The sequence below is a fragment of the Streptomyces bauhiniae genome, from assembly GCF_004784475.1.
In the GTDB taxonomy this organism is placed as follows: domain Bacteria; phylum Actinomycetota; class Actinomycetes; order Streptomycetales; family Streptomycetaceae; genus Streptomyces; species Streptomyces seoulensis.
Genome location: NZ_SRRT01000012.1, coordinates 1 through 57671, shown reverse-complemented (window position 1 = coordinate 57671; position 57671 = coordinate 1). Strand labels below are relative to the sequence as shown.

At 68.6% G+C, this 57671-nt stretch carries 31 protein-coding genes and 5 pseudogenes (1 of these 36 running past the window's edge); 22 read left to right on the top strand and 14 right to left on the bottom strand.

The features are described from left to right. On the top strand, positions 1 to 596 hold the 3' portion of the coding sequence (locus E5083_RS29990) for a hypothetical protein (protein WP_135788820.1). It extends 460 nt beyond the left edge of the window; only the last 596 of its 1056 coding nucleotides appear in the window; its start codon lies off the left edge, out of view; the stop codon is at positions 594 to 596. Positions 597 to 615: 19 nt separating this feature from the next. Beyond that, complete coding sequence (locus tag E5083_RS29985) at positions 616 to 990, top strand: hypothetical protein (RefSeq protein ID WP_135788819.1); 375 nt, start codon at positions 616 to 618, stop codon at positions 988 to 990. Positions 991 to 1109: 119 nt separating this feature from the next. On the opposite strand, the gene E5083_RS29980 is transcribed toward E5083_RS29985, so the two are convergent. Continuing rightward, positions 1110 to 3320: an RNaseH domain-containing protein gene (locus tag E5083_RS29980; RefSeq protein WP_135788818.1), complete on the bottom strand. Its 2211-nt coding sequence runs from the start codon at positions 3318 to 3320 to the stop codon at positions 1110 to 1112. Positions 3321 to 4161: 841 nt separating this feature from the next. Between E5083_RS29980 and E5083_RS29975 the strand changes: the two genes are divergently transcribed. Continuing rightward, a complete protein-coding gene (locus tag E5083_RS29975) occupies positions 4162 to 4929 on the top strand; it encodes a DUF5131 family protein (protein WP_135788817.1) in 768 nt (255 codons plus the stop codon). Between the two features lie 11 nt (positions 4930 to 4940). Here E5083_RS29975 and E5083_RS29970 read toward each other — a convergent pair whose 3' ends face one another. Further along, positions 4941 to 6056 (bottom strand): three-Cys-motif partner protein TcmP, encoded by a 1116-nt coding sequence (locus E5083_RS29970; protein WP_135788816.1) that lies wholly within the window; start codon positions 6054 to 6056, stop codon positions 4941 to 4943. 215 nt (positions 6057 to 6271) lie between these two features. Here E5083_RS29970 and E5083_RS32320 point away from each other — a divergent pair. The 4 genes and pseudogenes from E5083_RS32320 to E5083_RS29955 form a co-directional block, all read left to right on the top strand. Beyond that, positions 6272 to 6406 (top strand): annotated as a pseudogene (locus tag E5083_RS32320) (ATP-binding protein); the annotation flags it as partial. Between the two features lie 30 nt (positions 6407 to 6436). Beyond that, positions 6437 to 6805, top strand: coding sequence for a hypothetical protein (locus E5083_RS29960; protein ID WP_135788815.1), 369 nt, complete (start codon positions 6437 to 6439; stop codon positions 6803 to 6805). A 155-nt stretch (positions 6806 to 6960) separates the two neighbouring features. After that, positions 6961 to 7197 (top strand): annotated as a pseudogene (locus E5083_RS32295) (zinc-ribbon domain-containing protein); the annotation flags it as partial. A 15-nt stretch (positions 7198 to 7212) separates the two neighbouring features. After that, complete coding sequence (locus E5083_RS29955; protein WP_244317696.1) at positions 7213 to 8529, top strand: zinc-ribbon domain-containing protein; 1317 nt, start codon at positions 7213 to 7215, stop codon at positions 8527 to 8529. Between the two features lie 449 nt (positions 8530 to 8978). Here E5083_RS29955 and E5083_RS32290 read toward each other — a convergent pair whose 3' ends face one another. Next, positions 8979 to 9236 carry a winged helix-turn-helix transcriptional regulator gene (locus tag E5083_RS32290; RefSeq protein ID WP_208754218.1) on the bottom strand — a complete coding sequence of 86 codons (258 nt, stop codon included), beginning with the start codon at positions 9234 to 9236 and terminating at the stop codon, positions 8979 to 8981. A 374-nt stretch (positions 9237 to 9610) separates the two neighbouring features. Here E5083_RS32290 and E5083_RS29945 point away from each other — a divergent pair, with 374 nt between their 5' ends. From E5083_RS29945 to E5083_RS32285, 3 genes and pseudogenes are all read left to right on the top strand, one after another. After that, entirely contained in the window at positions 9611 to 10078 is a 468-nt protein-coding gene (locus E5083_RS29945) for a hypothetical protein (protein ID WP_135788813.1), read from the top strand. A 37-nt stretch (positions 10079 to 10115) separates the two neighbouring features. Further along, positions 10116 to 10837 (top strand): annotated as a pseudogene (locus E5083_RS29940) (IS5 family transposase); the annotation flags it as partial. Positions 10838 to 11094: 257 nt separating this feature from the next. Further along, positions 11095 to 12748 (top strand): annotated as a pseudogene (locus tag E5083_RS32285) (DUF6119 family protein). Positions 12749 to 12924: 176 nt separating this feature from the next. Here the strand turns inward: E5083_RS32285 and E5083_RS29930 are convergent. The 4 genes from E5083_RS29930 to E5083_RS29915 all read right to left on the bottom strand — a co-directional run bounded on the left by E5083_RS29930 (position 12925) and on the right by E5083_RS29915 (position 19389). Then, a complete protein-coding gene (locus tag E5083_RS29930) occupies positions 12925 to 15228 on the bottom strand; it encodes an endonuclease domain-containing protein (protein WP_244317695.1) in 2304 nt (767 codons plus the stop codon). 185 nt (positions 15229 to 15413) lie between these two features. Then, a complete protein-coding gene (locus E5083_RS29925) occupies positions 15414 to 16448 on the bottom strand; it encodes an AAA family ATPase (RefSeq protein WP_135788811.1) in 1035 nt (344 codons plus the stop codon). Continuing rightward, positions 16436 to 18595 carry a DDE-type integrase/transposase/recombinase gene (locus tag E5083_RS29920; protein WP_135788810.1) on the bottom strand — a complete coding sequence of 720 codons (2160 nt, stop codon included), beginning with the start codon at positions 18593 to 18595 and terminating at the stop codon, positions 16436 to 16438. Before E5083_RS29920 ends, E5083_RS29925 begins: the two co-directional genes overlap by 13 nt. Continuing rightward, positions 18592 to 19389, bottom strand: a complete 798-nt coding sequence (locus E5083_RS29915; protein WP_244317694.1) for a TnsA-like heteromeric transposase endonuclease subunit — start codon at positions 19387 to 19389, stop codon at positions 18592 to 18594. Before E5083_RS29915 ends, E5083_RS29920 begins: the two co-directional genes overlap by 4 nt. Positions 19390 to 20313: 924 nt before the next feature. Between E5083_RS29915 and E5083_RS29910 the strand changes: the two genes are divergently transcribed. From E5083_RS29910 to E5083_RS29895, 4 genes are all read left to right on the top strand, one after another. Next, positions 20314 to 21930: a helix-turn-helix domain-containing protein gene (locus E5083_RS29910; protein ID WP_244317693.1), complete on the top strand. Its 1617-nt coding sequence runs from the start codon at positions 20314 to 20316 to the stop codon at positions 21928 to 21930. A 168-nt stretch (positions 21931 to 22098) separates the two neighbouring features. Then, the gene (locus E5083_RS29905; protein WP_135788809.1) at positions 22099 to 22698 is read left to right on the top strand and encodes a helix-turn-helix domain-containing protein; all 600 of its coding nucleotides are present in this window, start codon (positions 22099 to 22101) and stop codon (positions 22696 to 22698) included. A gap of 25 nt (positions 22699 to 22723) precedes the next feature. Next, entirely contained in the window at positions 22724 to 24823 is a 2100-nt protein-coding gene (locus tag E5083_RS29900) for an alpha-amylase family protein (protein WP_135788808.1), read from the top strand. Next, a complete protein-coding gene (locus tag E5083_RS29895) occupies positions 24823 to 25536 on the top strand; it encodes a helix-turn-helix domain containing protein (protein ID WP_135788807.1) in 714 nt (237 codons plus the stop codon). The genes E5083_RS29900 and E5083_RS29895 overlap by 1 nt, the downstream gene beginning before the upstream one ends. A gap of 65 nt (positions 25537 to 25601) precedes the next feature. On the opposite strand, the gene E5083_RS29890 is transcribed toward E5083_RS29895, so the two are convergent. After that, entirely contained in the window at positions 25602 to 26168 is a 567-nt protein-coding gene (locus E5083_RS29890; protein WP_208754217.1) for a hypothetical protein, read from the bottom strand. 619 nt (positions 26169 to 26787) lie between these two features. Between E5083_RS29890 and E5083_RS29885 the strand changes: the two genes are divergently transcribed. The 3 genes and pseudogenes from E5083_RS29885 to E5083_RS29880 all read left to right on the top strand — a co-directional run bounded on the left by E5083_RS29885 (position 26788) and on the right by E5083_RS29880 (position 29234). Further along, complete coding sequence (locus tag E5083_RS29885) at positions 26788 to 27051, top strand: helix-turn-helix transcriptional regulator (protein ID WP_135788806.1); 264 nt, start codon at positions 26788 to 26790, stop codon at positions 27049 to 27051. A gap of 252 nt (positions 27052 to 27303) precedes the next feature. Then, positions 27304 to 27720 (top strand): annotated as a pseudogene (locus E5083_RS32280) (hypothetical protein); the annotation flags it as partial. 14 nt (positions 27721 to 27734) lie between these two features. Next, the gene (locus E5083_RS29880) at positions 27735 to 29234 is read left to right on the top strand and encodes a UvrD-helicase domain-containing protein (protein ID WP_135788805.1); all 1500 of its coding nucleotides are present in this window, start codon (positions 27735 to 27737) and stop codon (positions 29232 to 29234) included. Positions 29235 to 29545: 311 nt separating this feature from the next. On the opposite strand, the gene E5083_RS29875 is transcribed toward E5083_RS29880, so the two are convergent. Beyond that, positions 29546 to 32437 carry a class I SAM-dependent DNA methyltransferase gene (locus E5083_RS29875; protein WP_135788846.1) on the bottom strand — a complete coding sequence of 964 codons (2892 nt, stop codon included), beginning with the start codon at positions 32435 to 32437 and terminating at the stop codon, positions 29546 to 29548. A gap of 564 nt (positions 32438 to 33001) precedes the next feature. Between E5083_RS29875 and E5083_RS29870 the strand changes: the two genes are divergently transcribed. From E5083_RS29870 to E5083_RS29845, 5 genes are all read left to right on the top strand, one after another. Beyond that, positions 33002 to 34825 (top strand): ATP-dependent nuclease, encoded by a 1824-nt coding sequence (locus tag E5083_RS29870; protein WP_135788804.1) that lies wholly within the window; start codon positions 33002 to 33004, stop codon positions 34823 to 34825. Positions 34826 to 35202: 377 nt separating this feature from the next. Continuing rightward, the gene (locus E5083_RS29860; RefSeq protein ID WP_135788802.1) at positions 35203 to 36402 is read left to right on the top strand and encodes an exonuclease SbcCD subunit D; all 1200 of its coding nucleotides are present in this window, start codon (positions 35203 to 35205) and stop codon (positions 36400 to 36402) included. Continuing rightward, the gene (locus E5083_RS29855; protein ID WP_135788801.1) at positions 36402 to 39410 is read left to right on the top strand and encodes an AAA family ATPase; all 3009 of its coding nucleotides are present in this window, start codon (positions 36402 to 36404) and stop codon (positions 39408 to 39410) included. Before E5083_RS29860 ends, E5083_RS29855 begins: the two co-directional genes overlap by 1 nt. Positions 39411 to 39481: 71 nt before the next feature. Continuing rightward, positions 39482 to 41731, top strand: coding sequence for a DEAD/DEAH box helicase (locus tag E5083_RS32090; RefSeq protein WP_135788800.1), 2250 nt, complete (start codon positions 39482 to 39484; stop codon positions 41729 to 41731). 1254 nt (positions 41732 to 42985) lie between these two features. After that, positions 42986 to 46363 carry an SIR2 family protein gene (locus E5083_RS29845; protein ID WP_135788799.1) on the top strand — a complete coding sequence of 1126 codons (3378 nt, stop codon included), beginning with the start codon at positions 42986 to 42988 and terminating at the stop codon, positions 46361 to 46363. A gap of 32 nt (positions 46364 to 46395) precedes the next feature. Here E5083_RS29845 and E5083_RS29840 read toward each other — a convergent pair whose 3' ends face one another. The 5 genes from E5083_RS29840 to E5083_RS29820 are packed head-to-tail and all read right to left on the bottom strand — an operon-like array spanning position 46396 to position 55467. Continuing rightward, positions 46396 to 47466, bottom strand: coding sequence for a restriction endonuclease (locus E5083_RS29840; protein ID WP_135788798.1), 1071 nt, complete (start codon positions 47464 to 47466; stop codon positions 46396 to 46398). Then, positions 47466 to 48089, bottom strand: coding sequence for a hypothetical protein (locus E5083_RS29835; protein WP_135788797.1), 624 nt, complete (start codon positions 48087 to 48089; stop codon positions 47466 to 47468). The genes E5083_RS29840 and E5083_RS29835 overlap by 1 nt, the downstream gene beginning before the upstream one ends. A gap of 53 nt (positions 48090 to 48142) precedes the next feature. Then, a complete protein-coding gene (locus tag E5083_RS29830) occupies positions 48143 to 50986 on the bottom strand; it encodes an RNaseH domain-containing protein (RefSeq protein WP_135788796.1) in 2844 nt (947 codons plus the stop codon). After that, positions 50976 to 54308 (bottom strand): pPIWI_RE_Z domain-containing protein, encoded by a 3333-nt coding sequence (locus E5083_RS29825; RefSeq protein ID WP_135788795.1) that lies wholly within the window; start codon positions 54306 to 54308, stop codon positions 50976 to 50978. Before E5083_RS29825 ends, E5083_RS29830 begins: the two co-directional genes overlap by 11 nt. Continuing rightward, positions 54298 to 55467: a pPIWI_RE_Y domain-containing protein gene (locus tag E5083_RS29820; RefSeq protein WP_135788794.1), complete on the bottom strand. Its 1170-nt coding sequence runs from the start codon at positions 55465 to 55467 to the stop codon at positions 54298 to 54300. Before E5083_RS29820 ends, E5083_RS29825 begins: the two co-directional genes overlap by 11 nt. Positions 55468 to 57671 lie beyond the last annotated feature (2204 nt).

The following is a 57671-nucleotide window of genomic DNA, read 5'->3' as shown; positions in this document are numbered from 1 at the left end:
GGCTCAAAAACCTGCCGGGGAAGGTCGTGCGGATCGCCCGCCTGTATGAGTTCCATGTCACCGACGAGGACGCCCTGATCCGGGCCGCCACCGATCTCGGATGGGAGCCTTTGCAGGCAACCGACCTGGGAGACGACGATCCGCGTGACCTCGTCGGCGCCGTCATGACGCTCACCGACGATCTGAATGTCCCCGGCGCACAGACCCTGGAGGACCAGAGCGTCGCCGAAGTCCTCAGCCCCGAGGACGGGGACGAACTCGCCGACTGGAACCCGTCCCCGGTGGCGATCCGGTTCCACCACGGATGGCGGCTGCGCTACGAGCGCAGCCGCCCCGCTGCCAAGACGTCGACACCGAACTTCGCGGCGCTGTTCCCAATCCGCGAGTGCGACTGCGCCGGCAAGTCGGAAGACTGCGAGACCTGCGGATGGCAGCTGACCCCTCGCACTGCTGACCTGCTGAGCCACGGCCCTGTCTGTCCTCGCAGACCAGGCCTTCGACGACGCCGCGCGGCTGGGCGATCAGTACCTGCCGGACGCTCACTCCACCGGCTGGGCCGTCTTCGATCGTCTCCCCCCGCTGACCCGGTCCGCTGATCACCGCTGGCGTCGGCGGATGGCCAGGGCCTTCGACGACCTCGCTGACGCCCTGAACAAGGGCCGCTGGCCCGAACCCACCTGCACCGCCGAGGAAATGGCCCTCCATCTGGCCATCGAGGACGCCCCCGCCTACCTTGAGGACCGGCCCGCGGACGATGAACACCACACCCCGCCCCGGCACGAGGACGACTACAGCTGGGATGGCTGCGCCGACCTCCTCTTCCAGGACCACGACGTTCTGACGCTCTTCGACGCCTCCCTTGCTGGGATTGAGGATCCCGACAATCCGGCGAACCAGCGCCTGGGAGCGGGAGCCCTCCGTGTGGACGCCTGGTTTGAGCCCTCCGACAACGGTGCGGCCCGCGATCCCCGACGAGGCTTCCGCCGATAGCAGACCCGCAGTTTTCTCCGGCCTCCAGCCCGTTTCCAGCCCCGCGCAGCCGACCGCACGGGCCCTGTCGCGGTGGCATGCCGCCACCGGTGGCCGCGCGCATGCATCGCTTCCGTGGGTCATCCGCTGGCGTCGTCGCTGTCCCAGTCGATGGTGCGCCGGTATTCGGGGTGGTTTTTGTCCATCTGGATGGCGGAGTGGATGGGCAGGGGGTGGCGGGTGCGGTGCTCCCAGGCCAGGGCGTGGTTGCACAGCCTCGCGGCGGTCAGGGCGTAGGGGAGGGCTTTCGCGTTGTCGGGGTGGTGGATGACAGCGATTTCGGTCGCGGTGAGGTTGAACCAGGTCTCGGCCTGCTGCTCCTTGTCGTCGCACGCCCAGCGCCCCTGCGTGCGGCCTGACTTGGCCGAGGGGGTCTTGCCGTCCATCTGGTGCGGGCGGCGGCTCATGAGAAACGTGGTGGCGGTGCCGTCGAGTTGGAACAGTGCGTTGCTGGTCTTGTCGCCGTCGCTGACGTTGCCGTCCTCGTCGATCTCGTGGAAGAGCGCGGGCAGCGGGATGCTCGGGTCGGCGCTGGAGGTGGTGCGGATGACCGCTTGCGGCCGGTGCTCGGGAGCGAGGGTGGCGCCGGGCAGCGCCGGCCTGCCGTTGGCCAAACCGTCGTTGTCGGGGAGCAGGTCGGCGTTCTTGTTCGCCAGCAGCGGCCAGACGGGCCGGGTGGAGTCTCCTGAGACGTAGAGGACGTAGCCGCACTCGAGGTGCCGGCTCAGCTCGTACAGGGCGTGGTCGATGCGGCGGGGCAGGGTGTCGTCGCCGCGGCTGCCCTCGGGGATGGGATGGCTGCGCGACAGCGCCTGGGCGCGGGCGTAGTTGAACCAGCCGCCGCTGCCGCCTCGATGGGCGGGCAGGTAGGCCAGCGCCTTCCAGTGCCCGCTGACCGGCACGAACGCGGTGAGGATCCACATGAGCTTGGGTTCCTCGGTGCGGTTGACGTGCTTGTCGCCGAGCTGGGCGCGCATGTGCAGGCCGAGGTGGGCGACGCGGTCCTTGAGGCCGCTTCCGGTGGAGATCGCGCGGGTCAGACGGGGGTGGACCAGGCCGGCGGAGCGCAGCATGTCGCCGATGGCGTGGTGGCCGGGGAAGTCCGCGGCAAGTTCCATGCCGAGGGCCTCCAGTGGGGATGCGGCCTCGCGCTCTTTCTTCTTCGAGCGCCGCTTTCTAGTTTCGGGGGTGAGGAACTGGGCGAGTACGCCGTGACGGGCCAGGTGCCGGGAGACCTCCGGCTTGGCATCCAGTGCGTAGGGGTCGACGGTGCCTTCCTCCTCGCGGCGGGCGGCGCGGCGCTGGCGGCGCCACTCCTTGGCGTCATACTCGGTCTCGACCAGGGCCAGGACTCCGGTGTCCTCGGCTGCGAGACCGGGCAGGGCGTCGGTGAGCTCACCGCGACGGTCATGGTGCTCGCCGTGGGACAGCAGCTGAGGGGCCCGGTGCAGCAGCACCTCGGTGTGGCAGCCGAGTTGAACGATCTCGTCGTCGGGCATGCCGTCTGCGAGATCGGGCCGACCGAAGTGGTAGGCCAGCAGACGCTGCATGCGGGTGCGCATCTCCTGGTGCTGGTACAGGGCCAGGACGCGCAGCTTTGAGCAGCCCGCGGCGGCCATGATGTCCTTGAGATCGGTGTCGTCGAGCAGAGTGGCGTCACGGCCGTACTCGGTCTTGCGGGCGGCCACCGAGAGGACCTTGGCGACCTGGGTGCCGCTGACGAGGTCCTGGCCGGTGACGGCGGACAAGTGCTCGGCGAGGGCGGTGACGGTGTGCAGGCCTACACCCTTACCGAGAGGGAACGATTTCGAAAAGGGGATGAGCGCACGGAAGTCGCCGGGTTCGTCGGACAGATCCATGGCGCTGACGGGCAGGAACTCGGTGTCCTTGAGGCCGCGGGGGAATACAGGCTCGTCCATCAGCCGCACCCACGCGTCGAGAGCCAGACGGCTGGTGTGCTCGAGGTGGGTGTACTTGCCCTTGCCGCCCAGGTTCACGCAGAGCAGCGGGCGGCTGGGTGAACGCGGCGCCCACCACGCGGTGCGAGCGCTGTTGATCTGATTGCTCAGCCGGGAAACCCGAGGCGTCAGGACCACCAGCGGTACAGGAAGCGAGTGCAGCGACTTCATCGCTACCTCCACTCGCAGCGCGGCGTAGTGCCGCCGGATCTTCCACTCCTCCGGCTCCTGGGCCTCCTCGGCATCCCTCTCGAGGCTGTCGTTCTTCTTGTCCTTGGCGGGGCGGGCGTCGAGCCAGTTGTTCGACCACAGGTGCTCGGCGTCCCAGACCATGACGTTGTTCTCGGTGTCCGGGCGCAGCGCGATAGTGCGGCTGTTGCGGCCCTCTTCAGGATGAGTGGATTTGCGATGCTCACCTGCGCGTTGCTCTGCTTGGTGAGCCGAACGTGCCGAGCGTTACCGGCGGGTAGCTTTTCCAGCGTGACGCCTTTAATGCTCCTGACCTCGGACTTTTCAAAGGCTGCTCGCTACGAGCCTTGACCGCTCAGCGTGGGGGAGCCGCCGGTAGTAGCGGTCATTGGAGCGCTGGCATTGTGTTCTTGTGCGCGGAGCTGAGGTCGTTGGCCGTCGTTCTGTCCGGGCCTTTGTTGGGCCTGCACCGTGTGCGCTAACAGCCTGGCGAACTGGTCGACGTTTGCAGTGTGTTGATGCCGAGGCGGTGGGGCACAGGAAGCGAAACCCGCAGTCCCTGCGCGCAGGCGGCGAGGGTGTGTCGTAGGAAACGGTGGCGGGCCTAAGCGGTGCTGAACTCGCCGTGATGTGGCTGGGTGAGGGGTCTTTCGGATGCGGCAGGAGGGCGGCCGCCGCTGGCGCGACGCCTCGTTCGTCGTCCTTGGTGTGCTGGCTCTGTCCGGACGGCATGCCCTGACTCGGACGCCGTCGTGGCTGTGGTTGATGCGGCCCGGATGAGACTGTCTCGCCCGTGCTGTGTGCGGCTCGGTCGAGAGTTGCCCTCGACATCTGGTTCGAACAGAGGTTCGATTAATAGAGTCGGGAGAAGTCAGAAAGGGCCGCATACCCGTGTGCGCGTCCCGCTACTGCGGTGGGTGCGGCATCGTTAGGCAGCGCGCCGCGGGCGCCGAGGCGGCTCGGGCATGAGGGCGGAGGGGGAGCGATGAGTGACCGTAGTTCTATCGAGTGGACCGAGGCGACCTGGAATCCGACGACGGGCTGCGACCGGGTGTCGGAGGGATGTGACAACTGCTACGCGCTCACGCTCGCCAAGCGGCTGAAGGCGATGGGGTCGGCGAAATACCAGAACGACGGAGATCCCCGTACCTCTGGTCCGGGTTTCGGGCTGACCGTGCATCCGCAGGCGCTTCAGATGCCACTGGGCTGGCGCACTCCGCGCACGGTGTTCGTGAACTCTATGAGCGATCTCTTCCACGCCCGCGTCCCCCTGGACTACGTGCAGCGCGTCTTCGATGTGATGGCGGCGACGCCGCAGCACACTTATCAGGTCCTGACCAAGAGGGCGCGGCGACTGCGACAGGTCGCCAACCAGCTGCAGTGGCCAGCCAATCTGTGGATGGGTGTGTCAGTGGAGAGTGCGAAGGAATTGCCGCGGGTGGACGATCTGCGCCTGGTGCCGGCGTCGGTGCGGTTTCTGTCGTGTGAGCCCCTGCTCGGCCCGCTCGCGGGTTTGGATCTGGACGGCATCGACTGGGCGATCGTCGGTGGCGAGTCCGGACCGGGCGCCCGGCCGATGGACCTGGCCTGGGCCAGCGGCATCGTCGAGCAGTGCAGGAAGGCTGGGACGGTGCCGTTCGTCAAGCAGCTCGGCTCGTGCTGGAACAAGACCCACCACAAAGACATCGACCGCTTCCCCGCCGAGCTACGGGTACGGGAGTACCCCCAGGCCCGGGACCGCACCCCGGCCTGAACAGCCGGGCGTCAGGCAGCAGCGGGGAGGCTCACTTGGCTCTTGGTGGTGAGCTTGCCCGACGACAGGACCACGATGGAGCCGTCCTGGCGCATCTGCCGCACCGTCTTCAACGCGTGCGTGGGCATCCAGCGGGAAGTCTCGGTCAGCAGCCACTGTCCGACCGCCTCCACTGTGGCGGGACCAGCCGTGAGCCGCTGTGCTACCAGCTCCAGCAGTTCCGGGTCGGACGTCTCGAACGCCTGGAAGAGGTCGAGTTGCCCGATGGGCTGGGCGCCGCGCGTGCGGGGATCCTGGAAGCTTTCACCGTCGCGGTCGTCGACCTTCCACATCGCTTCCTTCATCGCCTTCAGCCCCGCATCGCTGCCGGTACCGAAGACCAGATACAGCGGCTGTCCGGTGCGCGGTACCAGCCGGAACTGCAGCTGGTAGGCGAAGCCGGCTCGCCGCAGCGCGCTGCGGTACGTGCCCAGCCACGCCCGCCATCGCTCATCGGGCCGGGCCTCGTCCGCGGCCGGCACCCAGTGCTGGCGGCCGCCGAAGACCGTGTCGAGGACGTCCGCGTTGAGCTCTTCCCTGCGGCTGAACCAGTTGGGCCCGAAAGTGGTGATGATCTCGCTTGAACGGTTGCGGGCTATCCTGCGCGTCACCTCCAGCGGCACGTTCACGCTGCCCCAGCTGTCGAAGATCCCGAGAATGGGATGGCCCCACGCACCCAGCTCCGTCAGCACCGCGATGCTGTCCCGTCCCGCCTCCCCGCGCCGGACCTCCACCCGCACCGGCAGCTTGGACAGGTCGCCGAACCGGCCGGTCAGTTCGGACACAAGGTGCTCGTGCCGGGCCCGGTCCTTCTCGATGAAGACCAGACGCACCCGCTGAGGAGTGAGGTTCATCCGGTCGACGGCGGTGTGGTTCAGCAGCCGGTCCAGGATGAACACCGGGGAACCCGGCTCTCCGCCCTCGTACCGCCCCGGTCCCGCGAACGCGTCCAGCAGTGTCACCCGGGGCCTGCTGTATCCGGTCCGCTGCGACGTCTGCAACAGGATCGGCCACCACGCATCGAGATATCGCTGGTAGAGGCGATGCTTGGCTGCCGTAGCAGGCTCCAACGGCCACAGAACACCCATGCTGGCCCCCTCGCTCAACAGAATGTGCACCGATTGTCCGCTGAGTACCCGTCAGGCACCAGAGTGCCTTTCCGCCCGCTGCGAGACGCGACACCGCAATGAGCGTGGACACGCGCGTGTCCAGCGCACCGAGGCGTACGTCGCCGTCCCGGGCCACGTGGCGGCGACCTGCCGCTGTGCCACTCAATAGAGCCACTCCGCTCCATGCAGGGTGTAGCGACTGGTATCCCCTCTTCCCCAACCCGGTCGTCGCCGAGTCGCTGATGGACCGGCTGATCAACGCCAGCCACCAGGTCATCATGAACGGCCCCAGCTACCGACCCAACAAACGCCCTGGAAACGGAAGTTAGTCTCACGACACCGACATCAAGGAGGTTCGGATGCTTCAGGGAGTACTGATCGCCGAGAGTCTGCAGGTCGGAGCCCAGCTGACCGGGATCCCCCTGCAGATCACCAAGCTGACGCGGATCGAGATGACGAACCGCGGTGATGACCAGCCACGGCACTGGACACTCCTGGAATTCTCCGCCGAGGAGTCCGCCGCCCAGCGGCTCGCGGACCAGCTCGCTTCCTGCCTCGCCTCATCGGGAGGCTGGTACACCGACTTCCACACCGCCGACGAGACGTTCGTGATCTTTGCCGACAAGGTCTTCCGCTACCCCCGCGGACAGGCTGAAGGCCGCAGCGAAGCCCGGCACTACGGGCGCTCCGTCGGTGTCCCCGAGCCGCAACTCGACTGGCAGGTCTGACCTCGGGCTCCGCGCGAGCGGAGCCCGATCCCTGGTCCCAGAGCCTGGGGAATTACGTGACCACCTCGCCGGGGAATTACGTGACCGTCGATACATACGCCGGTCGGAGCAGAGAACGGCGGCACTGTCAGTGCCGGGCGTTAGCCTGCACGGCCATGACATCTGCAGACCGGTCGGCATCTGGCCCTCACGAGACGAGACAAGTACGAGGGGCCAGTCTCGGAGTGATCGCGCCTGAGGTAGCCCGACAATGGCATCCCAGCCGCAATGGTGATCTCACTGCGGACTCGGTCGCGGCAGGTTCAAGCCGCAAGGTGTGGTGGCTCGGTCCATGCGGCCACGAGTGGCAGGCGGTCGTTCACACCAGGAGGAACGGATGTGGGTGCCCGTACTGCGGCAACCGCAAAGTGGGGTACGGCAACGACCTGGTGACGCAGTTTCCCGAGGTGGCTCGCGACTGGCATCCCACCCGGAACACCGGCCTGCAGCCCGAGCAGACGGCGCCCAAGTCCAACCGGAAGGTGTGGTGGCTCGGCTTGTGCGGCCATGAGTGGCAGGCGGTGGTAGCCAACCGTACCGCCAGGCGCTCCGGATGCCCTTACTGCGCCAACCAGAAGGTCGGCTACGGAAACGACCTTGCGACCCGGCACCCCGAACTCGCAGCGCAGTGGCACCCGACCCGTAACGCAGACCTGATGCCCCACCAAATCCCTTACGGAGCACGCATCAACGCGTGGTGGCGTTGCGCCAGTGGGCACGAATGGCGAGCGATGGTCTTCAAGCGATCTGCGGGAAGCTCCTGCGACCGGTGCAAGCTCATCGGTGTATCGGAGGTGGAAGTTCGGGCCTTCGCCGAGCTCCGCCACGTCCTGGGTGGTCATGTGAAGCCGCTCAGGCGCGATGCGCGCCTGCCTATGCCTCGCTGGCAACACCTGCGGGTGGACATGATCCTCGGCGATGTCGCGGTGGAATACGACGGTTCTCACTGGCACAAGGACAAGGCCGCCCGTGACCGGGACAAGACCGACCATCTGCAACGAGCGGGATACAAGGTGATCAGGGTTCGCGAGCACCCACTTGCTTTGATCGGCCCGTATGACACGAGAGCGCCCAGGGCTGCGAGGCCCTTCCAGGTGGCAGCAGCCGTTCTGCAGAAGATGATCGACGAGGACTTTCTGCCTGCGGCCACCGCGAGGGACGCGGCCGCAACCTACATTGCCGGTGGCCGACTAGTCGCCCGGGACGAAGCAGACCGTGCTGTCAACGCTCTGCGAGTTCGAGAACACGGATCCCGATCCCTCGCCGCGCTCTTCCCGCAGATCGCCGAGCAGTGGCATCCGCACCTCAACGGCGAACTGTCTCCGAAGCAAGTGACCGCCCGGTCCGGCAAAGAGGTGTGGTGGCTGTGCGCGGCGGGACACGCATGGCGTGCCAGGGTTGACCAGCGTGTCGGCAAGGGAACCGGGTGCGGGTTCTGCTCCGGCCGCTACGTCACCGGGTCGACCTCACTCGCCGCACTCAGGCCTGATCTTGCCGCGCAGTGGCATCCCACCCTCAACGGGGCGCTCCTACCCGAGCACGTCACGCCCCATACCCGGCGCGCGGTGTGGTGGCTTTGCCCTATGGGGCACGCCGCCGAAGACGCGGTGAGTAACCGAACCAAAGGCATGGTCTGCGAGCACTGTCCCAACTCACGCAGGAGACGGGGTCCCTCCGGAATGTGAGCACTGGCGCAATGGGTCCGATCGAGGATGCGCACGCCTCCCGGCCGGCCAGCCGACGCAAAGCCTTGCGCGACTGGACGAGGTTCGCCCGCAACGCCTGGCTCACCCAGCAGGGTCCCCAGCGGCTGGTGCTGCCGCGTCGCCATTGGACGCCGTCAAGCGATTTACAGGAGTCTTCCCGTCGCCGTGGTGCTCAGCGCGACGTCTACCTGCTTCTCCTCGTGCATGAACGGGCTGCCACGGAGGGTCACGAGCTGGGGGCGGTGTCACAGGTTTTGGCCATCAAGCCGAACCCGGGCCAGGCAAGAGGTCGACCTCGTCGGCGTGCATCGGCTCTCCGCAATGACTGCAGCGCGGGTCGACGTGGCCGATCTACCCGCAGGCATGGTGGCGGTAGAGGACGGGAGGCCTGGCCTCGCCGGCGAGCCAGCGGTTACCCCACCGCGCCATCACCATGAGCATCTGGACGCGGTCGGCACCCTTGGCGGTGAGGTGGTACTCGTAGCGGGAGCGGGCGTCGTGGGTAGCCGCTCGATCACACCATGTTCGACCAGGTGGTTGAGCCGTTCGGTGAGGACCTTGCGGGAAATCCCGAGGTCGGCCCGGATGTGGTCGAAGCGGCGCACTCCGGCCCACACGTCGCGAAGGATCAGCGGCGACCAAGGTTCGCCGATCACGTCCAGGGTGCGCGCGATGGAACACACCATCCTCGGCTTCGGACTGTCGTAGACGCGACCACCAGCCTGTTCGGGGACGTGACCACTACTGGAGAGCCCCGATTGTCAGTGGCAGGAGAAACACTAGGACCACGACGGCCGCCAGCCCCGGAGTCGAAGGAGGCATCACGAACACCCGTGTACGGGACCTTGCCGACGAACTTGGCGTCCCGCTAACCGAAATCATCCTGCGTGCCTGGAACTTCAACCGTTCCGTGGTGACCGCCGGTTCGGCACTCTCCAGCAGACTGGAGGAAGGAATCCGCCGCACAAAACTGTCCTCTGCGCAGGGGGCGCTCACGCGCCCGCGTGCGCCCCGCCCGCACGGCGGCAAGCCCTGGCCCCGGCTGAGCGAGCTGGATCCCATGGAACAGGTGCTGGCCCGTGACGTGATGAAAGATCGGGACCCTCGCCGATACGGCATCCCGGACAACAAGATCACGTCTGATGAATACCGCACCGTCCAGCGCCAAGCCAGGGGCTGGGCGGACAACTGGTTCACCGACAAGGACGTCGCAGCATGGCTCCGCGTTGGCGTGCGGCACGACGCTGCAGCGGCGCTGTGGCGCGAGCACGGCTTTGATGCATCCTCGGCCGCTGCCTGGCTTGACATCCGCGTTCAGCCCGCCAGCGCCGCGGTGTTCACCGCAGCCGGCGTCACACCCCCGATGCTGCAAACTCCGTATGTGATGAAAGGAAAGGCTCTTCGGGGCGGCAACCTCACGCTCAAACAGGCACTTGAGCACCAGGACGTGACAGCGCAGGAGGTCTGTTCCGAGTTGGTCCGCCTCGGTCTTGTACCCCGGCAGGCCCGAGGGGCATCAAGGGGCTAGGGGGTGTCCGGAAAGTCGATGGCTCGTTGGTCCGTTCGTGGTGCGTAGGCATGAACTGACCGATGAGTCATGGGCGTTGATCGCTCCGTTGCTGGCGCCGGGTCGGATGGGCAGGCCTGGTCGGGACCGGCGGCTGGTGGTGAACGGGATCTTGTGGAAGCTGTCCACCGGGGCTGCCTGGCGTGATCTGCCCGAGCGGTACGGGCCCTGGAAGACGGTCTACGAACGGTTCCGGCACTGGTCCGCCGACGGCACGTGGGACCGCCTGCTGGCCCACGTCCAGCAGCACTGCGACGCCGTCGGGCGGGTCGACTGGACGGTCGTCTGTGTGGACTCGACCACGGTCCGGGCCCATCAGCACGCCGCCGGGGCCCGAAAAGGGGGCCCTGGGAGGGCGAGGCGCTCGGCCGGTCGCGGGGCGGGCTGACCAGCAAGATCCACCTGGCCTGCGACGGCCTGGGCCGGCCCCTGGCGTTCACGCTGACGGGCGGGAACGTGAACGACTGCACCCAGCTCGAGCCGGTCATGGACCAGATCAGGATCGCGCGTCCGGGACCAGGCAGGCCCCGGACCCGGCCCGACCGCGTCGTCGCAGACAAGGGCTACTCGGCCCGCAAGATCCGCGCCTACCACGTGTGGCCGCTGCGGGCACCAAGCGGACTGGCACGTCCTCGACGACGTCATTCACCATGCCCTCCACGGGAGATGGGTCCGCGCAGCAGAAGGCAGGGTCGCGGTGCCGCAGTAGCGCGCGATCCGCGGTCGCGGGCAGGGAATCTTCTGGACACCGTGAACCACCCCGGCCCGAATACTGAGCGGCCGAATGCAACGGCCCCCGTTCACCGGCTGCCGCATGAGACGGCGCATCTCGCCAGCAGACGGTCCCGGCCGGTCCGGTGACGCCGGGCGGATGCCGTGCAGCTTCCCGGGAGTCCGGCCTTCCCCATGAGCCGGATAGATCTGTTCGGCGGTGAAGACGGCACCCTGTCTGCTTTCGTGGTGTCTCCAAGTGCTTCATGCGTGGGGAGGCCGTCGTGAGCAGTACCCGCACATCCCGATCCGCCACCCGTAAGTCCACCCTCCACCGGCTCAAACCCCCCGAGGGCACTACCCCGGAACTGCACAAGTTCATCCGCGAGAGATACCTCGACAGTGAGGACTACCAGGCCAGGGAGTTCACCCGCCAGGGGATGGAAGGCATGCTGATCACCGGAGGTGTTCCCCGAGAGCGCGCCGACTGGTGCAGCGCGGTGGAATCCATCACCGGACTGGAAGTCAACGAACGCAGCCGTGCCGCGGCGGGACTCATCCTCATACGCACCGCCCGTGGCACCTACGCGCTGAGTTACGGGGTAGGGCAGCACATGCTGGACCCCTACTTCCGTGACGACGAGTTCGGACTGGAGTTCGCAACCCGCTGCCTCAACGACGACGGGGTCATCAAAATCCGCAACCAGATCATGGACGGCAGAGGCCGCGTCGACGAGTACTCGGTGTCACGGGGCGAGCGGATCGACGACTTCGGCCTGGACCGCTTCGGTGCCGTCGTCCGCCGCATCTGCGGCACCGTCAGCGGACTGTCACTGACCTCCCTGGAGACCGGTAGGACACGACAGGTCCGCGTTGAGTGCTCACAGGCCACCATCAAGCTTCCGCTGGCCACCACCGTGGAACAGTTCCTGAGCGACCTCCAGGCGATCGAAGACGTCTGCTCGAAGCCCGATCCGCTGCCGCAACTGCGCTTTGTCAGCAGGGTCCACACTCTCGACAACCGCAGCCACAAGGCCATGGAGGCCCAGGCGGTCCTGGAAACACACCTCACGGACCTGGACAGCCCCCGCCTGACCATCGGGATCCCCGACTCATGCCAGGAAAGCTACAGCTCGGCCCAGGCGTTCCGCGCCAGACGAGGCGCCCGCACGATCGAGACAAGCGAACTCGAACTGCACCACCTGCTGCAGCTCGTACAGGACAAGCCCGAAGGAGAACGGCTCAAGGCCCTCGGCGACGTACGGGTCACCATGTTCAGCGACGACGACTACCAGACACCGGCAGGCGTCACCACCAACGGAAAAGAGTGGCTCATCGCCGACATCACGATGGGCACCGACCGTCTCTTCTACGGCAACGGCAAATGGTTCGAGGTAGGGACCGGCTTCCTCGAGACCCTGGAGGAAGAACTCACCGCCCTGTTCACCCAGCCGCAGACGGTCACTCTGCCGCCATGGCCCAAGGGCCCACTCAACTCCAAAGGCCACGACTCTCACGACGAGGACTGGTTCAACCATCAAGCAGCGGAGCCCGACGGGTATCTCCTGTTCGATAAAAAGAACATCGTCACAGAGAAGTTCAAGGGAGGGGGACTGGAGATCTGCGACGTCTTCGGCCCCGAGAACCAGCTGATCTGCATCAAGAAGGCACCCGCCAGCACGGCCCCCCTCAACCACCTGTTCGCTCAGGGTGTGGTGGCCGTCGAGACGCTGCGCAGCGACCTCGAAGTACGGACCAAATTCCTTGAGCAGGTCGCTGGTCTTCGGGATCCTCTTGAAGGACGGCCAGGACATCCGCGTCGACTCGCTCTTCGCGTTTGCCCAGGTCTCACTTCTCCATGCAGTCAGGCGGCTGCGCGCGATGAACGCGGAGGTCGAAGTCGTCGCCATACACCGCTGAACCAAGGAGAGCCTCACTGGTACGGAGGCTGTACCAGAGTCAACTGGTGTGCATTCGGGTGTGGTCGAAGAACCTCGGCACCCGTAACGGCGCTTTGGCCTCTGCGCTTGAGGCGGTCCGTCTCAGCGGGCATGTCGTCTCCGGTGGCGGCCGAGGACGACACGCCCGGCGCCCCGCTACAGCCCGGAGCCGATGGCTTCGTCGATGAACCGGCGTACCAGAAGCTTCACTTCGTCCGATGGGACGGTGACGGACCATGCAAGCTCCGGCTGATGCTGATAGCACCGGAACCGGGCCACGACCGATCCGTCGTCCTCGGCGTAGAACCACCTCCAGGACAGTTCGTGCGTACATGCCGCGTGCGGTTCGAATACGGCAAGGCGGCGGACGATGTCGGAGTGGTGCTGGAGGGGCAGGGTCCGCTGAGCGCGGCAGTCCGTGCACTGCAGAAGGTGCTCGACGCCTCCGGGACGGTCGATGAACCTATGAGCGCCCTCGGAGTTGTTGCACTTCACGCACAACGGCCCGCGGAGCAGACCGTGGGAATGGCAGTGGTCCCAATACAGGGCCCGCCGGGGTTCAGGACACATCCGGCACAGGAAGACCTCGGCGGGAGAGCGTTTAGCGAACCCCTTCGTGTACTGGCGGCCTCGCAGATGGCCGGTATAGGGCCTGGAGGCATGGGCAGCACACGACGGGCACAGGACGACGAACCCTGAGGCGCTGGAGGAACGCCACTGCTCGCGGCCGGCCGGCGTTCCGCAGCCGCTGCACACGTCGTCCTGCGCTGCGAGGCTGGCTTCGACCTCCTCGGCCCGGTCCAGCACAGCGGCATAGGCGCGAGGAACCAGCCACTCCTTCCCCGACCAGACCATCAGCGGCAGCGGCCGGGTGCTCGCGATGGTCCGCCGAGTGAAAGCTTCGGGCAGCTGCTGCCCGGCGAAATCCTTGGACAGGACATCGGGGCCCTGCATCTGAGGAAGCTCGGACTCATAGGTGGCCTGAGAGATCCACTGCCAGACGCGAGAGCGCCAGGTGTGTGGCTCGCTGGCCTCCAGGCCGGCGTTGACCAGGTCGCCGGGGTCGATCGCGATTCCGGCGAGTCGCTTGCCGGCTTTCTGGATGTCCCGGTCGAGGAAGCGCCATTGCTGCCGGTACTTGTAGCCGGGCACGGCTGTATCACCGATGAGCACGTGGCTGGCAGCGGCGAACGTGTAGCGGTTCACATGATCCAGATACGCGGGGACTGTCGTGTGGTGGGTGAGGTCGGCAAGCCTTTGGTGTGCTGCCTGGAGTGAAAGCCACATGAGGCATAGCTCCTTGAGATCGCTGATAGGGACAACGGGCGAGTCACCGAGCAGGCCGACGAGGCGGCACTGCCTTGATGGGGGAGATGTCACGGGCAAGGCGCAGGCCCGGGCCGCGGGTGCAGGCACCGGTTCCCAGCCACCGGTCAGGAAGACCGCCCCGGCTTCTTCGCAGATGCTGCGGGAACGGCGGTCGGTGAGGAAGCTGGCGCGGTCGCCGTACTCGGTGGGCCGTACGGCCGCCCGGTGCAGTGTCCATAGGCCGTCGCTTCCGGTGCCGTCCGCAGCGGTGAGTCGGCGCAGCCACCCGTTGAGGGGATCGGCTTGTGCGGCTGTTCTTGGCCGGGTGCGGGTGCAGGCGGTCAGCCAGTCTGCGAGCCACGGTCTGCCGGCCCGGCGGCTGATTTCCCCGAGAAGCAAAGCTGTTGCGGCGCCTGCCCCTTCGACTGCGGCGGTCTCACGCAGCCGCTGCTGCCAGCGCGGAGCGCCAAGCAGCCGGGCCACGGCGATCGTCTCCGGATAGGACACCAGCGCATGTGGCACCACGGCCGTCGGCACGGATCCCATGACTGCGGCCAGTCGGCGTACACGGTCCTGCCAGACCGGCTCGGATCTCCACCCCTGTACCTGCCACGACCACACCACCGCCGCGGCGAGGGCCACCACGTCCGCCGCATCCGGACGGGACCGGGCGAGAACGGAGTGATGGCGGTGAGCAGTGAGGACCTCGGGCAGGGTCTCCAGCGGAATGCTCGCCGGCCTCCCGGGATGCGCGAGGAGCCAGCGGCGGTGACGCCGGCAGACGTGCCCGGCCGTTCCCGGATACACCAGCACCGGCCATCCGGCCCGCCCGGTGCACGGGGGACAGGCCCCCACCCACGCCTCGCCCGGCATGTACCAGGCCGCCCGCAGGTTCTCGTCGTCCGTGACTCGCTCGTGCCGGGCGGCGAGAGCGGGCAGCAGGCGGGTGAGCTGATGCAGGTGATGACCGGTGGAGCGGATAAGGGCCGTTCGTGCGGGTGTGTTGAGGAACAGTTCCAGGCCGGTGCCCGGAGTGCCCGTCACCTGCACCCGGTGCGTGCCGCCCAGGATGCCCCGCAGCAAGTCCTGCGCGGGCAGACCGTAAGGGGCGGCCGTCCTGCGGAACCAGGAGCCGGTCAGTTCCCCCGCCACGGGTGGGATCCGAACAAACGTGGAGGCGGAGGGTTGCACTGGCATCGTCCTTTGCATGTGGGGCGTTGAGGGCAGAGCAGGGCAGGGGGCGCGGCCATGGACCAGCGCCCCGTCGGCACGGGGAGGGGGGGGGCTGCAGGGCGGGCCCGCGGTGGCAGCCCCGGGTGGGCCTCCCACCGCGCCGGTCAGCTGCCAGGGCGTTGCCGCAGAGTGGCGCGCGCCGCGTTCGTGGCCTGGACATCGAGGAGCACCTGCGACAGATGTTTCTTCGTGATCGCGAGGCTTCCGTCCAGGATGGAACGGATCGCTGCCTCCCTGACGAGGAGGGAGAGACTGGCCATCACGCCGCCGGTGCGCAGATGGATGTAGGCGGCGTGGCGTACCAGCGTTCCGGGCCGGTGGTGGGCCAGCCGCAGCGCCCCCTCCATGTCGCCCAGGAGCGTGCGCCACATCTTCTTCTGCTCCGCGGTTCCGTTGAGCAGCGGAGGAGTGCGCAGGAGTTTGCAGCGGGCGGCGAGCTGGGCACCGCGGGGCCCGGTCAGCAGCGGCGAGTCCTCCACGTTGACACCGGCCAGCACGAACGTCGCGGGTACTCGTTCCATCAGGGTCTTGACCTGGTCGGAGGTGTCGGCGCCGGGCCGGGTACGGGTGTTGAGCAGGTGCACGTCGTCGATGAACACAAGCCGGGTGCCCCGCTCCAACATGACGTGGCACACGGCGTTGGTGATGGTGTATTCGGTCATCCGGTCGTGGACGGGAATGCCCGCGAACCGGGCGAGGACCTTGGCCAGGTTCCTGGGCGTGTAGGTGGGCGGGACGGAAGCGAACAGCACGGGCATGGAGCCCTCCAGGCCCGGCCGACGGCGCCGTTCGCTCAGTTCGAAGGACCGGCCGAGTTCCATGAGGGTGGTCGACTTTCCCGCCCCCGGAGGCCCGGACACGATCAGCCCGCGCCGGGCGGTACCCGGCTGCTTGTTGTTCACCAGCAGAGTGACCCTCAGCTCTGCCATCGCCCGTTCCATGGACGGCGTCTTGAGGGTGACGAACTCCGAGTGGTAGTTCAGCCGCCTCGCCTGATCCCAGGACGGGTCGTCCGCCGGAGGGGCGATCACCCGTAGACGGCGGACGTACTCCTGCCACCGGACGCAGTCCGTGACCGCGCCGGGAGTGACATCACTGTCGGAGAAGTCCCCGCCGACGGCAGTAATCACGGCAGCCACTGGTCCTCCTCAAGATCCTGGTCGCTGAGGATGAGAGACCCTTCCGAGACATGGCCGGCCTGTGACCCGTCACCGATGACATCCTCGTCGTCCTCATCCGGCAGGGTCTCGTCGTCGGGATCAGGCGCCGCGTACACGCCGGCCAGCCCGAACGACGGGGCGAGCACGTCCAGCACATTGATCTCGCCCGCGGGCACCGGCACGGTCTCCGAGGCGCGGGACTTCGCCATCACCCGCCGCTCCCTGCCGGACAGCTTCTCTTTGCCCGCGGCCCGCCTGAGGAAGGCGTCCAGGGCTAGGGCCAGTTCGGCCTCGTGCTCCTCACGCGAGCCGGTGCGCTCGACCACCTTGCAGATGTGTTCCCAGACGTGGTGCGTGAACGGGAGGGCGACCGAGGTGGTGTGGATCCATGCCACCTCGCGGAAACCCTCCGGCAGCCGCACCCAGATCCGGACCGGGTCGTAAGGGTTGTAGTGCACCTCCCACAGGCCCTTTTGCGCCCGCACCCCGGAGTCCTGCCCGCGGTGGCCGTTGAGGCAGCTACCGTCGTAGGTGCGGTAGTTGAACCGGATACCGGCATCGGTGATCGGCTGCCAGCGCACCGGCAGCAGCTCCACGAAGTCGTCCGACGACAAAGGCACCGGCACGTACCCGGCGACGGGCAGCAGTGCCGCCCACATCTGGTTCGGGGTGAGAGCCTTCTTTGGCATCAGAGGATGCCGCAGCCCCGCGTGCGGGCGGTGGTGCCAGTACACGAGGAACTCCTCCCACAATGCCCGGAGTTCGGCCACGGTCCACAGCGACTCCTGCTCGACTTTGGAGCCGCGCTCACTCACGTTCGAACCGGTGTAACCGGGCAGCCATTGGCAGAACAGCGAATTGATCGAACCGAACGGCCTCTCCACATGTCCCTTCGCCGGTCCGTTGGCCGGAGGCACCGGCTGCAGCGAGATCCCCAGACTCTCGCACGCGGCCCGGGTGGCTGCAGAGACGAACACCTTGCCCTGGTCGACCACGACCGTCTCGGGCACGATCACCGGACGGGCCGCCGCGTCCTTCAGCCGCTCGTCGATGCCGGTCAGCCGCTCGTGCGGCACGACCGAGGAGGCCATCGACAGCGCCGCGGACCAGCCGGGCCGCATCACCATCGGCGTCATCATCTGCGCCAGCAGCACCGCCACGTCCGTCAGCTTGCTCCCCACCGGCCGCAGCACCCCCCACAGACCGCGCACGGCCACATCCACGGCGATGGTCAACTCCAGCCGCCCCACCACCCCGTCGTCCAGGACCACCAGCACGTCCAGCGGCGAACTGTCCAGCATCACGATCTCCCCCGGACGCAGCGCCAGCGTCGGGGTGAACGGCGGGGCCGGACGGGCGGCGCGGGCACGCCGCTGCGCCACCGTCCCCTGCAACCCGAGGGATGCTTCCACCGTATCGAGGAGCCTGTTGAACGTGGACTGCGGCGGCACCTCGACCGTCCGCCGGCCGTCCTCGCGGTGGTGGTCGTCCAGCCACCACTGCACCTCCCCGCGCATCCGCTTCTTCCACCCCCGCGACCGGGAGCGGGAAGCCTCGACAGCCAGCAGGGCGCGCAGCGCCTCGACCACCCGGGGATCGGCGCGGACCAGCCTCGCCGAGCTGCGACGCTTCTTGACCAGCCCCCACACCCCGTCCGCGTGGTAGCGCGCACGCCACCTGCGCACCGTCGCCCGGCTCACGTCCGACCAGCCCTGCGCGGCCAGTTCATCGGCCTTCGCCTGCTCACGCTGGGCCAGGGTGGTGGACACGGGATCGTACTCAGGTCTCACCGACGCCGTGCCGTCCAGGGTGGGACGCCCCGTCTCCACCTCGCGGACGTGCCGCTCCAGTTCGAACGCACGCCACTGCTCGTCCTCGGACACCGTCGACAGCAGGCCCATCTGCGGTACCCGCAGACGCGGCGGACCCCCTACCGGCTCGAACGACGCATCGCCGAGCAACTCCGCCAGCTCGAACACCGCCAGTGTGTCCTGCTCGTCCTTCTTCTCCGTCCCGGAGAGCCAGATCCGCGCACCGGACGCCGAGGATGCCTCGATACCCGCGACGGTCCACTCCCGGTTGCCGTAGCGCACGACGGTGCCGGGCCTGAGCAAGGGCCGGCTCACCGCCCGTCCTCCGCGCATGCCACCGCGACGGTCCGTTCGTCCAGCGGGCGTTCCAGCGGCACGCTCAGCACGCCCACCCACAGTGCGTGGAACACCGACGGCCACACCGCGATCGGATCACCCAGCAGCCGCACCCCCTCGGCCAGCGCCGTCGGTGTCCGGAAACACTCGGCCACCTCCGGCAACCGGTCCTGCGCATACCGCGGATGCCGGTAGCCGGCGAGCCAGCGCACGTTGGCCTCCACCACGGGCTGCGGCGGTCCGATCAGACGGTAGTGCCAGCCTGCGGCGGCCGCAGCCTTTTCCAGGTGGGCGGCCCGCCAAACCAGTCGCCGCCCCGCCCCGAACCGGCTCGCACAGTCCACCAGCAGTCCGCTGCCATCCGCCAGACGTGCCATCAGGTGCGGCGCGTGTGACACCGTCCTGCTGCCCCGGCCGTGCCACGACAGCTCCACCGGCCGGCAGGCCAGAGCCGTCACCACCGGATCGTGGTCCAGCATCATGAGCTGCGTGCGCATGGCCTTGAACCCGTGGTGCACCAGGCACCTGTCGGTCGAGGACCAATACCAGCCCGGCGCCGAGCGCCGCCCCTTGCAGGCAGGGAACCGCCGTACCGGCAGGCACTCCTCCAGCCGCTGTTCTCCAGCCGTCTCCAGCCAGGGCAGTTCGTACTCGGTGCCGTCAGGGCGGACGAACCGTGCGGTCATGTGTGCCGGATCAGCGAAGCGACGGCCGATGCTCAGTGGCGGCGGGGGATCAGTCTGCTGGTGCACTTCGAAGGACAGAGGGATCACGAACAACTCTCATATATGCATGGAAATGTTGATAGGAGGTGCTACTCGGAAGGCAGGGCAGGAGTTTGGGAACATGCCGTGGGGACGCCAGTCGGATCCGCGACGGCGAGCTGTGGCGCGTACGCCACGTTCACACCGGCAAGGCGCGCGGCTGCAAGAGGCGGAAACAGAGCGGCTCCAGAGCCGTCGCCGGTGTGAGCGCAGTCGCCGCCCGGAAGGTGGGCAGGATTGTCGGGGTGGGACTCATAGGCGCATCCTGGCGCACCCTTCCGGCAGCGCATGTAGCGTCTGGCTGGGGTACCGGGCGGTAGCCGAAACTTCGCGCCATATCCGCCGCATCGGCCGTACCGACGCATTGTCAGACCCTGCCTCTACAGTGCCCCTCTCCTGCGCAAGGACGCGAATCAGAGCTCCCGCCTTTGCCCGTTAGAAGTGTGCTTTCACCTGCGCTGATGGCATTTTGAACGCCAAGGCGGGGCGGGACATCCTGCCGGTGACCAACAGTGCGCCGGACTTCCAGTCAGGGCTCGTCGGCTACCGGCGGACGGCGGACCACCGCGTGCTACGCGCGTTGCGTCTGGGCAACACATGGGAACAAATGACCGAAAGGCTCGCGTCGCCCTGCGAGCCCGCTTTAGGTTCGAGACGTGTCCGGCACACCATCCGTGCCGGTCCACATCAGGTCCGTATACCGATGGCTGACCGCGCTCGCCTGCTGCGCGCCATGTGGGCCCTCGGTAAATGCCTCTCGCCCCGACATTGATCCGGCCTCGTGGACCAGCAACGCCGATGAGTCCTGGCGAGCGGCGCCGGCAAGGGCTTCCGGTTGACGGACCGGAGAGAAGGACGGTATCGCCAACGCCGCCAGCACTTGCTGCTTCCTCTCGTTTTCCGCCACGCGCCATGTCGAGAAAGAACAGATGATTGAGTAGATATCCCGCGATCGACGACCTCCTCGCCACCCGCTGTCCTCTGCCCGAGCCCGCCGAACGCAGCAGGCTGCGTACCGATCTCGCCCTCACCGCTGATGCGGTAGCCCACGCGATCGGCATCAGCCCCGCCACGCTCCACGCATGGGAAGGGGGACACACCGAGCCGCAAGGACACGTCCGCGCCGCCTACGCCTATTTCCTCACGCAAGCCCGCGCCTGCGCCGCCGAGAATCCCAACCTCGCCCTCAACCAGCCGACGCCCGACACCTCCACCGAACTCCTGCCACAACACCCCTTCTGCGTGCTGTGCGGAAACCCGGCCAGCCAGCACGTGGACGGCTATCCGCAACACCTCACCGCTGCCGAGTGCGCAGAGGCAGCCACCCCCTTGCCGACCGTCAGCCTTCCCGAGCCTGATGAGACACCACGGCCCCGGATCCCACACCCCCGCGCCGGTGCCTCACACCGCTTCAACAGCCCCCAGGACTTGGTCGGGGAGACCGTCGCCGCAGCCGTGGCCGCCCACGACGGAGATCAGCGCCAAGCCATCGCAGCACTCACCGCACGCGCAATCCCGGACGCCATGCGGCTGCTCGATGTGTGCCGAATCGGTGCCCGGTACGACATCGTCCGCCGCCCCGCACTGCCCGAGACACTCCGCAAGCCCTCCCCGCACACGCCTGACCGAGTCTGGGAGGCACGTCCCGACTGGCAGCGCCCACAGGCACCAGACCAGACGGACTCAGTGACGGCGCTCAACATTAACGGTGCCTACCTAGCCGCTTTTAAGACCCATCTTCCCCTCGGCCAGCTCCAGCCCACTGACCCTCACCCGCATGACCGGCGTCGCGCTGGTATCCATCTCATCACCCCCTCAGCCTGGGAACACGGCGCCTACCTGCCCAGCCCTCTTGGGCCGCGCCTTGAACCTGGACCTGTCTGGATTACCGAGTCCACTTTGCGGCTCCTGCTGCGCCTATCGAGCTCCAAGTACGCACTGTGTGACCCACCGGTCATCCACGAGTCCTACACGTCCGGGTCCACCGAGAACCTGCTTGAGAAGTTCCGTACCACCCTGCGCGACGCGCGGGCCCGCGCCCTCGACGAGGACGACGCGGTCACGCTGGCGTACGTGAAAGCCTTGTACTCCGAATTTGTCTCCACCATGGGGGAACCGACATCCAACAAGGATCTGCGCCGTCCCGACTGGATGCACATCATCCGCTCACAAGCCTTCGCCAACCTATGGTCCAAGGCCTATAAGGCGTACGACGAAGGCCTGACCCTCGTGAAGGTATGCGGCGCTGACGAACTGCATCTGCAAGGAGAGTGGCGACGAGTCTTCCAGGAAGGCCAGGACCTCACTCAGGTCAAACTGAAGGACACCTACCAAGTCGCAGCGCTGTACCCCGAGGCCGAGCCGGAACAGCAAAAGAGGTGCAACGACCCATATATCGAGAAGCGACGCTACGAGTACGCGGGCGGGCGCTACGTGGGCTGCCGCAGCTGCGGAGGAGACCTGTGCACCTCGTGCCGGACCGTCCACCTTGCTCCGGCCGACGTTCCATACGAGTACAACGACGACAACCTGTGCCCGGCGTGCCGATAGACGACTTGGTGGCAATCGTCGTGGTCGGGGCGCCCCGGAGCCGCCGACAGGCAGGAGGCCTGGGCTTGATGGGCGAGGTCGGTTGTCCGGTCTTTGACGGTTCCTCAGGACTCCGCTAATCTTCATGCCGAATCAGATATGAGAGTTTGCATGTAGGGAGTGGGTGGGATGTTGCTGACGACCGGGCAGGCCGCGGAGGAGCTCGGCTGCGCGATCACCACATTCCGCCGCCTCATCGCTGCCGGACTGCTGCCAGGCCTGTCCCGCCGCGGCGTGCGCGTCATGGTTCCGCTCGAGGTCGTCCAGGCCCTGCAGACGCGGCGGCAGGCGCCGCTCGATCGACTGCCGGCCCGGGAAATCGCCGTCCTGCGGGTGGATGCGGCCCGGCGGACGCAGGAACCAGAACGCTCCTGGCTCGGCTTCGCCGCCGACCTCCCGTCGGAGGACCTGCTCAAGGCGCTGCGCGGCTGGTGGCGGTGCGACGCGGCGAGTGTCGCGGCCGGGGGAGTGCTGCCGGTCACTTTGTCCGGCTACGTGGTGGCCGTCCTGACCGGCCTTCAGCGGTGGGAGAAGAACTCCGAGGGCCGTCACGCCTTTCCCGATGCCTGCCTGGTCGGCTACGTCACCGACCTGGCCACCCCGCAAACCCGCCTCACCTCCCACGCCGATGGCGACCGGCAGCTTGCCGAACAGCTGCTGGGCACGCGGCTGGCCTCCCACTCGGGCGGAGCCCTCGCCTACGTTTCCACTCACGCCACCGTCGACTGAACTCGGCCCGGACAAGGAACGCCCGATGGACGCACCCAGCTACAGCGCCGCGCTCGCCGACCTGCGCACCGTGCGGGACCAGATCAAAAGGATTCGGGCCGCACTGACGAAGCAGGAAGCGGACCGCGACAAGCTGATCATCCAGTTGGCCTCCTACCCGAAGGCGAAGGCTGAGCGGATCGCCCCGGCGGCCGGACTGGGCGTGGCCGACGTGGTCGCCCTCGCCCCGGCCCTGGCCCCCGACAGCCTCGCTGTGAACGATGCCCTGCAGCCGGCGACGGCCGAGCCCTTCACGGCCAAGGCCACATTCGAAGCCCCACCGCCCCCGCCGCAACAGGCCGCGACCGCCCCCACAACGACCACCGCCGCTGCGCGACCTGCCCAGCCAGCGGTTCCCGCAGAACCCGCGACCCCGCAGGCGCCCACAGCGCCCCAGACGCCGCGGAATCTTCCCTCCATTCCGGCGGGCAGCAGCGGCGATGCCTGGCTCGCCGCCACCCCCGTACTGGCGTCCACCCGGCCTAACTTCACCCAGCAGCCCCGCTCCACCGTCTTCCTGGACGCCACCACCGGGATCCTGGTCCACCGCAACCAGACCCACCACCTCGACCTCGCCGGCCGGTCGGCCGCGGACATTCTCACCGCCGTCTTCCACACCATCCCCGAGGGCGTGGAACGGATCTACATCACCGCCGGCGACCCCTGGCACCGCGACGCGGACCGCTACCCCTACCTCCGCGACGCCGTCTCCGCCTGGCTGAACGCGCCGATCCCGGGCTGGCGCACCGACACCGGCCGCGGCCGCGACCGGATGGCCGGGCACTTCGTCCACGCCCGCAACCCCGTCGGGCGCTACCAGCGGGACAACGGCGACAGCCACGTGGAGATCCGCTCGGTGGGGGAGTGGTTCGACACCGGCGAAGACGACCCGCACACCGTCCGCGACGCGTTCGTGCTGCTGTGGCAGGCCCTGCGCCGCCACTGGAACGACGCCGTCCTCATGGGCTCCCCCTCCCAGACCGGCCGCGACCTGTGGACCCGCACCATCCCCGCCCGAGGCCAGCACGCCGACGGCTTCCCCGTCCTCTCGGAGGAACTGCGCGGCCTGCTGCACGCCACCGCCGGGCAAGGCCGCAACGAACTCCTCACCCCGCCCCGCGTCCCAGACCAGCTGCCCCAGCTCGTCGAGTACGACCGCACCTTCGCCTACGCCAAGCACACCTGGAAATCCCCCGTCGGCACCCCCCGCCGCGTCACCGCCGCCACCTTCGCCGCCTGGTCCGAGAAAGAACAGACGCGCGCCCTGTACGGGAGCGGGCACTGGCAGATCCGCGTCACCGTCCCCGACAACTGGAACCACGTCGGGCTCCTCCCGGCTCCCGCGCCCGGAGACCGCGCCTGGCACTACCCGGCCGAACCCGGCGCCACCTTCACCACCTGGGCCGGCGGCCCCGAGGTCCACACCGCCATGACCAACCCCCTCACCCCGTGGAGGATCGAAATCCTCGACGGAATCCTGTGGGAGGACGGCAAACCCCTGGACGACTGGGCCAAGAAGCTCAAGGAGGCCTGGGCCAACCTCTCCGCCCAGGCCCACTTCCAAGGCGACCCGCAGCAGGCCCGCGCCGCGCACCTCGCCTCCCGAGCCGTGCGCTCGATCCTCCTGTACGGCATCGGCGCCTTCGCCCAGCGCCCGCGCATGGTCACCGGCACCACCCCCCGGTCCATGGAGCGCGACGTGCCGCCCGACGCCGAGGTCATCGGCTTCGACGACGAGCTGATCACCTGGCAGAAGCCCACCGGCTTCGCCCGCGACCCCAACGCCCACCCCGAATGGGCCGCCGCCATCTGGTCCGGCGCCCGCGCCGCGCTGCTCACCCAGCGCCACCGCGACGACGACACCTACGCTGGCGCCCTGCACACCCCGCCCGGCACCGTCGTCGCCTTCCGCACCGACGCCCTCTACCTCACCCAGCGTCAGGACTGGCCCTACCACCACCAGCCCGGCGACTACCTCCTGCGCGGCCACCTCACAGGCCCCCACGCCGCACCCGCCACGGAAGAAGAGCTCCTCGCGCTGCGGGAAGCCGGACGAGCGGCGCTCACCGCTGAGCGGGAGGCGTGATGCCACGCCGCAACACACGCGCCCCGCACGGCGAACTGAACGAGGCGGCACGCCTCGCCGACCGGCTCCAGCAAGCCGGCTACACCCGACGCGACATCGCCCGCATCCTCGACCGCGACCCCTCCCTGGTCTCGCAGTTCTACACGAAGAACAAGGGCGCGGCCTTCGTCCCCGCCCTGCGGCAGGTCGTGGCCGCCCTCGAGGTCGGCGGCATCACCGACCTGCCCGAGCTCGCTGCCATCGCCGCCCGCCACACCCAGCGTCGCACCACCGCCTCCGGAGCCCGCGCCCGCGTGCGCAGCAAGGCCGTCCTGATCACCCCCACCGGCACCGGCACCGGCCGCGTGGGCGCCCAGGCCATCGCCTCCGGCTCCGCACGCCTGCGCCCCCTCATCGCCGAAGCAGCCCGCCAGGGGCTGCGGCTGGCCTTCACCGTCCGCCTGGCCAAGACCGGCTACCTGCACCCCTCCGGCAGCCGCACCGACTCGCCCGGCATCCGCCGGGACGTCACCCAGCGCGCCGACCACACCGAGGAACGCTCCTACGGCTCCGCCCAGACCGGCGGCTTCGACGCCGCCGACTTCGCCCGCCGCGTCGACGCCGTCGGCGGCGACGTCACCGCGGCCGTGCACCAGTGGCTGGTCCAGACCGGGCGCATCCACCCGGACGCCCACATCACCCACCTGGAGATCCGCACGTGGCGCCCCCGCTGAACAGGCCCCGCGAAGCCTGCCCAGGCGCCCCGGCACGTGTCAGCCGCTTCAGCGAAGCAGCTTCCTCACGCCCCCGGCGCCTGCGGCCTTTGCCCGGCCAGCGCCCATGTCACCTCGCCGAGCTCTCCGCCTTGGCGCCAGAACGCCAGGCTGCCCGTAGCGACCAGCCGGTCCAGCAACTCTGCGGTCTGGTGGGAGGTGTGGCCGCACAGGCGGCCGAGCTCCTCCATGTCAGCGGTGTGCGCGGGGCCGGGGGACAGGTGCGCCGCTAGGGCGAGCGCCACCAGCCGTGTCGTCGAGGGTGTATCGCGGCGGACGTCCAGCTGGCAGGGGCTGAGCGCCCAGTGGGCGGCGCGGCGGCGCGCCGTCCGGCCCGGTGTCTGGTCTCGTACCGCGTAGTCGAGCACCTGCACCTGCACGGGTGCCGACCTCAGGTCAGGGGCCCGCAGCCAGTGGCCCTCGGCAAGCTCGTCCCACACCTCCGAGCGCCCGCGCAGACGCATGCCGCGCAGGAGCCCTGCGGGCATCCGGACGAGTCCGTCGGCGCCGGCGCGCAGCGCGCACTGCAGGGCGAGCAGCCTGGCGGCCGGGGAGGCGGACCGCGGCAGCGCCGTCGCCAGGTAGGTGAGCATCTCCCGCACCCGCCGGCGCTCATCCCCGCCCGGCCCGCGCGGCTCGCGCGCAGCCGCGGGCGGAGGAGCGGCTGGCGGGAGGGCTGCGAGCAGGGTGTCCGGGACGACGGCCCGTGTCGCCGGTGGCGGCAGCGCAGGCGTCAGCCAGCCGCCATACGCGGCCGCCGCGGTCGCGGGTGAGGGCGAGCCGGACTTGGCTGGCGCACCCGCGGTGGCGCGGGTGCCAGAGGCAGCCCTGGGTGCGGCACTGGCAGGTGCGCAAGTGCGCGGGCAGCGCGTCGCCGCGGGCGTGGCAGGCCAAGTGCTCCAGGGCCGCCAACCGCGCAGAGGCTGCCGGGAGCGGGGTGTGGGCATGGCAGCGGACGCAGATGAGGGCGCATCCGCCCGGCTGCGGGCGCAGCTCCACCGTCCAGATGCGCCGTACTGCGGCGCCAGCGAGCCTCATCGGCAGGAGGTCCTCCCCTCTGTTCGTGCCCGAGGTCCGGGCCTTCCCCAGCGGGCGTTCCGGGCAGCGGGCACCGTAGTGCAGAAACCTGCCCTGTCCTCGGCCGCGCCCGCAGGGCAAATAGTGCAGGTTTCTGCACTGACAGGGCAGATGCCTGCACCTTCCGATGGTGGGGTGACGATCATCCCGCCCGACCCCGACTTCACCGCCCTGCGAGTCGCACTGGCACGGCTGCGGGGCGAGCGGGGATGGACCTTCGACGAGCTGGCCGAGCGCACCGGCCTGTCCCGGCGCACCCTCATCGACCTCGAACACGGCCGCACCGCAGGAAACCTCACCACCTGGCACGCCCTGGCCCACGCCTTCGCCGTCCCCCTTGAGCGCCTCCTCGCCACCCTGTGCGAGGGGCACCCCGCCCCGGGTGTCGCACCGGCCTGAAGCTGGCCGTGCCGAAGCCGCCCAGCGCCAGAGGGAACCACTCGCACAGGTGAGAACACCTCGAACGCTCTGACTGCCTCCCGTGCGCACGTTCCCGACGCCTGCTCTGATCATGTGACCTCGGCGGAGCCCTGCGTCCGGCACCGGCGTGGCTCCTGGCACGGTCACCGTCATGCATCTCCCAGCCCCCCGCGCCGATCGCCACTGTGACGGCCGCCGGCCTCCCCATCGCCCCCGCAGACCACCCCTGACAGCCCCAGTCACGTGCTGCGGGCAGCACAGCCCCGTCCCTGCTGCCGTAGCGGCAACCGCATGGACGGTGCCCGCGGCGACGGTCGGCCGGTCGCCCTGCACCTCGCCGCAGATGCGTTCCATGCCTTCCGACTGCACATCAGCGGCGGCACCGTCCATCTCCACGCCGGCGGCAGCGCACAACGCCGTACTCCTCACGCCCTCCTGTGCCTCCGGCACCGCGCCGACGACCCCTGCGGGCTGTCGCTACCCCGGGTGCTCGGTGCCCGCTCCGTGCGGTTGATCTGCAACAGCACCGAGGCATGTCGAGGCTCTCCCGACCCCCTTGAAGCCTGCCCGACCCGGGGGCCCTGCGAGGTCCCGCCCCTGGGCAGAGACACGCCCAGGACCGCCCACCCGCAGCCCCTGACATCTTGAGGACCTTCACCGCCATGAAGCCCACCGACGAACAGGCCGCCGCCACCGATGCCTTCCGAGCCGGCGAGCACCTCGCCCTCCAAGCCGGAGCCGGTACCGGCAAGACCACCACGTTGGCCCTGCTTGCCCGGAACACCAAGCGCCGCGGCCGCTACGTCGCCTACAACCGCGCCGTCGCCCAGGACGCCACCGCGCGCTTCCCCCGCACCGTCCAGTGCAAGACCACCCACTCCCTGGCCTACGCCGCCATCGGCCACCGCTACAGCCACCGCCTGAACGCGCCCCGCCGACCGGCCTGGCAGACCGGGAAGGCCCTCGGCCTCGCCAAAGGCATCCGCATCGGTGAGCGAGAAATCTCCCAACGGGCCCTGTCCAACGCCCTGCTGCGCACTGTCAGCCGCTTCTGCCACGCCCCCGAGGACACCATCGCCTTCCAGCACGTGCCGCGGCTGCGCGGCCTGGAAGACAAGGAAGCGCACCAAGAACTCGCCGCCCACATCGTCCCCGTCGCCCGCAAGGCCTGGAGCGACCTGCAGGACACGCACGACGGATGCGTCCGCTTCGAACACGACCACTACCTGAAGATCTGGGCCCTCACCCGCCCCAGGCTCGACGCCGACTACCTGCTCCTGGACGAGGCCCAGGACACCGACCCCGTCGTCGAGCAGATCTTCCTCGCCCAGCGCGGTCACGCCCAGCTCGTCATGGTCGGCGACTCCGCCCAGGCCATCTACCACTGGCGCGGCGCCAAAGACGTCATGGTCGGCTTCGAGGGCACCCAGTCCACCCTGTCGCAGTCCTTCCGCTTCGGACCCCGCCTCGCCGACGAGGCCAACCGCTGGCTGCACCTGGCCGACGCCCCGATCCGGCTCACCGGCACGCCCGAGGTACCGACCGAGATCGGGGCTGTCGACCACCCCGACGCCGTGCTGTGCCGCACGAACGTCGGAGCCATGGCCCAGGTCATCGCTCTGATGGCTGCAGGACGTCGAGTCGCCCTCGTAGGAGGCGGAGACAGCCTGCGCGCCCTGGCCGAGGCAGCCCGCGACCTGAAAGAAGGCCGCCGCACCCACCACCCCGAACTGGTCCTCTTCCCCTGCTGGGGCGACCTGCAGGACTACGCCTCGCACGACCCGGCCGGACGAGACCTTCAACCGCTGGTCAACCTCGTCGACAGCCACGGCGCAGACACCATCCTCGCCGCCGTGGCCCGCCTGGCCCCGGAACAGCACGCCCACGTGACGGTGTCCACCGCACATAGGGCAAAGGGACGCGAATGGCCCCGCGTGCTGATCGCTGGCGACTTCGCCCAGCCGCAGGGTGACGTACAGGCGGGCCTGGCCGGCTCACCCGCGTCGACCAGGCCGGTCGACGACGCTGAAGCCCGCCTCGCCTACGTAGCCGTCACCCGCGCCCGCCACCACCTGGACCTCGGGGGGCTGTCCGAGGTACGTGACGGCTCCGGCAGCGCCACAGAGCCCGCCAGGCCAGAGTCCCGCGCCCGCTCCGTGTAGCCGACCAGGGCTTCGCCATCCCTCCGGACGGCGTCCCCGGCGAAGCCGGAGGCTGCCACCAGTTCCGGCTCACTGCCGGGCGGGCCTGCACAACTAGGCCGACGAGGCCGTCCAGGACATCCGGATGCGGGTCGTGTGGAGTGACTCCACCGCATATGTCGTAGCCCCTTATATCGAGGAAGCGCTCGCCGAAGTACGGTCGGGTTTCGCGCGGCGCTGCACCGGTGGGGAGCCGTACGGGCGCGTGTCGTCCGGAAGCGGCAACACCTGGACGTGGCCGCCCGTGCCGCCCCAGCCCGCCGCGAGCGCATTCACGGGCTGCTCCACTCGCGCAGTGCCTTGAAAACAGAGTCGCTGTCGAATTCGTGGCCCCGGTCCAGGCTCTTTAGGAGGGCTGTGGAACTCGTCATGCGGTCGGGGTAGTACAGCTCGGGCGCCAGGCAGGTGGGGCAGTCGCTCAGGAGGCAGAACGGTGAGAGGGGGAAGGGTTCGTCGTTTGGGGGGATGAGGTAGAGCTGGTCGTCTGCCAGAGGGTGTGCCGTGTCGAAGGAAACCGTTGCGAAGTCGGGGTGGTCGCCCATCAGGGCCAGGCCTGATACACGGAACTTCCCGGCGTCGGGCGTCCATTGAAGGCGGTCGGTGTGGACCCATCGGGTGTGGGCGAGGAATGCGCATCCCGACAGGCTGCTGAGCATCAGCGGTTCGATGCGTTCAAGGCTCCTCTCCAGCTCGGCCCGTGTCCGGGGGCCTGCGCCGTGACGGATCTTGTTGCGGAGCTCGACCAATTGGTCAAGGTCGGCGACCAGGCCCTTTTTGCCCTTCTTTCGAGCTGTTGCCTCGACGAGGCCGGCGGCCGGGTCTCCGTGCTGGCGTGCGTCGTCGGCTACTGCCCTGACTACCCCCACCCAGTGGCCGAGGGAGACACCGCCCCGCTCAACGGACTGGCTCCACTGGGTGATGGCCGGCAGATCCTGTCGGCCGCGGTCGGTGGCCAGGGCAAGGGCCATGATGCCCAGAGACAGGATCAGGGACTCGGTGCCTTGGATGGCTGCCTCGTGCTTTTCCGCCAGGGACAGGGAGTGGCGGAACTTGCGGACCGCGCGGGCTACGGCGTAGGGGTACGAATCCTGGAACAGCTTGTAGGGCTCGTTGTGCCGGCGCAGGTTCTGCGCGGTCAAGGAGCTGATCGCGGCGGCGTCATCGAGCCGCCCGCGCCGGGCCGAACCGGTTCCGCTTTCGAAAATCTGCGTCCGTTTGCGCTGGAGGTCGTCCTGGATGCGTGCGGCTTCCCGTTCACCTTCGTCGAGCATGGCGAGGGCGGCGCGGATTTCCGAGAGGCTGCCGTCACACTTGGGGATCCAGATGTCGGCCATCTCACGGGCCTTGATGCGAGGGATGACTCCGTACTTCGGCAGTTGCTGCTCGGCCAGAGCGCTGGACAGGTAGGCGATCACGTACTCGTGGGGCAGAGGCTCCTCGGTGAGCCGGATGACGATCAGGCCTTGGCCGGGCTGCACGCCGTCGTACTGGCGCGGCACGCACGTCCAGTGGCGTGTCCCGGCGAGGTCCCGTCCGATGATGTCGCCCTGCCGCAACCGGCGGCGCGGTTCGCGCTGGTCTACGCGCAGGGGCAGGTCTGCCACGTCCGGCAGCGTGCTGGTCAGCAGGGTGGGTGTCAGAACCCGCCGTCGCTCGTCCGTGTCCGTCGCATCCGGTTCTTCGTCCAGATCGGCTTTGCGTACGGACCCGGAAAAGATCTCAGCGAAGTCCCCCAGACGGATGCCTTCCTGCGCGGCCCGCTGCATCTCATGGATCTGACGGAATCGCCACAGTGACAGGTTGTAGTCTTCTGCGGAGATGTCCGCGCTGGTCACGCAGAAGCTCTGCTCGGACCGGGCACGTCGGCGCTCGCTGCTGTGCCGCAGCCGCCAACGCCGCATGAGATCCGGGAGGTTGTTGCGCGTGTGATCGACGGCGTCCAGGACGCTGTCGGGAGCCGGCCCGAGCTTGTCCTGCGCCAGCAGCGGCTCACGCCGGTCGTCCAGGCTGAAGCCGTCCGCCGTCAGCTCGTAGAACCACACGCTGTCGGCCTGTCCGGCGTCCTTGGTGAAGAACAGGATCGCCGTCGAGACCCCCGCATACGGCTTGAAAATTCCGCCGGGCAGCTGCACCACAGCCTCCAGCCCATGCACGTCCACCAGCAGGCGCCGAAGTTCGATGTGCGCGGAACCCGAGCTGAACAGCAGACCGGCGGGGACGATCACAGCCGCGCGTCCCTTCGGCTTCAACAGCGCCAAAACCATGGCGAGATGAAGAAGCTCGGCCCTCTTCGTACGCACCATTGCGAGCAACTCGGGTGCGACGGCCTCGTAGTCGATGCTGCCCGCGAACGGGGGATGAGCCAGGACGACTGAGTAGCGCTCACACTCGGCCCCAGCGCCCTCCCCCAGATTATCCCGGTAGCGCAGATCGGTACCCTCAAAGCCCTGAAGAGCCAGCCGCATGCTGCTCAACCGCAGCATGGTTGCGTCGAAGTCAAACCCGTGGGTCCTGCCGCTCACCTCCGCCGCGCTCTGCCGCGCGGTGTCCGGGCGGGACCGTCTGACGAACTGAGCCGCAGCAGCGAGGAGACTGCCTGTGCCGCAGGTGGGATCGCACACCTCGTCGTCAGCTCCGGGCTCCGCCATCGCCGCCATCAGAGCCGCCAGATGGGGAGGTGTACGGAAAGCACCGTAGCGACCGGCCGTGGCGACGTGGGCGAGCAGGTGCTCATACAGAGCGCCCGCGTTGGCATCCCCACCTGAGAGCGCCTCCTCCAGCAGGCCCACAACCCTGGCGAGGAGATTGGGAGTCGGAAGCGTGAAACGAGCATCCGTGACGAACTGCGAATAGTTCACCCCGGCGAAAGTGTGACGACGCAGCCAGGGAAACACCTCGTCGGTCATCGACGCGTACATACGTTGAGGCGTCAGGCGGATCACGTGGGACCAGCGCAGATGCTGCTCGTCCTGAGCGAAGACTGGCTGCCGCTGCGGGGGTTCCTGCCGAACAGTCTCCCGCTCCCAGTTTTCCTGGACGGCGTCCAGCTCACGGAGACAGAGGAGGTGGGATATCTGCTCCACGATCTCCAGCGGACTGGAGATTCCCGCCGACCAGAAGGCGTCGAAGAGCCTGCTGGTGGTATGCCTGAGACCGTCGTTCATCACGCATCGGAGACTATCCGCGCTGTCCAGGGCCCGGTGTCGTATCCCGGTAAAGCGGCGGGCGCGTGCGCCACGAACGCCCTATTACCCAAGAGCGTGCTGACCGTGCATGTTTTGCCCAGGCCCGGCAGCGGCGCCAGCACACGAGCGGGCCGGATCTCGAGCCTTCGCCGAGGCATGGCTGCCCAAGCGCGTGGGGCCCGACCCGTGTGCGGGCCATCGACGTCGACACGTCATCAGCGGGCCATTGCCGCCCTGCGACCGCTCTGCCTTCAGCGGCCAGTCCAGAGTGGCAAGTCCTGCCGGCCCGGAAAACTGCCACACGCTGCGTATCACCGGCAGTTGCACGATCCGCCGAGACGACCGGCAACGAGGAAACTGCACCTGCTCTGCAACGGCATCCGAGCGGCAAGCCGGTACAAGTGGTGGAAAGTGTGCGGGTGTTGTGAGGGATGCCTCTAGTATGACCCTCTGCGCTGGCGTCCCGAGCGCCCCTTCTGCCCGCCCAACACCGCACGTCACCCCTTACCGGCCGGGGATGGGGAGATTCGGAGCACCTCGACTGTGTACCTCACCCGCTTTTCCGCCCGCGGCTTCCGTTCCCTGGCCCGCATCGAGGACATCCCGGTCAGCAGTCCGACGATTCTGGCCGGCCACAACGACGGCGGGAAGAGCGCCGTACTGACAGCGCTGGCTTTTCTGCTGGGCGAGCACCGGCTGACAGGCGAGGACCGCACCTACGAGCAGGCGGAAGGATCCGCAGGCGGCCGCCGTTGCTCCAGCACTTCGGTTGAAGGGGATTTCCGCCTCGATGCCATGGAACAGTCCGCTACCGGCCTGCCGCAGACGGTCCGGATCCGCCGTATCTCCGAAGAGGGCCAGCCGGCCCAGTGGCAGTTCTTCGGTTCCCGGCCGGCCGACAGCCGGCTCCACGACATGAGCCGCCTACTGAAGGGCCAGCTCGCCGAGCTGGCAGCCGAGTTGTCAGTCTTCCCGGACGGCCCCCTCAGAGGCGACCTGCTGCAGGCCCTCACCGCCTACGCGGCCACCGCGCCGCAGGTGGAGCAGTGGCAGCCGCTGCCCAAGGAGCTCCAAGAGCGTCTGCCGCGCCTGCTGCCGTTCGGAGGTAAGGACGAGAGGCCCGACGACGCGGTGCGTACCGCGCTGAGCAGCTGCTACGAAACCTACCTGGAGGATGACACGTTCCAGGGCCGGGTCCGGGAGATCGAAACGGAGATCGTCCAGCGCCTGGAGAAGGAAGCCGACTCCCTGTGCCGGCACATCCGCCAGCACTGCCGGGAGTTCGTGGGCGTGCAGGTCAGGCCCGAGGTCTCCTTCAAGGGCGGCTTCAAGCGCGCCCCCTTGGAAGTCTCCAAGGCCGACGGAGAGCCGGTGGACCTCACCCGCTCCGGGCAGGGCAGCAATCGCCGGATCGCGCTCGCGGTATGGGAATGGACCAGCAACCTGCTCGAGAACAGCGAACTCGTCACGGGGGAGGGGAGCGACGCCGAGCCGACCCAGACGATTGTCGTCTACGACGAGCCCGACACGCACCTGGACTACCGCCACCAGCGCACCGTCATGGACATCATCCGCAAACAGTGCGCCCTGCCCCACGTCAGCGTCGTCGTCGCCACCCACTCGATGAACCTCATCGACGGCGTCGACATCGCCGACGTCGTCCATCTCCGCCTCGGCGACAACGGCCGCACCATCGTCGAACGTCTCACGGACCAGTCCCACGAAGGGATCGACTTCCACCTCGGACAGATCGCCTCCGCCGTGGGACTGCGCAACTCCGTCCTGCTGCACGAACGGTGCTTCCTCGCCGTCGAGGGCCCCACGGAACAGCAGTGCCTGCCGCTGCTGTTCCGCCTCTCCCAGGGCCTGCCGCTGCAGGCGGCGGGCATCGCCCTGTGGGCCTGCGGCAACAACGAAGGCGCCCTCCGCCTGGCCGGGTACCTGGTCAAGAACCGCCGCACCGTCATGCTGATGGTCGACGCTGACAGCCGCGCCAACAAGCACTTCAGGACGGAAAGACTGATCAAGGCCGGACTCGACCTTGACACCCAGGTCACCTGGATCGGCGAGGCAGACGGGTTCAACGAACTCGAGGAACTCTTCACCGACGACCAGTGGGCCACGGCCGCCAACACCCACTGGATGCGCCCCGCAGGCGTCCGGTGGACCGCGGAGGACTTCACAGCACACCGCGGCGGCAAGTTCAGCGCCCACCTCCTGACCATGATCAAAGAACAGGCGGAGCACACCAGCCCCGACGGCAAGGACGACATGCTCTACGGCCTGGTCACCACCCTCAAAACCCGCGAAGACGTCCCCTCGCAGCTGACCAAGGCCTTCAGCGACCTCCGGGCCCTGGCTTCCTGACCGGCCTCACCGCGCGCCGCTGCAGCATCCGCTCCTTGCGCTGCTGCAGCGTCGGCGCCGTCCAGACATGCCAGCCCACCCCCACGACGTGCTGCCGGCCATGCCCGCGCGCCTCAATTCCACACCAGCGGCACCCGCCCGGTGCAACGGTGGATCCCGGACTGGTAGAACGCGATAACGACATCACATCCTCCTTCCCCCTGCCTCCCATCTTGCCGCCTGCCACTGACAATCACCCGGTGGCACACAGCAGCCGCAAGCCCGCAGCGCCGCAGGCGGAGAAACCGTTCACCACAGACACCGCACACCCCCTGCAGAACGTCGTTTATCAGGAAAACCTCCCGCAGCTGGCCCCACAGTGGTTACGGTCTGTCCCCATGCGGTTCTTGCACACTTCGGACTGGCACCTGGGCCGCCGGTTCCACACAAAAGACCTGATCCCCGCCCAGGAAGCCTTCCTCGACCATCTGGTCGACACAGCTCGGAGCGAGAACGCCGACGCCATCCTCGTGGCCGGCGACCTCTACGACCGGGCCATCCCCAGTCTGGACGCCGTGCGCCTGTTCAACCGCGCCCTGCACCAGCTCGCTGACCTCGACGTACCGATCATCATGATCAGCGGAAATCACGACTCGGCCCACCGCCTCGGTGTCGGATCTGGCCTCTTCGCCCGCGCCAGGATCCATCTGCGCACCGATCCCGCCACCTGCGACGTCCCGGTCCTCCTCGACGACACCGACGGCCCGGTCGCCGTGTACGGCATCCCCTACCTCGAGCCGTCGATGGTCCGCACCCAGCTGGAGGCAGAAGCCACCTCCCACCACGCGGTGCTGACCGCAGCCCTGGACAGGATCCACAGCGACCTCACCCACCACCAGCCGGCCGGAACCCGCTCGGTGGTCATCGCCCACGCCTTCGTCACCCCCGGCAGCGGCCAGAGCGAAGACCAGCAGGTGACGGAGTCCGACAGCGAACGCGACCTCAGCGTCGGCGGTATCGCCCACGTCGGCGCGGACGTCTTCGACGGCATCGACTACGTCGCCCTCGGCCACCTCCACGGCCCCCAGAAGGTCACCGACCGAGTCCACTACAGCGGCTCCCCGCTGCCCTACTCCTTCTCCGAGGCCACCCACACCAAGTCCTGCACCCTGGTCGACCTCACCTCCTCCGGCACTGCTCCCGCCGTCAGGCGCCTCGACTGCCCGACCCCTCACCGCCTGGAACGCGTCGAAGGCCTCCTCGAGGACCTTCTCACCCAGCCCGCCCACGAACACTTGAAGGACGCCTGGCTCGAGGTCACCCTCACCGACACAGCCCTGCCCTTCGAGGCCATGGCCCGGCTACGCCGCCGCTTCCCCGACACGCTCAGCCTCAAGCACGAGCGGGCCTTCATCCCCGCCCAGGCCACGGACACCCCCACCTACACCGAACGCCTCCGCGGCCGCAGCGAACTCGACATCGCCGGCGACTTCATCACCGACATGCGCGGCACCGCCCCCACGCCCGACGAACACGCCCTGCTCCAGCAGGCCGTCGACGCCGCCCGCGTGAACGAACTGCAGAAGGAAACCGTCTGATGCGCCTGCACCGCCTCACCCTGCAGGCCTTCGGCCCCTTCGCCGGCACCCACACCGTCGACTTCGACGCCCTGACCGCCGACGGCCTGTTCCTCCTGCACGGCGACACCGGCGCCGGGAAGAGCACCCTGTTCACCGCCATCTGCTTCGCCCTGTACGGCGAACCCCCGGTCGACCGCGACCTGATGCTGCGCAGCCACCATGCCCCGGCCGACCTGCTCACCCAGGTCACCCTGGACGTCACCATCGCCGGCCAGCGGCTGCTTATCGAGCGCGTCCCCCAGCAGACGCGCCCCAAGAGGAACGGCACGGGTGACACCGTCCAGAAGGCCGAGACCCGGCTCAGCCGGTTCACGACCGATGCCCTGGGACAGGGCCACTGGGAGGCCTCCAGCAAGTCCCACCAAGAGGCCGGCAAGGAGATCAAGGACCTGCTCGGCATGAGCCGGACCCAGTTCTGCCAGGTGGTGCTCCTGCCCCAGAACGAGTTCACCAAGTTCCTCTACGCCGATGCCGGCAAGCGCCGCGAACTCCTCGGCAAGCTCTTCCACAGCGACCGGTACGCCTTCATCGAACGCTGGCTGAACGACCACAGCCGCACCACCCAGAAGAGCCGCGACGCCGCCCGCGACGAGGTGCTGCACCTGGCGGCCCGCATCCACCAGGCCGCCGGCCCGGACCTGAAATCGCAGTACGACGCCCCCACCCCCGACGCCGCGCACGCCCTGACCGGCCCCGCACTGGCCTGGGCCCAAGACCTCATCCAGGCCAGCCAGGCCGACGCTGCCACCGCCCAGGCCGAGGCCGAGAACGCGAAAAAGAACCAGCTCACCCACCAGAAACTGGAAGCCGCCACCCGCGAACTGCACGCCCGGCAGACCACCCACGCCACCGCCCGCACCCAGTTCGACCGGTTGGATGAACAGACCCCCCACCAACAAACCCTCAGCCGGCGCCGGGAACAAGCCCGGCGCGCCCAGCAACTGGCACCGCTGCTCCACACCGTCAGCACCGCCCGCACCGACCACACCCGAGCCCAGGAACTCGAAAACGCCGCACGCACCCCGCTGCTTTCCGAACACGCCACGCTCCCGGCCGCCGACCTCGCCGCGGCCGGGCAGCGCACGCGCGACGACATCGCCGTGCTAAACACCCTGCTTCCCGAGGAAACCACCCTCCACCAGCTTACCGCCGATCTGAAGCGCATCGACGCCGAACGGCAGGACTTCACCGTCCAGCAGCGCACCGCCCGCGACTGGCTTGAGCAGGAGACCACCCAGCGCACCACCCTCCAAGCCCGCCGTGAAGCCGCCCGCCAGGCCGAGGAAGAAAGCCGCCGCCACCAGACCCAGCTCGACATCCTCAACGGCCGCGTCGCGGCCGCCGAACGCCGCGACGCCCACCTCGCACAGATCACCACTACCGAGCAGCGCCTGGCCGCCGCCGAGAAGGAAACCGAACAGGCAGTCCAGGCCCACATCGACATCCGCCGCCGACGCACCGAGGGCATGGCCGCCGAACTCGCCGCTGGCCTCACCGACGGCGCACCATGCCCGGTCTGCGGCTCGTGCTCCCACCCGGCTCCCGCCCAGGCTCCCGACGGGCATCCCACCCGCGAGGACGAACAAGCCGCCGAGAAAACCCACCAGCGCGCCCAGCAACAGCGCGACAAGATCGCGGCCGAACTGCAGCAGCTTCGCGAGAACGCCGCCGGTGCCACCGGCGAAGCCGGCGACACCCCGCTGGCCAGCCTCAAGACCGAACACGAGGCACTCGCCGCGCAGCTGGCCGACTCCCTCGAACGTGCCGCAGACCGCGGGACCGTCGAGGAGGGACTCCTCGCGCTGGACCGCGAACACATCACCATGACCGAGCAGGACAGTGTCGCCACCGCCGGCCTGTCCGCCCGCAACGCCAGCTACGACACCCTGTCCCAGCGGCAAGCAGAGCTCACCGAGAAACTCGATGCCGCCCGCGGCACCGCCCCCACCCTGGCGGCCCGCATCGACGACCTCACCCGCACCGCCGACCACCTCGAGCAGGCAGCCGAGGCATCACGCACCGCCGCCACCGCCACCCAGACCCTGCACACTCGTACCAGCGAAGCCACCGCCGCCGCCACATCCCAGGGCTTCGACAACCTCGCTGCCGCTGAACAAGCCGTGCTCAGCGCCAAGGACCTCCACGAACTGGAGGAAGAGATCAACCAATGGCGCGAGGCCCGCGCCTCCCACCAGACCGTCCTCGACGACCCCGTCCTGCAGGAAGCAGCAGCCCAGCCGGCCGCCGACGTCGAAGCTGCGACAGCCCTGCGCACGGCCGCAGACGACCAGCACGCGCTAGCGGTCACCACCGCCAGCACCGCCCGGGCCCGCACCACCGACCTCACCGACCTCAGCACCACCCTGGCCGGGGTCGTCGAACGCCTGGAAGCACTCGAGCAGGCCCACAGCATGGCCCGTCACCTCGCCGACCTGGCCACCGGCAATGCCTCCGGCACCCGGGTCCGCATGCAACTGGAGGCCTACGTCCTGGCCGCCCGCCTCGAACAAGTCGTCGCCGCTGCCAACACCCGCCTGAGCCTGATGTCCGAAGGCCGCTACACCCTGCGCCACTCCGACCACCAAGCCGCCCACGGCGCCCGCTCCGGCCTCGGCCTGGAAATCACCGACTCCTGGACCGGCCGCCCCCGCAAGACCGACACCCTCTCCGGCGGCGAATCCTTCTTCGCCTCCCTCTCCCTCGCCCTCGGCCTGGCCGACGTCGTCACCCACGAAGCCGGCGGCAACCCCCTGGACACCCTCTTCATCGATGAAGGCTTCGGCACCCTCGATGACGACACCCTCCACAACGTCCTCGACGTCCTGGACTCCCTACGCGCCCACGACCGCACCGTCGGCGTCATCAGCCACATCCCCGAACTACGCCGCCGCATCACCCAGCGACTGCACGTCCGAAAAGGCCCCACCGGCTCCACCCTCGCCCACCTGACCGAAGCAGCCGAATAACCTGCACCCAGGAGAGCGGAACCCCCGCCCTCCGGGAGCACCCAGCCGACCCCACGGAGCGCTACACCTCCATGGCCCCCGACATCGAGCTACGGCCCCACCAAAAAGAGGCCGTCGCCGCCACGACCGCCACGCTCCGCGACCACGCCCGCGCGAGCGTGATCGCCGCTTGCGGCACGGGCAAGACCCTGATCGCCGCCCGCACCACCGCCCGCATCGCCCCGCGCGGCCGCGTACTGGTGCTCCTGCCGACGCTGGACCTGCTGTCCCAGACGATCCGTTCATGGCGCACCGCAGGACGCAAAGGCGCCGCTATCGCGGTCTGCTCAGCACGCCAGGCCCTCGACCACGAACCAGTGGGCGCCGACACCCCGCTGACCACCGATCCCGGCGAACTGACCGCCCTCGCCACACCCTCCCGTACCGGCCCCGTCACCGCCTACGCCACCTACGCCTCCCTGCCCGCCGTCATCGCCGCCCACCGCGACCACGGCCTCCTTGCCTGGGACCTGGTCGTCGTCGACGAGGCCCACCGCACCGCCGGCCGCCTGGGCAAGGCCTGGGCCGCCGTCCACCACGACGACCAGCTCCCCGCCGCCCGCCGCCTCTACCTCACCGCCACCCCCCGCCTCTGGAACCCCGACGACGCCCAGGACGGCGACACCGAGACCGTGGCCTCCATGGACGACGAAACCCTCTTCGGCCCCGTCGCCTACCGGCTCACCCTCTCCGACGCCATCGACCTCGGCCTGCTCGCCGACTACCAGATCCTCGTCCCCGTCGTCACCGATCAAGACCTGCGCGACTGGCTCGCCACCGGCCCCGGCGCCGGCGTCGACGGACTACGCCTGGCCGGCCGCCAAGTCGCCGCCCTGCGCGCCATCCACGACCACCAACTGCGCCGCATCCTCACCTTCCACCACCGCGTCGCCGACGCCCGCGCCTTCGCCACCACCCTGCACGACACCGCCGCCACCCTCCCCGCCGAGCTGCGCCCCGAAGGCCTGTGGGCGGACTGGATCAGCGGCACCCACGCCCCTCCGGTCCGCCGCCGCCTCCTGCTCGAGTTCGCCTCCCACACTGACCCCCACACCCCGGCCGTACTGTCCAACGCCCGCGTCCTCGGTGAAGGCATCGACGTCCCCGCCATCGACGCCGTCGTCTTCGCCGACCCCAAGAACAGCCCCGTCGACACCGTCCAGGCCGTCGGCCGCGCCCTCCGCCAGACCCCCGGAGCCGGCAAGAAGGCCACCCTCGTCGTCCCCGTCTACCTCACCCCCGGCGAAAATCCCGACGACCTCCTCGGCGCTGACGCCTACACCCCGCTCTGGCACACCATCCAAGCCTTGCGCGCCCACGACGACCGCCTCGAAGCACGCCTCGCCGATCCCCGCACCCACCGCCCCACCATGCCTCCCCAGGACCCCGAAGCCTGGCTCCACTTCGACCGCCCCACCCAGGCAGAGGAAGTCGCCCTCGCCCTTTCCCTACGCGTCCTGGCACCCAAGAGCGCCGAATGGCGCCGCGGCCTCAAAGCCGCCCGCCGCTACCACCACACCCACCACCACCTCGACGTCCCCCAGACCTACGAAGACACCACCGGCTACCCCCTCGGCCGCTGGCTCACCTGGCAACGCCGCCTCCACACCACCGGCGCCCTCGACGAAGCACGCGTCCACGCCCTCGAACGCCTCGGTATCATCTGGGACCCCCGCCAGCAGGCCTTCGACCGGGGACTGGCTCACGCTGCCGCCTACGCCGGCCACCACGGCCACCTCGCCGCCCCCGTCGACTACCTCCACGACGGCTTTCCTCTCGGCCGCTGGCTCGCCACCCAACGCTCCCGCGCCCACAACCTCACCCTGCAGCGCACCGCCGCACTGACCGCCCTGGACCGGTGGTGGAACCCGCCCTGGCCGATCACCTGGCAACGCGCCTACCACACGGCCCGTCAGCAGAGGGAGCAAGACCCGGCTGCTGTGCAAGCGGGGGAGTGGCTCACCACCCAGCGCCGGCACACCGACGACCTTCACCCCGAGCAGCTCCGGCTGCTGACGAACTTGGGAATCGACATGCCGGACGCACCAGTGTTCCGTGCCGAAGACTTCGCGCTGCCGGCACGGGAGCGGGCCTTCCAACGCGGGCTGGCCGCCGCACGCCTTTTCCTCGAACGCGAGGGTCACCTCAAGGTCCCCCAGCGGCACACCGAAGAGGTCAACGGTGAACAGGTACGGCTGGGACAGTGGCTGAGCAACCTGCGGCGCCGCCGCTCCAGTCTCAGCCCGCAGCGGCAAGCAGCGGTGGATGCGCTTGGACTGTGATCCACCGTGCCCAGCTGTCGGCTGAACCGGCTGGACGGTCGGCGGCCCTGGCGGAGCTGCTGGCCCGGCGCTCAGCGCTTGCCGCGGACACCTCCGATGATGTCCGCGACCGCTATAAGCACTGCTGCGGCAGCTCCCGGGTAGTGCGACCGTCTCGTACAGCATCCGCCACAGCGTCTTCTCCCGCAGGTGCACGTCGCGGCCCGCTGGGAGTTGCGTGCCGGGCTGCTCCAGCTGGTCGTCAGGCGGAGCCTGGACCGGTCCGACGGCCGCACACGACCAACCTGGTGCCGTACCGCGCCAAGTGATTGGCTGCCGCGTGGCGACGACCCATGAGGATGTGGCCCCCCTGCCATCCCGAGGGCCAGCCGCACTGTCAGTGGTGCCGCTTATCCTGGGAACTCGGCGGACCGTGCGCTTCTTGCGGGTCGTAGAGTCACTGCAGACGCGGAAGGTCGGGCGGGGTCATGGTGCATCACAGCGGTCCGGGGGCTCTGCATACGATGATTTGATCCAGGACCGTGAGGTCGAAGATGCTCAGGGGGATCGCCTGGCGCACAGTCACGTGGCCGACCAGCTCCGCGATGTCGCACTCATGGTTCCGGCCCCCTCAAATGTCGCGGTATGGGAGCCGTGGGGCTCGGGAAAATCCTGCGTGGCGAACTGCTTCGCCAGAACCTGAGTCGTGAACGGGGCGTCCGCTTCGTGCACTTCGACCCGTTCAAATACGCAGAGAACCCTCTGCGTAGGAACTACATCATCGCCGTTGCGACATCCGGGTCCCACGCCGCGCCGCGTACGCGGACGGGGTGTTCCGCATCTTCGAGGGGCGCAACCGGATGAAGAACTCACCGCACAGCCAGGCGCAGAACCAGCCCTCGCTCCAGCACGAACCCAGCAGTGGATGCGCACTCTCACCTCCACTGCGGCACGCCGATATGCGGCCGAGCGCCCAGACTTGGCTGCTGTCCGCGGACACAGCGGCCTACGCGGTTTCCCACAGGCCGCCCGATACCATCGCGCAGGTTTTCCGGCCCTGCGCAGGCACCCGTTCGCCGCACCTGAAATCTGGGCGGCCTTCGTGCTCAGAGTGCCGCTGCCAGAAGCCGAGTCAGCGTCCCGCGGCACACGCATTGCCCCCCGCATGCGGTCGTAGGACAGCCCTGTCAGCGCCATGGCCGACAATGAGGTCATGTGTGCACGTGTCCTTCAGAGCAGCCTGGCCTGCCGTATATCAGTGCTGGTGCGAAACCGATGAACACTGACGTCGCCAACCGCACGGCTGAGCTGCGCAACCGTCTCGGGCTCGGCGTGGTCGCCGTCGTAGGGGCCGGCCTGTCCCTTTCGGCGCGTTACCCGACCAGCGCGGGCCTCACGGCGTTGCTCTGGGATGCCCTCGACGCCGCCCCTACAGCTCGGCAGGCGCTCGCAGCCGAACTCGGCAAACCTGATGCACCGGCGAAACAGCTCATGGGAGACGACTTCACTTTCTGGGACGCAGCGTGGCGCGCAGTGGGCAGCTTCGAACCAGCCTGGCAGCGGTTCCAGCAGGAGATGGCCAACCTGGACCGCCCTCGCAGCGCGCAGCCGTCCGCCGCACACGAGGCACTTGCCGCACTGATCCACGCCGGTGCCATCGAATGCGTTGTGTCCCTCAACTGGGACACCGCCCTGGAAAGCGCCTACCGGCGCCAATACGGAGCCGACATCCCTGCCGGCATCCTGTTCAAGCCCCATGGGGATGCCGCCCGCCCCGAGCAGCCGTGGATGCTTCCCCACCTGCCCGGTACCCTCACCCCCGCCATCGAGGACCGTATCCGCCGCCTCGTCGCAGACCACCCGCGCACCCTGCTCATCGTCGGCTACTCGGAACGTGACCGCGTGGTGGTCGACCAGCTCATCGCGCCGCTCGACCAGGGATGGCGGGTGTGCCGCATCGGCCCCGAGGCGAGAGGCACAGACGACATCGCTGGCCCCGCCGATAGTGTCCTGCCTGCCCTGGCCAGCGGTGTGCGCCAGCAGGAAACCGCCTCGGCCTGGTACTCGGTCCCGTTCACCGGCAAGCGGGACATGGGCGCTGCACTGGCCGGAGAGCGCCTGGGCCCGGCCGATGTCGATGCCTGCCCCCGCCTGATGGAAGTCGACCTCCTCGTCGACGCGCTTCGCCGCTGTCACTCCGTCGTCCTCAACGGGGACAGCGGATGCGGCAAGTCCATCACCGCCTACCAGGCCTTGCGCGACCTCCTCCAAGACGGCTACGAAGTGCTCCGCCTGCGCGACGACGCCCGCAGACGTGGTGTGGGGCAGTGGATGGCCGACCTCGCCCACTATCCGCACCGCAAGGCTCTGCTGATCGACGATGCTCAGGACCTGTCCCCGGATCTGATCCGCGAGCTGGCCGAAACCGCCACCCAGGACCAGCTGGTGCTGATCGTCGCGGTGGACCACGTCGGCGGCGCCGTCACCACGTATCGCATCAGCGATCTCGCCGCCGTCGGCACTCTCGCTCGGGCCATGCGCGAACGTGCGCACGACATCCTGCCCCAGGTCCGCGCGCTGGACGACTTCGTCGGCGACCAGATGGGGGATGAACCGCTGCTCGACCGCCTGGCAGAAGCAGCCCGGGCGGACTCGGCCTGGCAGTTCTTCTACACACTCACCGGTGGCTGGCGACGTACCGAACGTGACGCGCTCGACCTGCGCGGCCATGACCGTGCCGACCTGCTCCTGTTGGCTCTCGCCGTCGCGCAGGTCGCCAGCGTCGACGCCGGTGTGACAGCCGACGACCTCGAACCCTACGCACATGCACTCGGCCGAGACCGCAGATGGATCGACCGAAGCCTTGGCCTCCTCCAGGACAAACACCTCGCCACCCGCAACGACAACGTCCTGCGCTGCGCGCACCTCAGGACCGCGTGGGCCCTGATCACCTGGATGCTGCATCCGCCGCGACACCAGTACACCCCTCCGCCCCCGGTAGGGATCCCGCCGATCGAGTCGGCGGCCGCACCCCCACCAGCATCGCAGCCTCCTGCGGCCCGCCGCACGCCACGGCCTCGGACGGTACTGCCCCACGAACAGACCGAAGCAGACCGCGAGGCCGCCGCAGCCCTCTTCCGTCTCGCCCTGGACTCGCCGAACACACCGCTGCGCGGCGCCGCGTGGCTCATCGGCCGTAACCACTCACCGGAAACGTGGTGGGTTCTTCGCCGCCACGACACCCTCACCCGCGCCCGCATTTGCACGCTGGCCGAGCGTGCGCTCGCCACCCCCGCTGGCACCGAGGCGGGCATGGCCGCCCAGCTCCTCGAACACCTCATGTCATCAGGCAAGGACGACTGCATCGACCTGATCAGGGAGCACCACGCCCAAATCGCGGAATGGGTGCATCACGTCACGCCGGAGAACGGATGGGCGATCGGCACCCTGATCAACGCCCTGTCCAACGACGACCAGCTCCTCACACAACAGCTCCTGGCCGACGTGGATCCGCACGCTCTCGCCCGCCTGATCCCCGAGGGCGGCTGGCCCCATATCTACTCCACCGCCCACGCTCTGGACCGGATCACGCAAGGCGGCGGGATGCCCCTGATAGAGAAGATCCGCAGTGCCTACGACCCCAGTGCCTTCCACGCCCTCGCCGCAACGCCACCCGCCGACGTCGCCGCCATCGACCAACTCCTGCGCACCCTGACCTACACGAACCGAGATCTCACACTCGCTCTGTTCGAGCAGCTCATTCCCCATCTCGCCGCACAGGTTTCCCGCGACTTTCCCCTCGAGGCCCAGAATCTCTTCGGCACCTGGGCGTTCCTGCTCGGATTCGCCCCCCGCTTCCTACGGGGCCGACGAGCGCCGGAGCCGACAGCCCGCCGGCTGGCCCGGCAGTTCGTGCGTGCTCTCGACCCGGATCACTTCGCCGACACGCTCGCGCGCCCCCGCACGGACAACACCTGGCACAACTTCCACTACTTCATCGCGTTCGCGTGGGAGGCCGACCCGGCGACCGCCAAGGCCATCGTCAGCCGTATCGACACCGATGTACTTGCAGCCCACTACGAACAGAGCCTGCCCGCGCCCTCTCCGAACCACCTGTTCGCGGTGGAAGTCCTCTACGAACACAGACCGTCAGAGGCCCGGGACCTCCTCGAACGCTACGAAGCCCAGTACACCGCCATCCATCCCTTCCTCGCCCACATGACACCCGAGATGACCATCAGGCTTCTGCGCCGAGGCCTGCCGCTGGATCTCGGACTTCACCAGCAGCACTGGGCGTCCGCGGCCGAGCTCCTGGACTCTATCGCCGCCCACGACGCGCAGGTCGCAGCCGAACTCGCCGCAGCCAATCGCCCCGGATTCACAGCAGGACTGGCCACACAAGCCACCGACCCCTTCGAAGGACTCGCCAGATGGGTGCAGGCATGCGACAGACATGCCCCCGCAGTCGTCGACGAAGTGACCAGCCAGCTCCCCGCGGGCACCGTCACAGCCTGGGCCGCCGCACTGAGAAAGAGAAACCGCAGGCACGAGATCACCCCGCTCGTGCATCGTGCAGCGCGCTGTGACGGACCGGTCGCAGCCGAAGCGCAGGAACTCATACACCGTTTCCCCAGCCTGCAACGCCAGATTTAGCTCTCCTGCTGGGGTAGACCTCGCTGGTGTGGTCACTGGGGCAGCCACAGCCCGGTGTCGCTGCTCTGCATGGCCTTCAGCCAGGAGCGCACAGCCTCGCCGTTCACCTCTTGGACCGGGTAACTGCGCGTGCGAACCACTTCCCGGGCACCGGGAGACCAGTCGACGGTGGCCACGAGCATGCCCGTACGGGCATGCTCCCAGGCGACATCGGCGGCCAGGGCCTTGACCACCACTTTGCTGATCTTGCGTCGTTCCCGCTTGCACTGCACGATCATCAGCGGCGGGCTCTGCCCCCCGCCCGCGGTGCCTGACTCCCAGACCCTGATGTCCACCCCGTTGTCATTGCGACCCGGACCGAGTTCGACTTCGAAACCCGCCCGGTGGAAGTACTCCGCCACCAGCGCTTCGAACTTCCGCCAGTGAATAGCCGCCAGATCCTCATACCGGCTGGCCAGGTAGGTCACGAACCGCTGATCGAAAAACCGCCCGTAGGACGCGGTCGCCGAGTCCGAGGTGAACAAGTCAGCCAGATCCAGGACATCGTTCCATTCCACGGTACGGACCCATCGCCTCCACGGGTCGGAGGCATTCTTGAAGTCCTCCTCGCGGAACACCAGGTCGACCGCATCAGCCAGCACGTCCCCATGCAGGCTGCGGGCTGTGTCCCGTAGCAGCGCCCGTGTAGCCTGCGCGTGAACCTCCATCGACGTCACCCGCAGCCGAGCACCGCGTTCTTGCAGAACATCCAGCGACTCTAATTGGTGCGGCGGGACCGACTCGAGCACTGCATCGATGAAACCGAGAGCCTGCCAGACCAACTCTTTATCATGCAGCCGATCCCGCAGGAGGTACTGGATGGGGCGCATGGCCTGCAGCGCACCAGGCTGGACGAACGAGTCCGCAACGCAGCGATTCATGATCTCAAAGGCCTCGCTGCGCATCCGCACGCCAGTCTCGCCCGGTGGATACAAGTGCGCATAGCCGTGGCGTTGCAAACAGTCAAGGATGTCGGTCTCTGCGATGGCCAGTCCCGCCCGGTAGCCAACCATCTCGGTCAGCCGCTCAGCCACGATGCGCCGATCGGCGCGAAAGGCCCCCATCAGCTCTCCTCCGGGGAAGAGGGATCACCGCAGCGTTGCCGCGCCATGGCCAGATACGCCAGCCCGGCCGGGGTGAGACGGTACTGCCAGGCACTGGCGTCCTCCAGGTAGCCGTGCCCGTGCGGGCCGAGCCGGCGGGCCGCCACCCGCCCGATGTCGATCTTTGCGAGGGTCTGCTCGGGGGCGGAGGCGACGGCCTCGAGTGTCGCCTGCAGCCACTCGGGCAGCAGCGACCGGTCGGGAGCCAGCTCGTCGGACGGCTCTCTCAGAGCCCGCCCGGCGGCCCGCCCGTTGCGGGTGAGACGGACCTGGGTATGCCAGACCGGGCCCCCGGGTGAGTCCTGCGCCACCCGCCTGAGCTCGATCAGCCCCCTGCGCTGCAGAGCGGCCAGCGTGGCACCGGCGCCCGCATCGAGCACCTCACGCTGGCCCAACTGCTGCTGGACCGGCGTGGCTTCGGCAGCCGGGTGATCGACACCGTAGGTGATCCACCGCCACTGCTCGGCAGGCTGCCTCTCCCGGGTGGCGTGCCAACGCCGCTTCTGTGCCTCCTCGTTGTCTCGGTCGATCGCGTACAGCACCGCAAGATAAATCTGCTGACGCATATTCAGGCCCTGCACCATGCGGCCTGCACCGCCCGGCTGCCCGCCGGGCGGCGTAGACGGTGCAGGCGGAGTCACGAGGATTCCGACTGCTGGATCGGCTCGAGCTGGTGGGAGGGCAGCAACACCTCGCCGAGCTTGTGGGCCAGATGCAGCTCCACGGGCAGCATGAGAGGGTCGGCAAAGTGCGCGGCCGCGAAGCGCCGTTGGTGCGCCAGGGCCGCCCACGCCGCGGGCGAGTCGTCGCTTTGCTTGACCGCCACGAGCAGTTCCAGCAGCTGCGGGTTCCACACGTCCTTCAAGGTGTCGCGCTTCCAGCCCTCCTTGTCCTTGCTGATCTTGCCCCAGTGCGGCTCAAGCCGGGAGCCGCTCGGACTGCCCGGCCCGGCGGTGGAGGGCTTGTCGGCGGTGGCGAAGAACAGGCGGTCGTTGTCCTTGCTTGCCCACAGCCCAGCGCCCACACCCACCTGCACGTCCGGGCCGCCCTTGCCGAACGCGAAGTGCTGAGCGGTCTCGTCACGGACGTTGGTCCGCAGCCGGATGTGCCGCAGCCCCTTGCATGCGTCTGCCGCCAGCGGCCTGTCAGGATGGAAAGCGAGCCGGTCGGCGGCCAGGTGCGGATTGGTCAGCGCCGGGCACAGCGAGCGGATGTTCTGGGCCAGGGTGAACAGGGCGAGATCGCCGCCGTCGCAGGACTCGGCCACACAGTCGGCGAAGAAGTCCTGCACCTCCGGCTTGTCGAAAGTACGCGACCGGTGCCAGCCGGCCAGATTGATGGCCGCCCGGTGATAGGGAAGCCAGCCGGAGTTGGGCAGACGCACCAGGGCGTGGGGCCGGTCGGGGACAGTGGCCACAGCCAGCGGCATGACGGCCTTGAAGTCGCCGGTGCGGCGCACCACCCACAGGCCCAGGCAGGCCACGTCGGTCAACTCGTCGGCCTTGGTGCCGTGTCGGGCCGGGGGCCTGACCAAGCCTGTCTGCCGGATCAGCAAATCACTGACCGCCCTGCGGGTGCGCTCCCGCCGGCTGCTCGCCGACTCCTTCTCCTGCTGCTCTGTGTCGTCGTTGGGGCCGTCCTCCGTCTCCTCGTTCGCGGAGGGCGGCAGCAGGTTCTGGGTTACGGCCTCACACACCGCCGCCCCGGCCCGGACCACCATCTTCGGGTCGTGGTCCACGGATGCGAAACCGTCGGCGCCGCGCATCTCCACCAGGACGAAACGGGCCGTCGTTCCGGCCTCGGGATACTTGAGGCCGCGGCTGACCTGCTGCTGGCGGCTGATGCCAGCAGCTTTGAGACGGTCGTTGCGGCGCTTAATGTCCGCATCCAGCTCCAGGTCGTCGGCGATCTGGCCCACCGGCTCAACGCGCAGGAGCACCTCGAGCTCTGTGGTGGTGAACCGCTGCCGCCAGGCCTGTACCTGTTCGGGCTGGCCGGCCACGTCCACGGGCAGATCCAGCGCGAACGCCACCGCGTTCAATGCTTCGTCGCGCATGGTGGTGGTGTCGCACCACAGCACGAGCTCGATCTGCGACCCTGCAGCCCCGGCCAGCGCGCTCCGGTCGATGCGCAGCAGATCCGCGGCAGCGGGCCGCGTGCGGGACGGGATCGGGACGCGTTCACACGGGGCGTCCACCTCCGCGAAGTCCGCCAGGGCGGGCACCAGCTGGCTGAAGATGCGCCACTTGTCCTTGGCGGAGATACCGTCGCCGACCGCGTGCCCGGTGTTTTTTCCCAGCCCCGGCCGGTAGGGGACACCCGCGACGGGAGGCCTTTGGCGGCCCTCCCCGTCAGGCTCTGGCTCGAGGAAGGCCAGCGGGTCACGGGCCACCTCGGCGGGATCGGGCAGAAACGGGAAGGAACCCAGACGCGACAATGTGGGCACCAAGTCGTCGGCCCACCCCATGAAGCCCTGCTTCTTTCCGGCCGGGCCGGGATGCCAGGCCATGGAAGCGAGCCCGAACGGGCTGCTGGCATCCGACCAGGGGGAGGGAGACAAAAGATGCACGCCGATATTCCGCTTCGGATCGAAGACGTTGTACCGGGCCCACCGGCGCATCCCGACCCGCACGTGCAGCCGCGGCTGCGCCGCCGTTTCCAAGCCCCTGGTCTGCACCGACAGCCGCAACGTGTAGGACCACGGGTAACGCACACCGTTCGAACTCTCGTACACATGCGGCGGCCAGGACACCAGCTCCGCCCCGTCGCGGGCAGCGGTACGCCGCCACGACGACGTGTGCACCGCCTCGGCGACTGCCCCGGACTCAACCTCCTCGTCCTCCCCTTCAGCCGCCCGGAGGTCACCGCCGGCCGCGTCCCCATCCATGCCGGCATCCGGTGCGTCAGCCTTGCCGTGGACGACCTTCCAGCCACTCGTGCACAGGTGCGCGGCCAGCGCATGCGGCACCAGCGTGTAGTCGGAACTCTCCGGCTCATCACCCAGCCCGAGCTTCAGGGTCTTACGGGTGAAGTGGAGGTCCTCGCCGCGGAAGTCCTCCAGGATGCGGGCCAGCGCGCTGATGTCGATGACCTGCCTGCGTGAGCGCCGCTCAGCCAGCTGGTTGCGGTGCATCGCGGCGGCCATCAGACCGCCCTTGACGAACTCCACCAACCGGGTACGGTCCGGAGTTTTCCCGCCCGCGGCCGCCGACCATGCCAGCCACATCTCGCCTCGTCGCGCGCGGGCGTCATGGGTGAGGACCTGCGGCATCAGCGCGGCGATTGCACTGTTGACAGCCCACAGCGGAATAGCCCGCACTTCCTCCTCCGCCTCGCCCTCGGCCGTGGCGGGCTTGAAGATCTGCTCACGCAGCGGCCCCGCCCAGGCCGCAGGGAACTCACACGTCCAGTACTGCGCCAGCGCATGGCCGGCGAAGGACTTCAGACGAAAGGAGAGGGGCTGTAAGAAGTCATAGCGCACGGTGTTGCCTCACCAGGGTGTGCAGGGATTGACGAAGGGGCTGGTACAGCGGTCCGGCGACTGCCCCGTACGGCCCGTCGAGTGCTTCATCGAGGGCGTCGAGCATCCCCACCAGCGTGCTGTCGTCGCGGGTGGGGTCGAAGGCGGCATCGCAGAAGTACACACGCGCCGTGGCGCCGCCGCGCAGCATCCGGCCGATGATTTGGTTCAGCGGAGCGATGTTCGTCCAGTCCATGGCACGCCGCTGTGCCGAGCCGACATCGGTCAGCGCATACCGCAAGGACGCCTCCAGCAGGTCGAGCCAGGTGCGGCGGCCCAGCTCGCGGAACATCCCCGCCCGCTCGCCCAGCGTCGTCTCGGGGCCGGCTGACGGCATGCCGCCGCGGATCTCCTGCACGGCCCACCGGTTCATCGTCTGTACGTGATAGCTGAGGTCTTCGGGATGCAGGTGGGGACGGACCAGATAGAACGCGGCTCCCAGCGCGGCGACGTGGTCGTCGTTGAGGATGTTGTGCCCGCGCTCGATGGCCAGCTGAGGCGCGATCAAAATCCAGGCGTCCTGCTGCTGGGCCATCGCATGCACGTTGCCGCGGGCAATGGTCTGCCCGCTCCAGTGGTGGCTGCCGGAATCGTCGTCGGGCACCATCTGCAGGATCTGATCGGCCCACTCGGGCCGCATCCTGACCAGATGCCGCAGCACTTCCTCGGCCTCCCGGTAGCTGCCCACCAGCAACAGGACACGCTGGCGCCCCTCGGGCAGGCTGTCGCGGATCTCTTCCAGTCGGCTCTTGCGCGGCCCCCGCAGCCCGAGCCGTCTGCCGCACAGCCCGGCCAGCAGTTCCCTGAGCGCCTCCATCCGCTCCGGGCCCTGCTGGCCCGACACCCGCACCATGTACGCGGCTCCGCTGGAGGCTTGCGCCTTGACCGGCAGATAGTCCAGCACGATCCGCTCATGCAGGGGCACCTTGTCACCGGTGCGGGAGGCCAGGATGCCCGCGACGGGCACCTGCACGTCATAGCGTGGCGAGTTCCCCGCCCAGCTGGTCGCCGACAGCAGCAGGCACGCCGGCCCCGCATCTGCGTCAGCGCCCGCCCCGCTGTGTGTTTCCCGGTACAGGTGCGGCAGGTTGAGCAGCAGCCAGCGACCGATGCCTGAGCAGCGGAAGAACGACAGGGTGCCGATCTGCTCCGCCGCGCCCTCACTCTCGCGGTACTGGAAGCCCAGCAGGTTGCCCATGGGCGATTCCGGCACCAGCGGCAGGTACTCGGCGGGCGGGCGGTGCACGAGGCTGGAGCCCATCGTTTCCAGCCCGGTCTCCATCTCCACTTCCCAGCAGGCACGGGTCAGCAGAGCGAGCTTCTCGGCGAGCAACGCGACGATCATGGTGACCTGGAACCGCACCGCCAGCCGTTCCAGCGCCTGGTCCCCGCTCAGCACCACGTCGTCCTGCCCGCGCAGCCACTCCACCAAGTCCTGCGTGACCAGGCCCGGTGGCTGATATCCGCGCGCCGTCAGATCGCGCAGGAACGCGCAGGAGGCATCCGCCCCCAGGTAGCGTCCGGCGGGTGCATCCAGCCACTCCACGAAGACGTTCATCCAGCGCTTGCGGCACTCCTCGTCCGAGTCCCACATGGCGGCCTGCCCGCGCCGCTTCGCCTCGCCCTCTGCCGAGGGACGCGGCCGGCGGGCAATCTCGCTCGCCAGCCGCATCGCCAGCCGCAACTCGTTGAAGTAGCCCTGGCTCAGCCACTCGCGCACATGGGCGTGCTCGGCCAGCAGACTGCGCAGATGGGTCACCAGCAGCCCCGCGGTACTGATGTCCACGGACCAGTCCCGTACCGGCTCGCTGAACAGGTGCTGGCCGCGGGTATGCCGCATGTGCCGTTCGAACAACGGCCGCACCTCATCCAGCCAGGCATCCTCACCCGGGCCGGCCAGCGACTGCGAGGGACTGAACGCCTGGTCCCACTGGATCTGCACCCGGTCGGCCTCGTCCACCACGAAGGCATCGCTGCGCTGCCAGGCCAGCTCCAGATAGCGCATGTCGTGCTGCGACAGCTGCTCGGGCACCCGGCAATGCATCAGGCTGGCGGGCGTGGCCACCCACACGGTGGCGTCCACCAGTTCCCGCGCCGCCTCGTGCCGCCCGCACACAGGCAGCAGCGAGCAGCCCACAGCGGGCTCCCGCTGCTGCCTGTCCGCCCCTTCGCTGCTCCACGGCCGCAGCCGGTGCGAGCAGGGCGCGTCCTTCAGCGCCAGCGGCTCGGTCAGCTCGGCCACGCCCTGCAGCACACACGAAGTGGAGATCCACCGCAGCCGCGGATCCTCCAGCAACGCCAGACCCCGCGCATGCCCGTCCACGGGACGGTGCACCTGCTGCAGGTGCCGACCCCGGCCGGCCGCTCCCAGGATCGGCGCCGCACGCACCCCGTACCGGCACAGCGCGGTGACCATGTCCAAAACGGCCACGACATCCCCGAGGACCACCGTCAGGGTGTGCCGCCGCTGCGGCTCGACACCTGCCCACACGGCCGCGACAGTGATCAGGGTGGTCTTGCCGACGGCCGGCATGCCCACCACGTGCACCACATCCTGAAGCGGCAGTCTCTTCGACGCACGCATCCGGCCGTCCTGCTGCCGCACCAGCAGATAGAGGTCGTCGATCCGGCGGCGCCAGTTGCGCTGCTCACCCAGCTGCACGTCCACCGCATCCATGCGATCGGCCGTCGCGGTCAGTGCCGACCAGCGCAAGGTCACCGGCTTGCGCCGCCTGCCAGCACGATGTCGCTGTGCCGGCTGCGGCACCATCCCCTCCGGGAGGACCACCCCGGCATCCCCGCGCGCCATGCGGTATCGCACACCCTCCTGGGCCAGCCGCACTCGCCGGGGACGATGCTGCGGCAGCACGGCCAGCGCCTGTGCGTACACCTGGCTGCGCTGGGAAGCCACCGACACCGACACCCGTCGCTCCGGGGGCTGCTGCGGGTCCTTCACGTCGAACAGGCGCAACATCTCCGGCAGCGCCTGGTATGCCTCCAGCCTCTTGTTCCACGCATGCTTGCTCTTCAGCTCGCCCACCAGCCACCGCAGTGACGACGTCATCGCCACCGCACGCTGTCGGCGCGTACGGAAGTCGTAACCGCCCATCAACGCCCAGGCATCCGCCGCGGCCGCACCCGCAGCCCACGCCTCGAGCGCGGACAGCCCCAGTTCCACCGACGCCACCAGCCGCACATCCACCCGCCCCAGGCCGCGGCTCTTGGCCGTCCGACGCAGCTGATGCCCCAGCCCCTCGTACCAGCCGCTCCGGTCACGCGCCACAGACAACCTCCCCCACAGGGCCCACGTCCGGGCAAGAGGCGACCAGCACTCGGTCGGAGACCACCTCGATCTCCGGCTGCGCCCGCAGCGCCGCACTGTGTCGCTCAAGAATCTTCAGGTAACTGCGGTTGCTGCGCAGCCGGTCGTGTGGAACGACCAGATACCCCTTGCGGTAGGCGTACGGATCACCCGCCCCCCAGCGGGGGAACGTCTTGATCCGTCTGGCCAGCAGATATGGACTGTGCCAATCCTTCACATCCACCCCGACGCTGTAGCCGTTGGGCCACAACGCCACCAGGTCCAGCGCGTCCAGCTTCGGGTACAGCACCACCCGCGCTCCTCGTGCGGCCAGCCGCTGTGCGAGATCCAGCTCCGGATGTCCCGGCAGGGCGACGAACCGTACAAGCTCCGGCTCCAGCCGCCGGGCCCCTTCCGCCTCCACCCAGACCGGCCCGGGAAGATCGTGCCGCTGCCCGCACCGCCATACCCGGCACCGCACCAGCCCGTCCGCCCGCGGAGCGATCCACTGCTCGCACCCTCCGCATACCGCCACGCGCCCGCTCACCGCCAGCTCCACTGGCACCGGCCCGTACGACTCTTCCATCCAGGTCGCCCACTGCGGCACATCCAGCACCGCATTCTTCGCCGCCAAGAACGCATCCGGTCCCAGCACCGCGTGCGAGGTGATGAACAACCGCCATCGCGCATACAGCTCCGGTCGCCCCAGCAGGGCAGCAGTGTCCTTGATGTGTTTCACCAGGGCACTTTCGTGCACCTCGGACACCACGTCCTTGGCGGCAACTGCCCACTCCAGACAGAACTCGCTCGGCTCGCCGCCGATCAGAAGTCGCTCACCCCGAACCTGTGCGTCGGGGTCGAACTCCAGCGGCCAGGCATCCACCGGCTGCTCGGCGCACCACACCCCCACCAGATCCTGCACGCCGACCGGGGCGGCCCTGCCCGCCCGAACACACAAGGCGGCCAGCCGGTCCAATCCGAGCTGCAGACTCCTGTGGTACGGGTGCTGAAGCTGACGCACCCCCGACCAACCCCGCATGCCAACCAGCCCGGATGCCACCAGGCTCAAGACCACCTCACTCGCACGGACTGCACTGGCCCGCCCGGAGAACACCGGCCCCGGCTGTTGTGTCTGACTCACGCCCCAAACGGTAGAGGCCGCCACTGACAGTCATCTGACGAACCGGCCAGTAACCCCATGTGCCCAGCAAGGGCCTCATCAGGCCGGCCCCCAACCGCCTCACCTGTCACCGCCATCCCACTCCGCCATCCGCGCCAGCAGCAGACGAAGACGGTCCGCCCGCCCGGGCTCCCACGCCGGCAGCAACACCCCGGTCGCAGGATCCAGCTGTCCACGCCACTGCGCCACACGGTCCCGCACCGACGTCTGCCACCCGTCCCACCCCGCCCCCGGCCGACTGCTGATCACCTCCACCCGCAGCGGATGCTCCAGCCTCTCCAACCGGTCCGTCAGCACCGCCACCTGAGCCTCCGTCCACGCCAGCAGCCGCCGCCCGCCCAGAGCCCGCTCCAACACCGCCACACCCTCAGCCGCCGAACACGCACCCGCAGGAACACCAGGGCCACCCACCCCAGCGAGCCGCACCACCATCTCCACCAGCCTGCGTCCGCCCCCGTCCACAGCGCTCACAACAGCAGCAGCTGCAGGCCGCACCCGACCCGACGCCGTCCGACCCCCACTCACCACCTCCACCCACACCACCGCGAGCAGAGGATCACCCAGAACCCCCCGAGCCCAACGCCTCAGCTCACCGCGCCGCTCTTGCAACAGCGCCTGCAATCGCGCCACTTCCCGCATCCGCCAGCACATCGGGCACAACCGCTCCCCCTCCCGCACCGCAAGAGAGCGATCACAGCACGCACCACACTGCTCACACACATGGGCCATCAACCTGCGCCGCCGAGCAGAAGCCTCCAACTGCCCAGCGGACGACGCCGTGGGGCGACTCGACTCCACCCGGTACAGCCCCACCGAGCCCCGCCGCCCCAGACGGTAGGAGCGCACGCGAGCATCAGCTGGCCCCCCAGGCACCCGGGGAAGATCCCCCGACGCCAGCTGACTCTTCGACATCAGAAACCAGGGCACCTGCGCCCAATCCTCATAGTCCGCCCGCCCACCCATACCCGAGCCTCCAACCGACACATTCCGTAACAGAGTCACAAGAAGGGAAGTTAGCCTGCAATCTGAATGGGAGCAACCATCAAAATTCGCTTTGAGCAGCACATTTGAAGTTTACAAACTTAAAAATCCAGCAACGGTCACCCAAGCACCCGCCTCAATCCCGCCCGCAATACATCACCCACAGTCACGATCTGGTCAGCCAGTTGCTCATACTCAGCCAACGCCATCTCACTGCCACGCTCCGGCCGGCGCCGGACAATCCCCGGATACCGGTCACGCCAGTCCCTGAGCGCAACGACCGCCTCAGCGGACACCGACCAGCACCCTGCCCGCACCTGCCACGCCAACCCAGCCGGAAGACGGAACGACACGGCCTCCGGATAACCCCCATCCCGGGCTCCCGGCCACCGCCCCATGCCAGCAACCTCCTCGCCAGCCTCCGGCCACACCCTGCACCACCCTCGAACTTCCACCTCCTGGCGCACCCCAAAGACGGCAAGCGCATCCACCGTGTCCAGCACCTCACCCGCTTCCCGCAAGCGCGCTACCTCCCTGCGCCAACCGGCCCGTACCACCGCAGCCTCGCTCCGACTTAAGCCCCGTGCATCCCACCGGGGACTGTCCGCCAGTGCTCGCCGAAGCTCGCGATGCCTCTCAATCACCTCCCTGAGCTCAACTCGCGTACCCAAAGCCACCTTGACCGTCATCAGCGTCGTGCCCTCATCACTCACCACCCCAGCCTCCCAGCCCCTCTCAGACTGACACAACAAATCCCCGCGCCAGCGGACAGAAAACCACCCCAACGACCGCCCAGCTGAAAGGGGGAAAACGCCCTCCCCCTCGTTTCCTTTCCTGCCGTCAGGCAGGACACATCCTCTTGCCGCGCAGGCCGCCAGGCCTGCTAAACCCCATAGAAACCCACGCAGTTGGCCCGCCAGGGCCAACGTCTTCACCTGACACACAGTCGTGCCGTCAGGCACGTAGTCGGGGGAGTGGGCAACCCAAATACCTGTGCAACAACCCAGTTTTGACATTACCGGCGCCGGCAGGCGCCGGGCTCTTCCCCCTCGTTTCTTTTCCTGCCGTCAGGCAGGACACATCCTCTTGCCGCGCAGGCCGCCAGGCCTGCTAAACCCCATAGAAACCCACGCAGTTGGCCCGCCAGGGCCAACGTCTTCACCTGACACACAGTCGTGCCGTCA

Bases quoted from the DNA above. Each gene is read 5' to 3' on its own strand.
- E5083_RS29895 (WP_135788807.1), top strand. From the start codon at position 24,823: ATGCCACGCCGCAACACACGCGCCCCGCACGGCGAACTGAACGAGGCG.
- E5083_RS32090 (WP_135788800.1), top strand. From the start codon at position 39,482: ATGGCCCCCGACATCGAGCTACGGCCCCACCAAAAAGAGGCCGTCGCC.
- E5083_RS29960 (WP_135788815.1), top strand. From the start codon at position 6,437: ATGCTTCAGGGAGTACTGATCGCCGAGAGTCTGCAGGTCGGAGCCCAG.
- E5083_RS29975 (WP_135788817.1), top strand. From the start codon at position 4,162: ATGAGTGACCGTAGTTCTATCGAGTGGACCGAGGCGACCTGGAATCCG.
- E5083_RS29985 (WP_135788819.1), top strand. From the start codon at position 616: ATGGCCAGGGCCTTCGACGACCTCGCTGACGCCCTGAACAAGGGCCGC.
- E5083_RS29875 (WP_135788846.1), bottom strand. From the start codon at position 32,437: ATGAACGACGGTCTCAGGCATACCACCAGCAGGCTCTTCGACGCCTTC.
- E5083_RS29845 (WP_135788799.1), top strand. From the start codon at position 42,986: ATGAACACTGACGTCGCCAACCGCACGGCTGAGCTGCGCAACCGTCTC.
- E5083_RS29860 (WP_135788802.1), top strand. From the start codon at position 35,203: ATGCGGTTCTTGCACACTTCGGACTGGCACCTGGGCCGCCGGTTCCAC.
- E5083_RS29880 (WP_135788805.1), top strand. From the start codon at position 27,735: ATGAAGCCCACCGACGAACAGGCCGCCGCCACCGATGCCTTCCGAGCC.
- E5083_RS29980 (WP_135788818.1), bottom strand. From the start codon at position 3,320: ATGGTCTGGGACGCCGAGCACCTGTGGTCGAACAACTGGCTCGACGCC.
- E5083_RS29900 (WP_135788808.1), top strand. From the start codon at position 22,724: ATGGACGCACCCAGCTACAGCGCCGCGCTCGCCGACCTGCGCACCGTG.
- E5083_RS29970 (WP_135788816.1), bottom strand. From the start codon at position 6,056: ATGGGTGTTCTGTGGCCGTTGGAGCCTGCTACGGCAGCCAAGCATCGC.
- E5083_RS32290 (WP_208754218.1), bottom strand. From the start codon at position 9,236: ATGGTGTGTTCCATCGCGCGCACCCTGGACGTGATCGGCGAACCTTGG.
- E5083_RS29855 (WP_135788801.1), top strand. From the start codon at position 36,402: ATGCGCCTGCACCGCCTCACCCTGCAGGCCTTCGGCCCCTTCGCCGGC.
- E5083_RS29905 (WP_135788809.1), top strand. From the start codon at position 22,099: ATGTTGCTGACGACCGGGCAGGCCGCGGAGGAGCTCGGCTGCGCGATC.
- E5083_RS29890 (WP_208754217.1), bottom strand. From the start codon at position 26,168: ATGCTCACCTACCTGGCGACGGCGCTGCCGCGGTCCGCCTCCCCGGCC.
- E5083_RS29840 (WP_135788798.1), bottom strand. From the start codon at position 47,466: ATGGGGGCCTTTCGCGCCGATCGGCGCATCGTGGCTGAGCGGCTGACC.
- E5083_RS29945 (WP_135788813.1), top strand. From the start codon at position 9,611: ATGGAACAGGTGCTGGCCCGTGACGTGATGAAAGATCGGGACCCTCGC.
- E5083_RS29835 (WP_135788797.1), bottom strand. From the start codon at position 48,089: ATGGTGCAGGGCCTGAATATGCGTCAGCAGATTTATCTTGCGGTGCTG.